The sequence below is a fragment of the Mucilaginibacter antarcticus genome, from assembly GCF_042686155.1.
Taxonomy (GTDB): Bacteria; Bacteroidota; Bacteroidia; order Sphingobacteriales; family Sphingobacteriaceae; genus Mucilaginibacter; species Mucilaginibacter antarcticus.
The window spans coordinates 57,672-115,342 of the sequence record NZ_JBHUON010000003.1; the positions used below are offsets into that span (position 1 = coordinate 57,672).

The window sequence follows — 57,671 nt, forward strand, 5'->3', positions numbered from 1 at the left end:
GTTGGCAATGTTGGTAGCGATTTACAAATTATGCAGTTGTTTTATAATCACGGTGTTAGCTATACATTTAAAACTACCAGCGCAAATAGTATTACTATTGTTATCTGGGCAAATGATTTTAAACAACAGTTGATTGACGATTTGCAAAAATCATTTGAAAAGATAACTTTTGAGCCGGTGGCAATGGTTTGCCTTTTAGGCAGCAATATGGATCAGCCCGGCCTTTTAGCTAAAGCTACTACTGCGTTGGCTAAAAGCGATATAAATATCATTAGCGCAGGTGTGGCCCGCCGTAAAACCAACATACAGTTTGTTATAGCGCGCGAGGAATTTAAGAATGCTATCGTCGCTTTAAACCAAGCGGTAGGATAACGACAGCAATAGCCTTATAATTAAGCCTACTTAAATTTTGTTTAAAATTTAAGTAGGCTTTTGTTTTTGAACCAAACTTCAGCCTTAAGATAAATTAAAAGTAAATTCGATGTTATAAAAACCGCTATCCTTGTTAAAAGCCACTTGAACGCAATCTTTTTTGCTGGTTTATTGTTGACATGACAAAGCAAAGAAAGTGGAAACCAACAATATTTTTATAGTGGTCAACTTGGCATCCGGAAAAGACGAGCCGGTGTTAGATATAATAAAGCGTGTATTTAACGGCAGCAAACAGACACCTACCATATATGTGACCAAAGAACACGACGACCTGGCACAAATTATACGGACCGCTCTACCAAACACCGATCTGATAGCCGTTTATGGGGGCGACGGTAGTGTTACACAGTCGGCAGCAGCGCTAATTGGCACAAATAAACCTTTGGCAATCATCCCTGGCGGCACTGCCAATATCTTATCCAAAGAGCTCAATATACCACAGGATATTGAAGAAGCGTTAATCCTTATTCGCGACGGTAAATTTGAATTAAAAACTATTGATACCGGTGTAGTGAATGAGCGTCCTTTTTTACTGCGGGTAAACCTGGGTATCATGGCGGATATGATCATTAAAACAGATCCTGAACTAAAGGATAACCTTGGTCAATTAGCATACGGTATAGCAACCCTAAAAAGCATTAGTGAAGCTCAACCAATTAATTACAAGATCGTTATAGATGGCGAACAATTTAACGAGACCGGTGTATCGCTGACTGTTACTAATTCAGGCAGCGTGGGTGTTGGCTCTTTGCAATTACATTCCGGAATAAGTGTCAGCGACGGATTACTGAATATAATTTTACTGAAGGACGCTGGCGTGCTGTCACTACTTAAGGCAGCAAGTAGCACATTATTCGGAAACGATGTGGATGAAGTAAGACATTGGACCTGTAAAGAAGTTGAGATTGCGTTACCTGAAGAGCAGGTTTACCTTTGCGATGATGCTGAAGCCAGGGCGAGTAAGTTAACAATCAAAGTTGTGCCATCGTCTTTAGTGGTAGCGGTACCTTTAAACAGTTAAGCATGATTATCAAAATAAAAAGCATTGCCACCCTACTCATCATCTTTTGGCAGAAGATCTGGGATAATATTTATCGTTTTTTTAAGGGCATACCCACATTAAAGCACAGCCAAATAACAGCTAACCTTTTTCTGGGAAGTCAATACAGCCTGATTGGTCTGCAAAAGTTGAAAGCACTGGGCGTTACCGCCATTGTTAATATGCGAGAACATTCTGACTTTGCCGAGTCGCAGTTTGAAGGCGTACGCTACCTGCATCTGCCCACGGTAGACAATACACCCCCAACTTTACAAATCTTAATAAAAGGTGCAGACTTTGTACACAAGGAGATCATAAACGGCGGTAAAGCGTACATTCACTGCCGCCAAGGCCTTGGCCGGGGGCCAACAATGACTATTGCTTACCTCATCAGCACCGGGCTTACCTTTGACGATGCCTTTGCGCTGGTAAAAAGTGTCCGTACGTTCATCAACCCGCGCTCAAGCCAAATTGAAAAACTTAAAGAGCTTGAAAAGTATTACCTGGAGCATCCACGGCCATTAACATTTGAACAGCGTTGATTTAAAAAATTGCTACTTCGGCGTTTCTAACCACCTGTTTAGCATATTATTCGGCGCCTCCAGTACAATCTTGTAGAATGATGATTGACTGTGTTTCACACCAATTAAAGCGTGACCATCTGCTAAAGGGACCTCGGCTACCAATTTATAATCATCCTTGCTACTTGCTTTAAAGTTATTTGTTGTGGTGAGCCAAACTTTTACGCTACCTGTATTTTCAAGCGCCGTCCAGCTAACGTCAATATTGCCTTGAATGTAATTAACATTGGCATTGGTAATAGATACTGCCCCTATCATAGGTATTCCGTCAATCTCCTGCGCTACTTTTAGCGGGAGGGTAATATTCATAAACCTGGCTATAGTAGGCATAATATCTACAATAGCCGGCTGATAATAGGTTGCGTATTTGTTGGCTAACTTTTGGTTACTCACCACCCAGGTTGTGCGCTGGCGGGTGCTTTGGCCCCCATGGCCTTTGCCTGTCTTTTCATCGCGGCCATGATCGGTGGTTATTATAAACAGCCAGTTTTCTTTGTGCTGCTTTTTACGCAGTTCAACAGCGGCATAAAGTTTACCTATTTGCTCGTCCAGCATCTTTACCGCGACTTCCATTTGTGGGCTGTCGCCATACATGTGGCCCATATCATCGGTGTACTCCAGGTAAACCCATGACAGGTCGGGCGCGTCGGTTTTTAAGGTTACTACCGCGTCGCTTATAACCTGCTCGTCTATCAGGTGCATATAATTTTTCACCCGGTCGTGCTTATACCTGGCAGTATCCAGTTCATAACCATCAAAGTACTTATTTACTTTAAAGTTACCTGTTGCCGGCAAATCATAGCCTAATAATTTTGTGCGATTGTCTGTCCAGCTAGAGAATATGGCGGTTTTCTTCTGCGGATATTGGTCTTTCAGCAGTTTAAAAATTGTCGGGTAGTTATAGTTAGGCTCCTTAATATCGTTGTCCGGCACGTTATGCTTATTTACCCAGGTACCGGTGAGTAAACTATTGTAGCCAACGGCAGATATAGTTGGTGTTTGGTTATAGGTGCCTTTATCGCCCCCTACGTGCATACGGCTGTAACTACCCTCTTTGGCAATGCGTTTTATATTGGGTAGATCAAGTCGCTCCAATACGTCGGCAGGTATGCCGTCGGCAATTACGTATAGCGTTTTGTTTCTAGTTTGAGCCTGTATATTTAATGACATCGCCACAACTAATACGGCGACTGAAAGCTTTTTGATCATATAGACAATGATGTGTTAAAGCGGGGTTTACCCACCCAACAAATCTAATTGAAAAACAATTCATCTACCCAAACATTCGCTGGTTTTTGCGGCGGAAACCACGACTGCGGCTTAACCGGTTTCACCCTAATTTCAAAATAGCTAAGCGGTCTATCTGTGTTTAACTCAGCTTCAAACACACTTCGCTTGTCCGGGTCCTCCTTTGAAGGTTTTGCCGGTTTGGTCTTGCCAATAAATGTCAGTTTACGTTTATCCGTACCACCCCGGATCTCAACCTCGCCCGGGAAAAGTATTTGCTGCGCATTAAGGCGCAGACACCCCAAGCCAATGGTTTTTAAACTTACCGGTTTGATGAAGGTTACATGGATTACCATCTCAAAAGGCACCCCTACCCATTTGCCATCATAGGGTCCAAAAGATCCCAGCTCTTTATCTATCAGCATTTTGCCACCGCCGTTGTTATCAATTACAGCAGTATCGGCAGTATAAGTCCCTTTATTGTAATTTACCATATTCACATCGCTGCCGTACCAGCCGGCTTTGTAAGCGCGTGCTTTTACAGTTACATCACTATTGATAATGATTCCGGGTTTATATATTGGAGATTTCACGCTATCAGGATCAGTACCATCCATTGTATACCTTATAATCGCACCATTAATAGGATGACTTATCAGCAATTCAAAAGGCTTGGTATACACATATTGCTTGCTTTTAATCTGGGGCATGTTTAGCCTGATGGGTTTACCATCATCCTGAAAGCCCTCTACAAAATTAATTTTGTTGTTTATTTTACGTAGTTGTTTAATATCGTCAGGTTTTAAACCAACATTCCAAACCACTACCTCGGTAAGGCTCTTTATGCCAGCTATTTGTTTGAGATATTCCGATTTTACCTTTGTACCTGCGAGCGATAGCACTTTAAGATACTTTAATTTGGTAAGTTCTTTTAAACCACTGCCGTCTATATTGGTAAAATTGAGGCTTAAGGTGCGTAGGTTTTCGAAGCTAGCAATGGTTTTCAATTCTGCATCTTTAACCGGCATCTTGTTGAGGTTTAAAGACACTACCTGCTCTTTGACAGCGCTTAGCTCATCTAAAACCTTGGGTGTAAAAACACTTTTATTGTAGATATTTACGGCCAAAGCGGGCGACTCTTTAGCGATAGTGCGAACGATACGGTAATTGTTATTCAATCCTGCAATAGTCTTTTCGTCAGCAGCCGAAAAATCGTAAGTTTCCGTCGTTGATGATGCCGGGCTCAACACCTTTGCCGCAAATATCCGCAAGGAATCAGTTGTAGGCAAATCGATAACCTTTTGCTTGAATTTGGGTTTGTTTTTTACCCAAAGATAAAGCAGTGTTAATTCATCATCTGTAAGCTGCGGCTTACCTGATGGTGGCATACGTTTATCGTCCTCTATTGGTAAGTGTATGCGCTTTAACAGCATGCTCATTTTAGCATCGCCAGGCACAAATAATTTGCCCGACTTACCCCCTTTTAAAACAGCTCCCGAGTCGGTCAACATCAGTCTACCCTTTACCTTGTCTTCGTTATGACAACTAATACATTTGGCGTTAAAAATAGGTTGTATAACATCCTGATAAACCAAGGCCTGATCAATAGGTACAGCCGCAGTGGCAGTTCTAATTGGGGCTAATATAAAATCTTCGCCATGGGTAAGGTCTGCGCCATAATGGCCTGCAAGTATTACACTAATTAAGGTGATCGATGACATTGCTTTAGCTAACGATGTATGGTACCACTGTTTGTCGCGAAACCAATATATAGCAGAACTTAGCCAAACCACAGAAGCACCGGTCCATTTATGCCATTGTAATATATTGCCGCTATAGCCAGGCTCTTTAGCTAAAAAGAAGCCCATTATGGCGGTGATAGCCGCTAATAAGCTACCACCTAATAAAAGTACAGTTGTGAAGTTTTGATAAAGCGCCTCCTCTTTAAAAGCCGGGCGAAAACGAAAATACTCAAACAAAAGAGCCATGGTCAATAGCACAATCGGGAAATGCAGCATTAAAGGATGCATGCGCCCAACCGGCTGCAGCCATTGTGGTATAACCACATAGCCACCAAATACCAATAAAAATATCAGGAAAACATTGAGTATAAACAGTAAAGTCTCTGCAAAACCCTGGTGACTTTGTTTGATCATCAGCCCGCTAAGAGATTAAACCCTGGTAAATTTATATGGATAAACATTGCCCGCTGCCCATTGCGCAACGTAGAGGTTATCGTCCTTATCAACGCAAACATCATGCGGATGCACAAAAAGCTTATCGGTTTGAGCCATGGGTTGTAACACACCGTCTTTATAAACGGGCTCGTTACCACCTATATTTGACACTACTTTATTGTTCTTGTCTAATATTGTCACAAAGCCCGAACCGGCATTGTTCATATCGCCTGATCTTAAAACGGCAGCATACAAATGATCGCCTTTTATTACCGGCCTGCAAACGCAAGCGCCCGGCAATGATATTACCTCTCGCAATTTACCGTCCAAACTAAATCGCTTAAAGCAATTGCGGGTACGGTCTGTAACCAGCAGTGTTGGCGTTTTTTGGCGACGGTCTATCACAATACCATGCGCGTTATCTAAATGCTCCGTTCCCTCCCCTTTGCCGCCAAAATACCCTAACAGCTTGCCATTTTTATCAAAGTGGGTAATGTATTGCGCGCCGTAACCATCAGCAATAAAAATATCGCCATTGGTATCTATAATAGTTTCGGTAGGTACAAACTCCTCAGCTTTTTTATAAACCCCGGTTTCAAGCGGCACGTCAATGGTCATTAATATTTTGCCGTCCATGGTGGTTTTATAAACCTGGTGTTTATTGGTATCGGTAATAAACAGGTAGTCAGTACCATTTTCCTTAGCAAGTGTTAAGCCGTGCCCGCCCGGAAAATCATGTCCCCAGAAATCAAGCAACTTTCCAGATCGGTCATAAATCAGGATATTATTCTTGGTCTCGTTAGTGAGCATAATAATGCGCCCCTTTGAGTCCTGCACCATTTCGTGGCAATCTTTTACCGGATGATCTTGCGGATTGGCTTTGCTCCAGCTTTTATCCATACGATATTTCATGCCGTTAAAACCATAAATAGGTCCGTCGTTTTTGGCTAACAGATTTTTAGCTATAAAAAAACTCGCCGTAAAAACGGTGCCCTGTTTAATAAATGATCTTCTCTCCATAATGTTGTTAGGTGTGTTAGGTTATAATATCGCGCACCACTTTACCGGCAACATCTGTTAAGCGGTAACGGCGGCCCTGACTTTTAAAGGTTAGTTTTTCATGATCGATACCCAATTGGTTAAGCACCGTGGCGTGGAAATCATTTACATGCACGCCGTTTTTAACAATGTTATAGCCAAACTCATCGGTTTCGCCATATACAACGCCCGGCTTAATACCCCCGCCGGCCATCCAGATACTAAAGCAACGCGGGTGATGATCGCGACCATAATTTTTAGGGTCCATTTTACCTTGGCTGTAATTGGTGCGGCCAAATTCGCCACCCCAGATAACCAATGTTTCGTCGAGCAAGCCCCGTTGTTTTAAATCAGTAACCAATGCTGCCGATGCCTGGTCTACATCTTTAGCCTGTCCGGCCATATCGTGCGGTAAGTTACCATGCTGATCCCAACCCTGGTGATATAACTGAACAAAGCGCACCCCGTTTTCTGACAGCTTGCGCGCCAGCAAACAGTTAGCTGCATAAGTGCCGGGGATCATACAATCCGGCCCGTACATTTTTATGGTTGAGTCCGACTCTTTCGAGAGGTCCATAATGTCCGGCACTTCTGTCTGCATGCGGTAAGCCATTTCGTATTGCTTCACTTTAGCGCTTATCTCTGGGTCGTTAAACTCTTTGTACGACATATCGTTAAGCTCGGCAAGTTTATCCAGCATCTTACGTCGCTCTTCGCGGCTTAAACCCTCAGGATCTTTCAAGTATAAAACAGGGTCTTCGCTACTGCTAAATTGGATGCCCTGGTGTATGGAATCTAAAAAGCCATTACTCCATAGTTTAGAGTAAACACCCTGTCCATCGCCTTTACCTTTTGAAAGCAAAACGGTAAAGGCAGGCAGGTTTTTATTCTCGCTGCCCAAACCATAGCTAACCCACGAGCCCATGCTGGGGCGATTGCCCTGCTGCGCGCCGGTCTGAAAAAAGGTCAATGCAGGATCATGATTAATAGCTTCGGTATGCATAGACCGTATAATACAAAGGTCGTCGGCTATCTTAGCTGTATAGGGGAACAGATCACTTATGTAAGCGCCGGCTTGACCATATTGCTTAAAATCATAATAAGAGCCAACCAAAGGAAATGAGGACTGGCCCGAGGTCATACCTGTTAGTATCTGATTACCGCGTACTGATGGTGGCAGTTCCTGCCCTAACATTTCACGCAGCTTTGGCTTATAATCAAACGACTCCAGTTGCGATGGTGCACCGTTTTGGAACAAGTAAATTACCCTTTTGGCTTTAGGTGCAAAATTGGGCATACCGGGTATAAACTCGTCGCTACTATTAGTCCCGCTAAACAAATCAGGTATTAATAACGAACCCAATGCCACGCTGCCTAAACCAAGGCTAAGCTTTGATAAAAACTTACGGCGGTTTAAATTAAGGTGATGCTCTAAAATATTCTGTTCCATGTCCCTTAAGTTTTTACAATGGTTTCTTCTAAATTATAAAGGGCGGCTACCACTTTCATCATTGCAGCCAGTTTAATCTTGTCCAGGTTGTCCGGCATCGGAAACTCACCAACACTCAATAGCTTATCGGCCGTTTTGCTATTGGTTGACTTAAGTTCGTCCTGATAATAACTTGTCAACACACTCAATTCTTTTTCATTTGGTTTACGGCAAACTACCATCCTGAAAGCTTTTGTTATTTTGCTGTTCAATGGCGTTTTATCTGCCATAAGGTTAGCAGCAAGTACTCTTGATGCCTCCAGCACTGTCGGATCATTCATCATTACCAAAGCCTGCAATGGCGTGTTGGTACGCAGGCGACGCACTTCGCACTGGTCGCGGTTACTGGCGTCAAATATGCCCATTGATGCCGGCGGAACGGTACGCTTGATCAGCGTATACATACCCCGACGGTACAGCCCCGGCCCGTGAACTTGCTTATAAGTAGCTAGTTGCCCCCTGCCCGAACTGGCCATTTCCCAAAGGCCCGGCGGTTGGTATGGGTTGACACTCGGCCCGCCAATATTTTTATTTAATAAACCGCTGGTGGCTAGCACCATGTCCCGCACCAATTCGGCTGTTAAGCGTGCACGCGAACTGTAGGATAACAGCTCATTCTCCGGATCCATCTTTAATTTTTCGGGCGATATCACAGCCGATTGCCGATAAGTAGCCGACATCACCATTTGTTTTATCAAACGTTTTATGTCCCAGCCATGGTCGCGAAAGTCAACCGACAGCCAATCTAACAAAGCTGCGTTTTTAGGTAAATCGCCCTGCATACCAAAGTCGCCTGCTGTTTTTACTATGCCACGGCCGAATAACTCCTGCCATTGCTGATTTACAAATACACGGGCGGTTAAGGGGTTTTGTTTATCTAACAGCCATTTCGCCAAACCTAACCTGTTTTTAGGATAACTGGCCGGGTAAGGCAGTATTGCTTTGGGCGTACCAGCTTCAACTTCATCGCCATGAGCGTCATAAACCCCTCGTTTTAGCAAAAAGGTTTTTCTTGAGGTATCGCCCATAATGGATACGATGAGTTTATTTGAATCTTGCTTATTAACAAAATTCAGTATGCCTTTAATGTCGGCATTGGTAACCTCCATCATAGGCTTTTTAGCATAAGTTTCGGGGCCGCCCACTACAGATACTATACCTTTTTCGTTTACCTGGTTAAAAAAGGCAAACATCTGGTAGTACTCCTTTTGCGAAAGGGGATCGTATTTATGGTCATGGCAGGTTGCGCACTCCAATGTCATGCCTATAAGCCCCTTGCCGAAAGTATTTGTACGGTCGGCTACGTAGCTAATGCGATATTCTTCATCTATTACACCACCTTCTTCCGTCATTTTATGGTTACGGTTAAAGCCGGTGGCAAGCAATTGTTCTTTATTATAATTGGGCATTAAATCGCCCGCCAATTGCCAGGTAATAAATTTATCGTAGGTATAATTATTATTAAATGCGTGGATAACCCAGTCTCGCCATGGCCATGCGCTGCGGTAGTTATCATCCTGGTATCCGTGCGAATCTGCATACCGGGCGACATCCAGCCAATGCAAAGCCATCTTTTCACCATACGCAGGTTGCTTCATCAGCTGATCAACCACTTTTTCGTAGGCATTAGGGCTGTTATCAGCCAAAAACTTATCCATTAACGCAAGAGTTGGCGGCAAACCCGTTAAATCAAGTGAAACGCGTTTTAGTAAACGCTCCTTATCAGCTTCTTCGTTGGGTGCAATGCCTTTTTTCTCCAGGTTACCCAATACAAAATAGTCTATCTCATTTTTTGGCCAGGCGGTTTCTTTTACCTTAGGTAAAGGCGCTTTTTTAGGCGCAATAAAGGCCCAGTGCTTTTCGTATTTAGCGCCTTGCTTTATCCATTTTTTAATTAAATCAGTTTCAAAACCAGTCAGCCTTTTCAGGTTCGATGATGGCGGGGGCATCATCATGGTCGAATCGTCGGAAGTTACGCGTAAATAAACCTCAGATAATGATGGGTTGCCGGCTATCAAGGCGTGCGATTTTGGATTGTCGCGCAAAGCTTTAAAAGCTTCTTCGGGCAAATCAAGACGCAAGCCCGCCTCGCGTTTGTTAGCATCAGGGCCGTGACATTTAAAGCATTTATCAGAAAATATGGGCCTGATGTTAAAGTTGTAACTCACCGTATCAGGCATCACCTCGTCGGCTTGCTGAGTACCCGGAGTTTGCTTACAGGCAGTCATTCCGCTTAAAAAAAAGCCGACACAAAAAATGAATAAAAGATTTGGCCCTTTCTTCATGGTTAATTAGCTGCAGGAATAAAATTATTCGGTTTATTTGGGGTGGTCTAATATAAGCGCAATTATTAACAATCAAATATTTTTCAGTGATCAAAAATTATATCTCGTCAACCAGTTAACCGCACCTGTATAGACATCTTTAAGTTTAACTTTTAATTAAACGATAGTAAATTTACAAATATTGTACATATGTTCCTACAAATAATATTATTTGTAGGTCGACAAGCATTTTAAACAATTAGACGTCTCGTCCTGTTACTTCCCAACATGGCTAAACCACAATCTACCGACTGGCCTTTTCGCCTGCATGAGATCATTTACGAATCGAACACCCGGGCTGGCAAAGCATTTGATGTGGGTTTACTAATCGCCATTTTTACGAGCATTATTGTGGTGATGCTGGATAGCGTGCAAAGCCTTAATAGCAAGTATGGGGTTTGGTTTACCAGGTTAGAATGGTTTTACACTGCACTGTTTACTATTGAATATATTTTAAGGCTGATTAGCATCCGCAAACCCTGGCGCTATGTAGTCAGCCTGTTAGGCCTTATTGATTTAATAGCACTTATACCTACCTATCTCGAATTTTTCGTCGCCGGTGCAGGATCGCTTTTAGTTTTCCGCGCGCTGCGGCTACTAAGGGTGTTCAGAATTTTTAAGTTAGGCGAATTTTTGACCGAGATAGATTATCTGACCACAGCTCTTAAAAACAGCTTACATAAGATTAGCATTTTTATGTCAACGGTATTAATGCTGGTGGTCATACTTGGTTCGATCATGTACCTGGTAGAGCAACGCGAAAATGGGTTCTCTAACATCCCCTAAAGTGTTTATTGGGCGATTGTGACCATTACTACGGTAGGTTATGGTGATATATCGCCGGTAACGCCAATGGGTAAATTTGTAGCATCGGTAGTAATGTTGATTGGTTATTCGATTATTGCCGTACCGACGGGTATTATAACCCATGATATTGCCCTTGCAGCGCGACTGAAAAAAGAACTGCCGGAATCATGTCCAAGTTGCGGAAAAGAAGGCCACGAAAGCGACGCGCTGTTTTGCAAACATTGTGGCTCATCACTTTTTGCAAGCCGTTGATGTAGTATTTTGCGTACAATTTTGAACATTAAAAAATATCTTTTAAAGCTACGAATCCAATGGCATGATATTAGAAACTGCATAAAAAATCCTGAAACACTTGGCCACTAAACGTAATATCGTACCAAAATTAACGCTGATCTTTGGCTTGAGCTTTTTGTTGTTGGCCGAAGCTTTCTTTGGTTATCGGCTACAACAACTTTCTGAAAGGCAGGAAATTATCAAAGCCGATCACTCTGAAGTAAACAACATCTATTATGGATTACTATCTGTAGAACAATGGCGGGATGAAGTTGCAGGCATCGTGAACCACCAGGTTAAGCACATGAAGCTTACCCCTAAACAAAAGCAAGAACTGCAGATTGAGGTAGAACAGGTTTTGTATGCGCTGGTTAATAAGGCAGAAGCTTTGGTTGACAAAAAACCGACAAGTTTGATCGGCAAAATCCGTAAGCTGGCAGTAAAAACTTTTGTTAAAACAGACAAGGTTAAAGCACAGGTACCCAAGTTTGCACGCTCCATCATAGCTAAAATTGACAATCCGGACCAAAAGGAAAAGTTGAGCGACCTGGCGATGGACAAGTTTGAAGACCTGCAAAACAGCAAAAGCATAGATAGTACACTCAAATTAAACCGCGCGATTTTCAACAAAATGTACCACAAGTACCAGGTAGGATCAACAAGTGCGCTCAATATAAAATTGGACACATTACTACAGGACATCCGCGCCGATATGTATAATTATTGCTTCGGTATGTTGGCCTGCATATTGGTTGTGCTATCGCTCTGGTGGTTATTACGTACCCGAACAGAGTTAAGAGCTACGCTGTTCATCATGTCACTCCTATTTGCCTTCATTTTGTTAGCTGTTGGATTGAGTGCGTCAATGATTGAAGTTGATTGCCGCATTAAAACATTAGATTTTGTGCTGCTGGGCGAGCACGTTATATTTAAAGACCAGGTATTGTTTTATGAGAGTAAGAGCATTTTAGGCGTTGTAAAAGTGTTGATAGAGCAACCTGCTGCAGATTCAATCGCCGTTGGTATATTAATCTTATGTTTTAGTATCCTATTCCCCGTGGCTAAGCTAAGTTCAACAGGGATTCATTTGTTGGCTAATCGCGCGCTGGCCGAGAACCGGATCATCAAATACTTCGCCTTTCAATCAGGCAAATGGAGTATGGCCGACGTGATCGTGATAGCCATATTGATGACTTATATTGGCCTAAATGGTTTGCTTGACAAACAATTGGCCGCTTTAAGCATCCGCAGCGAAGAACTGACTATAATAGCAACCAATAATACCGCCTTACAACCGGGATATATCATTTTTATAAGCTTCGTATTATATGGTTTAATTCTTTCAACTATCCTAAAATACATTACCCCTCATGACGCGCATTAAATTCTCACACATTATACTGCTTACTGCGCTGAGCTTATTACTTATTGGCGCTGTGTATTGCAGTTATCGCTTACAATCATTGTCTGCAGAGCGCGTACAGGTTAAAGAGGATTACAGCCTTTCAAACAGTGTTACTTTTGGCCTCTTTTCGGTGGACCAATGGCGCGACCGTATAGCCGAGGTGCTTGATAAAAAAATAGAAGGTTACCACATTACCACACAGCAACGCAAAGACATGCAAAAGGCTATCGAAAAAGAGTTGCATTCGCTGGTGAACCAAACTGTTGCAGAGATTAATCAACCTCAAAAAAGTATCGGCGGCAAGCTAAAAAAACTGGCCTTTAACGCCATGGTTGATGCCGAAGAAATACACGCGCAGGTAAGGCCATTTGCTAAAACAATAGTTGCCAAAGTTAGCAGCCCCGCAAGCGAACGGCGTTTAAAGCGTATAGCCACCAGTAAGATAGACCAACTGGAAGCACAGATTTATGACAGTACCCGCGTGGCCAATTACGAGGTCACCAAATATGTATATAAAAAATACAGGGTGTCTGATCCTGAAACTTTTAATAAACGCATTACTGAACGTCTGGATACTATCAAAGCTGCGTTAATCCAATACACTTCAGCGCTATTAGCCTGCGTATTGGTTGCGCTTATTCTCTGGTGGCTTATGCGCAAACAGGTAAATTTACAAACGCCCTTATTTGTTTTCTCATTAGCATTTGCTTTGCTTTTACTGGTTACTGGCAGTTTGCTACCCGTAATTGAGGTTGATGCACGTATCAAATCGTTAGAGATTGTGGTGATGGGCAGTAAGGTTCAATTTTTAAACCAGGTACTATTTTATCAGAGCAAAAGCGTTTTGGGTATTGTTACTACGCTGATTGGCCAGCCAAAGCCTGATGCTGTGGTAGTTGGTGTCCTAATTATGTTGTTTGTACTAATTCTGCCCCTGCTGCGACTGATAGCTAAAGGAATTTACGTGTTAAGCACTAAAAAAATTGCCAGGCATCCCGTGGTGCGTTACCTAACTTTTGAACTTGAAAAATGGGACATGGCCGACGTTATGGTAGTTGGTATGGTGATGACCTTCATTGGCCTTAACGGAATCATAAAAAGCCAATTATCTATGCTTAATATTAATAGCGGCGGGCTTAAGCTAATTACAGCTAATGGCACTTCAATGCAACCAGGGTATTTCCTTTTTGTGGCTTATGTTGTATTTTCCATACTACTTTCTTACATACTCAAAAAAACATCGCCCAGTGATGATTTAAAGTAAGCTCAATCTTTAAATAACATAAAAGAAAATGAAAATTTCATGACGTGTACTTATCTGATTAACCGATATTTGTAACGTGATTAAGAAACTGCTTATTACTGTTTTAGCTGTGCTGCACCTAAGTATATCTTCGGGCGCTACATTGCATTTTCAGTATTGCATGGGCAAGTTGCTCAAAGTCTCTATTGGTCGCAATCACGCTGAAAAATGCCATAACTGCGGCATGGAGCTTAAAGCACAAACCACCAAAGATTGCTGTACCGATAAACACCAGGAACTAAAATCTGAAAAAAGTGGTCTAATTCCGCACTTTCATCTTGATCAACTTTCAGCATCAACTATTCCTGTTATTCGTCCAACATGGCTTTTATCTATCGATGACAAGCAGTTGCTTGCACCACTTTGGACTATTCAAAAACCACCGACAGATACAGGCGTACCGGTATTTCTGCGTAACTGCATTTTGTTAATCTGACCCTTCTTTTACTTAGTATTTCACTAGGCTAAGCCATCCTTTTTAATTAAACGTTTCCCATCATAGCGGAACAAATCATTTATATTATACTCAACAAAATGAAAAAGCTCGTTTTAATCCTGGCTTTATCCCTGTCATATTTTAATGTGGTTGCACAGCACCATAAAATGGCATCGGCTCCCATACCGAGAAGCAAACATCTGCCCCTGCTTACCAAGCATGGCAACCATACTATCTACCATATTTATCTTAATGATACAACGGTAAACTATACCGGCAAGCAACGCCCGGCAATGGCTATTAATGGTACAATCCCTGCGCCAACACTGGAATTCACCGAAGGCGACACTGCCGTGATATATGTACATAACGAAATGATGATGGAGGCATCTATCCATTGGCATGGGCTAATATTGCCCAATCGTTACGACGGTGTCTCATACTTGACCACTACACCCATCGAGGCCGGGCAGACACACCTGTTCAAGTTCGCACTGGTACAGCATGGTACGTATTGGTATCATTCGCACACCATGACACAGCAGCAAAGCGGTTTGTATGGGGCTTTTATCATCCATGAAAAAAAACCATCGCCAACAATTAAGGAGCACACCTTGCTGTTAAGCGACTGGACTGACGAAAACCCCGACCAGGTAGAACGCAGGTTGCATAATGCCACCGATTGGTATGCAATACGCAAGGGAAGCACTCAAAACTATCTGGAAGCGGCAAAAACCGGGCATCTAAAAACAAAGCTTGCCAACGAGTGGAAACGCATGACTGCCATGGATGTGAGCGATGTGTATTACGACCGCTTTTTCAGCAATGGTAAAGTGGAGGCCGAAGCCACAAATTTTAAGGCTGGCGACCAGGTGAGGCTGCGGGTAATCAATGGAAGTTCATCTACCTATTTCTGGCTAAAATGGGCCGGCGGAAAAATAAAGGTGATAGCCAACGATGGCGAAGATGTACAACCCGTAGAAGTTGACCGGATGATCGTTGGCGTAGCCGAGACCTATGATGTGCTGATCACCATCCCTAAGGACGGCAGCTATGAGTTTTTAGCCACGCCGGAGGACCGGACCAGGTACACCTCGCTTTGGCTGGGTAACGGCACCAAACGTCCTGCAAAGAAACTACCCCGGCTACAATATTTTAAGGGCATGAACATGATGAACGAAATGATGGACATGCAGGGCAATATGAAAGAAATGGACGGCATGATAATGACAAACCAGGTTATGGATATGAACACCGTAATGTACAGCGAGTTAATGGAAGAGCGCGGCATGGTTACGCTAAACTACAACATGCTGAAAGCTGTAAGGCCCACTACCCTGCCTGCCGGGCCTACTAAAATGCTTGACTTTGAGCTGACCGGTAACATGAACCGCTATGTGTGGACCATCAACAACAAAACTGTATCCGAAACGGATAAGATCCTGATCAAAAAGGGCGAGAACGTTCGTATCGTTTTATACAATAACACTATGATGCGCCACCCTATGCACCTGCACGGCCACTACTTTAGGGTTTTGAACGGACAAGGGGAATATTCGCCGCTAAAAAACACATTGGATATTATGCCGATGGAGCGCGACACCATTGAGTTTAGGGCGACGGAAAGCGGCGACTGGTTTTTTCACTGCCATATACTTTACCACATGATGAGTGGTATGGGCCGTATATTCAGCTACGAGAACTCGCCAGTAAATCCAGAGGTGCCCGATCCGGTAGCAGCCTTTAAAATGATTGCGGCTGACGATAGGCGCTTCTACTCGTCTGCCAAAGTTGGATTAGAGTCTAACGGCAGCGAAGGAAACATCGGTTTTGCAAATACGCGCTGGCGTTTTAACACCATGTGGCATTTAGGATTAAAAGACACCAAGGGGTTTGAGAGTGAAACGATGGTTGGCCGCTTTTTTGGGCGTATGCAGTGGCTGTATGGTTATGCCGGTTTTGACTATCATTACAAACGTACGGACGAGATAGAAACCAACATGTTTGGCCAAATAAGTAACAAGAACAACCGACATACCTTGGTTGCCGGTGTTGCCTATACCCTGCCCATGTTGTTTGTTGCCGATTTGCGGGTTGACGGTAATGGCAAATTCCGCTTCCAGTTGGGGCGCGAGGATATACCGCTCACCAGCCGGCTACGATTTAACCTGGTTGGCAATACAGATAAAGAGTACACCACCGGGTTTAGATATATTGTAAACAAGACATTTTCTTTATCTACCCATTATGATAGCGATATGGGTTTGGGTGGCGGATTAACATTGATTTATTAACTTATTAGAGAGCCTTTGCATTTTGTGCAAGGGCTTTTTGCTGGGCGATAACCACTAATTCAATTTTAACTATCACTTTAAATAAACATATTCAACATTTTGAATATAAATTACCTATGATCCATCAATGTCAGAAATTACGAAATTCATAATTATGCCGGGACCGATTTTACCTATACTTGCAGCGCATTTTGATGACATATTTTAAACACCTTGCCGAGTTGCTGGCCGCAGAACGCGCAGCCGACGAAGCAGCTTTTAACGGCCTTACCGCAGGCACCGGCGCAGCGCAGCGACGAGCTTTAGGACTTACCTGGTATCCTGTAGCAATACGCAATACAGAACCTGTACGCGGTGATTATATCAACGTAGAAGTGGAACGCACCACACATAAAGAGTTAAGCCATCAGATTAGGTTCGGCAGCTCGGTAGCACTTTTTTCTAATCACGATAATAATGATCGTATTAACGGTACGGTTACTTACTTGGGTGGCGACCGCATGAAGGTGACGCTGCTTACTGAAGAGTTACCAGACTGGGCAAGCGATGGCAAACTTGGTATAGACCTGCTGTTTGACGCTTATAGCTATGACGAGATGCGCAATGCCTTAAAAGCGGCAGAGAAGGTTGACAATCACCTGGTACAGGTGCTTACCGGAAGCAGCGCTCCAAGATTTACCACGGCTACTTATAGCAATTCCGATTTGAATCTATCGCAGCAAAATGCTGTTAAAAATATATTAGCCGCGCAGGATCTGGCTATAGTGCATGGCCCGCCGGGGACCGGCAAAACCACTACCCTGATAGCTGCTATCCGTGCGCTGACAGACCAAGGCGAACCGCAGATATTGGTTGTAGCACCTAGTAACACCGCTGTAGACCTGCTGAGCGAAAAGATATCAGAACTAGGAATTAATGTATTACGGATAGGAAATCCTGTGCGTGTTACCGAACGCCTGCAAAAGCTAACGCTTGATGCACGTATGGCAGGACACGAACAATTAAAGGAAGCTAAAAAACTTAAGAAACTGGCGGCCGAGTTTAAAAACATGGCGCACAAGTACAAACGCAGTTTTGGAAAAGCCGAACGTGAGCAACGCAAGGCCCTGTTTGATGAAGCACACCGCATTATGCGCGACGTGGCCAAAATAGAAGAGTTTGTTAGCGACGATGTGATTAGCAAGGCGCAGGTTATTACCGCTACACTTGTTGGCGCCGATCATTATACTATCAAAAAACTAAAGTTTAACACAGTTATTATTGACGAGGCCGGCCAAGGGCTCGAACCTGCCACATGGATTCCGATTTTAAAGGCGCAACGCGTTGTTCTAGCCGGGGACCACCTTCAGCTCCCTCCTACTATTAAATCTCACCAGAGCGCTTTAACGACCACTTTACTGGAAAAAGCTGTTGCGTTACACCCCCAGTCAGTGACCTTGCTAGAAGAGCAGTACCGTATGAATACCGCTATCATGGGCTTTTCATCGTTAAAGTTTTACAATAACAGGCTCATCGCACACGCCTTGGTGGCCAACCGTTTATGGAAACCAGAGGATAAACCTTTTACCTTTATTGATACCGCAGGTGCAGGTTACGAAGAACAAGCTGAAGGCACCAGTACGGTGAATGCCGAAGAAGCGGCCTTTATTGTTAAACATATTGGGGCTATGGATTACGTTGGAGTAAGCGTGGCCGTTATAGCACCCTATAAAAAACAGGTCGACCTAATAAAGGAACTATTAGCCGAAACGCCGATTGAGGTGAACACGGTAGATGGCTTTCAGGGCCAGGAGCGCGATGTGATCTATATATCGCTAACCCGTAGTAATAGCGATGGTGTTATAGGCTTTTTATCAGATTATCGCCGGATGAATGTGGCTATGACCCGTGCAAAGCTAAAGCTGGTAATTGTAGGCGATAGCGCCACCTTGGCAAAAACCCCATTTTACAGTGAGCTTATTGCCTATGTGGAAAACTTAGGTGGCTATGAAAGTGTTTGGGAATACTAACGTTTTTAGTTTAATGATTACTTTTACCGCCAATGGAAACGACTAACCCGGTAATGGAATTGGCAAGTGACTACCTGGCTACCACCAATACCGTTGTTTTTTTGACAGGTAAAGCAGGCACAGGTAAAACCACCTTTTTACAAAACCTCCGGCAAACATCAAAAAAGAAGCTAGCTGTAGTAGCCCCTACCGGTGTAGCAGCTATCAATGCCGGCGGTATGACCATTCACTCGTTGTTTCAGCTGCCTTTCGGCCCGCTTATCCCCAACAATAATGACAAGCCAGAAGCAAGTTATAGTGACGAAAAGAAAGCTTTGTTAGGTAGTTTAGAGTTGTTAATCATTGACGAGATCAGTATGGTAAGGCCTGATGTGCTTGACCAGATAGATCTTATCCTTCGCAATATAAAAGACAACGCGCATCCATTTGGTGGGGTGCAATTACTTTTGATAGGCGATTTGTCGCAATTAAGCCCTATCATCCGCGATGAAGAGTGGACGATGCTTCGGTCTTACTACGCTACACCGTATTTTTTCAGCAGCGTTGTGCTGCAAAAAGCTGCTTTTGTGCGCATTGAACTTGATAAAGTGTTTCGCCAAAAAGAGCAGGCTTTTGTAGATATTTTAAACGAAGTGCGTAACCAAACCATCAGCGAGTATAGTTTGGCTTTATTAAATGAACGTTATGTGCCCGGTTTTAAACCAACAGCAGACGATCCGTACATTACCCTCACAACGCACAATGCCATCACCCAAAAAATAAATAAAGAGTTTATTGAGGCTTTAGATGGAGAAAGTATTGAATTTAAAGCGACCATTAAAGGCGAGTTCCCTAAAGACGCCTACCCTACCGACACTGAGTTAATACTTAAAGTCGGGGCGCAGGTAATGTTTGTAAAAAATGACAGCTCCGCCGAAAAGCGGTACTACAACGGCAAAATAGGTACCGTAACCAAACTCAGCCCCGATACGGTTACTGTACAAAGCGGCAGTTTAGAAATCGATGTACAAGCCTTAGAGTGGAGCAATGTAAAATATCAGCTGACCGGCGAGGATATCAACGAAACTAACGCCGGCAGCTTTGCGCAAATACCCTTAAAATTGGCTTGGTCTATAACCATACATAAAAGTCAGGGCTTAACTTTTGATAAAGCAATAATTGATGTTAGCGAAGCTTTTGCGCATGGGCAGGCATATGTGGCGTTAAGCCGTTGTAGAAGCCTTACGGGAATGATATTGCGCAACCCTATTAAGGCAAGTAATATCATCGGCGACCCGGCGGTAACGCGTTTTAATGCGCAGGCTAAACTCTTACAACCAGATAGTGATCAGCTTTTGCAAGACCGGGAACGCTATAGGCTGTTTTTATTGACAGAACTTTTCAACTTTAACGGCTTAGAAAAACGAACCAAAGGATTTGCTTATTTACTACCAGACTTGCAAGCAACTGTTATAGACATTGCAGAACGCTCAGCCAGGCAAATAGTAAACTATGATTCTGACAGGATAAAAAAGGCGGCTCTTTACTTTCATGGCAAACTTACGGCTATGATTGGGCACCTGCATTTGCAATTACCATCGCACATTGGCAACTCAAAAGATACCGCCGCCAAGGCCGATGAACTGATAAATTGGTTGCTGGGCCGACTGCAGTTACTGAAGCATTTTACGCAAGGGAAATTTTCTACAGCGGATTACGAAAGATTACAAAGCCAGAAAAGCAATAGCAGTGGCTTTTTAAAAGAGTTGAACGCCCTACCTAACGAAGCGTTGTATGAACAGATTTTAAAATGGCGGGATATACGCGCCGGTGAGGATAGGATAATGCCTAATATGGTTTTATCTGAAAAAACAGCTGCCGCCATTGCCGAAAAGCTCCCCGCAACGCTTAAGGCATTAGGTATAATTAAAGGTGTAGGCCCACAAAAGGCAGCTCAATACGGGGTCGATATTATTGAATTGATCAGAGCCTACCAGCAAGACGCCAACGGGGCAGATCAGGTTAGTATGTTTTAAATATGGTTTAAGCTTTGACGATAGTAATTGATTTAAATCAACCATTTACTAATTCAATCATGCTTTTTGCATTGGGTATAGCCGCCACGGCCACATCATTATTAAAGTAAAACCATGCCTCATCAACCGTTTTATCAGCCTTTAATGTTTGTACGATGGCGGCCAGTTGTTCATTACTATATGCTGAACTGTATAATTGAGGGACACCGTGAAAACGATAATATAATACCTTGTTATTTATTATTAAATCGTTAGGTAATTCAGGGTGACTCATGCCACAAAAGGTGATGCGATGTTGGGCCAACCGCTGATAAACATCGGCTCGCCACCAACTATCATGTCTAAACTCCAATACATTTTCAAATGCCGGGTCCAGTTGATCAATTATCCGCTGCAATCTTTCTTCGGCATAACGAAATCGCGGTGAAAACTGAAAAAGAACCGGCCCAAGTTTATCTCCTAAACCTTCCCTTATCATTTCATAAAAACTAGTGATCATATCCACCGTATTATGAAATTGTTTAAAGTGCGTTATGGCTTTGGGCGCCTTAACTGAGAACCTAAAATCAGCAGGCGAATCGGCATACCATTTTTTCAAAAACGCAACTTGGGGGAACCGGTAAAAGGTAACGTTAAGCTCTAAGGTTGAAAAGTTCTGGGCATAAAACTCAAACCACTTTCTCTGCGGTATATCGGCCGGATAAAACGGCCCCTTCCAATGTTTATAATGGAAACCTGAACAACCAACATGCCACTTCATATATACCTCCTTATTCAACCTAACAGCTTATCTTATTAAGGAGTTTCTAAAAATTCATTTTCTTAAAATCGAAGGTTACACGTTTAGTTAACGTACTTTTTCGATAACAACCGATTTATACGCCCTAGATGTGAAAAATACCTAATTTAAATAAACCTAAAACCGTTTGTGCAATGACCATTGTATACTACGTACAAATTGGCACCAATGGATCAAAACAATAAAACGGAGTGTTGATTTTGCTATTAGCAGGGCTTACTTTAATAGCACTTATAGGAGCCCGCTGCTGGTATTTTAGTAAACATTAAACCTTAACTAGATAACTATATATAATGAACAACGGAATATCACTTTGGGCGACAGCCGCCATTCAGCATCTATCAAATTCTCAAGACGACCCTTTATTTAAAAGAAGCGCTGCCGGCTTTGATTTCGAAATTAAGCTACTGGGCGATTCGTTATGGGTGATGACGTCCTTTGGCAAAAATAATCAGATGGCTTTCAGGGCGGGATACTCCCCGGATGGCTTTACTGATTTTAAAGTTACCAGCGACAGCGACCAGGCTTTTACTATCGAACTTAAATCTGCAATAGGGTCACATCATGTCGACGTTAATTGGACAGAGCAGGAGCAGCCCATATTGCACTACACTACCTCACTAAAACCCTCGAGAAACCTGTCGGTACCCTATTGGCCGAGGGATACCATCGCCTACGGGAAAAAAGAAACAGCCGGCGAAATACATATCTCGCAAACCGGTACCCGATCGGGCCTATTATACGGATCGTTTGAAAAATACGGCGAGGGCTCTTTTTTGTATTTTCAAAACTTATCAGCACTAAGCGATTATAATACCGATACAGAAACATCGGCAGCCGATGTAGTCGGTGGCACATGGCCTGAAATGGGTCTTAGCCTGCCTCCTACTTCTGACAAACCCATAAAACAGGGCAAAACTTATGTGGTGTCTGACACCTTTGTTGCGTTTAGCAATAAAACGCCGGCCGACCAGTTTGAAATTGCAAAAGGGTTTTTAGAAGCGCTCGGCAACATCTATTTACTATTGCCCCGCTCCGAATCGCCCTACCAAAACTATTTAGAAGTACTACCTAAAGCCCTGCATGATCTGCAAACTAACAAAGGCTGTTGGTCACATCGCAGCGGTCATCCATATTTAAATGCTTATTTATGTGATTACGAGACACCGCCAGAGGTTATGGTGCAGCTTGCGGTTTTATTGCCTCTTGAAGATTATATGCGGTGGAGCGGCGAGACTTGCACAATAGCTCAAGAGATAAAAGATGGTTTAGAAGCGTTTTACGATGAGAAATTGGGTACAATAATGCGCTGGCTCCCGTCTGAGGAGGATCGCTTAGATGAATCTGAAGAACAAAAAGTGCCACTGGTAATGGACTCCTGGTACCTGCACCACCCATTACTTAACCTTGCCCGCCTGGCATCATTTGGCGACAAACTGGCTAAGAAATTATTACTCAATTCTGTAGACTATGCCATTAAGGTGGCACATCACTTTAACTATGTGTGGCCCGTATTTTATAAAATGGACACGCTTGAGGTAGTTAAAGCTGAGACCCAACCAGGCAAGGGTGGGGAAAAGGACGTAGCCGGTTTTTATGCACATGTAATGCTCCAGGTATGGGAGCTGACCAAGGAGAAGAAATATTTTAACGAGGCGGAAAAAGCCGCGCAATCTATGGTACAGCATGGCTTTAGTGTATTGTACCAGGCTAACAACACCATGTTTGCGGCAAAGGCAATAATTTTGCTGTATACCGAGACAAAAAAGGAGCTTTACCGTGATCTGGGTTATTTGTTTATGGCGAATATATTTACCAATGTTGCACTATTTGAATGCGATTATGGCTACGGCAAGTACTTCCCGTCATTCTTTGAACTTTTCCCATTAAGCGATGCGCCCTACACCGCCGTGTATGAAGAGCAAGAAGCCTATGCCGGTGTTCATGAGTTTTTAACTTATGCCGAAGGCGTGGAGCTTTTACCATCAGTAAGGCTGCTACTGGCCGAATTTGTGCGTTATGCGGTACAACGCATGATTTACTATTATCCACCAATGTTACCGCGCGAAATGATGGTTGACAAGGTTAAAACCGGAGAATTAGACCCCAATATTTGGGTCGCGCTGGAAGATATACACGATGGGTGGGAACAGTCTGGCAGCGTAGGTCAGGAGGTTTATGGCGCTGGATTAGCCTTTGGTATCGTGCCTAGACAATATATTAAAATTCCGAATCAGGAATTTATGGTGTTTGTTGATTATCCGATTTTAAATCAAAAAATCAAAGGTAAGACATTAAATTTCAACATATCCGGCGACAGCAGGCTTACCTGCAAGCTGCGCATACTCAAGCAAAGCAGTAAACGCCTGCCTAAGATAAAGGTTAAAGTAAATAAAGCCGATGATCAGGAATTGATAAATACGGCCAAGCAGGATAAAGAAGGTTTTGAATATGTCCTGCATGGAGACCAGCAAGTATCTATAACCTGGAGTTAACCGAAAGATATTAATTAGCTGATTTGCTCATGATAAAGCGGCTGTCTCTTGCATTAACAATTCGGCAGCCGCTTTTATTGTTAACTTGATAACTTGCTCGCACGGGCCTTCAAAATTGAAACGCCTGCTCACAAGCCGCCCTTTAATAACCGCCGACACAAACATCGTACCGACCGGCTTCTCAGCGGTTTCGCTACCGCCGGGCGTGGTTAATCCGGTTACAGCCACATAAATGTCGGCCGCAATAAGGCGGCCAAGCCGCTGTGCAAGTTCGTCTGTAACTTCCTGCGATTCGGGTGTAAACCGCTCTATCACATCATGGGGTACACCCAGCAAACTTTCTTTCAACGCTGCATCATAACAAACAATACCACCCTTTAAAATTTTACCAGATTGCTCTGTCAAAGCAAACTCTGAGCAAAGCCAGCCTGCTGTAGCACTTTCAACAAAAGCTACAGATAATTGATGTTTAGCCAGCATTTTGGCGCAGTCAGCTATTTTCGTTTCCATTTATATAAAATTAAAAAACAGGTAGAATTGTTTAAAATAGCAAACATCTCAAACGGAGTTTCTTACAAACATGTCAAATCCCGTATTAATTTACAATAGGAACCGTATTTACCGAAAGACAATCCATTTTACCACTCACTATACGTATTAATACTAAATGTTATTCATTATTTAACATCTGCCCAATTTAGTTGTTATCAAGAGACATATATAATATTAACTTATGTCGAAATACAGCTTTAGTTATCGTAACGGTTTAACATTATTCTTCCTCGCCCTTTTTGTAGTAACGTTGGTGGCGCAGGTTATATTCGGTTGGAAAGACAATAACAATGAAATTATAAACCGTGGGGGGAGCCCAATTTTATTAAGTGCCTATCTGCACTCCGGCCATTTCATCTCGGCAACATTTGAAAACTTTCAAAGCGAATTTTTACAAATGGGTATGTACGTATTACTCACCGTTGGTTTACGCCAAATCGGTTCGGCAGAATCAAAAAGTCTAGACGAAGCCGAAGATGTCGACAAAGAGCCTAAGCCATCAAAAAACGCCCCGTGGGCAGTTAACAAGGGTGGATTATGGGTTAAGATTTATAGTAATTCACTATCTATAGCATTTTTAATTTTGTTCCTGATAAGCTGGGCGTTGCATCTGTATGGGAGCTGGATTGAGCATAACGACGAACAAACACTTTTGCATCAACCGGCAGATTCACTGGCCACCTATTTAACCGACCCATCGTTTTGGTTTCAAACTTTTCAAAACTGGCAAAGCGAGTTCCTTTCTATAGTGGCTATCGTTTTTCTGAGTATTTACCTACGGCAAAAAGGTTCACCAGAATCAAAACCTATCGACGCGCCACATATGAAAACCGGGAAATAGCCAGCGTAATTTATTATTATTATGGACTTACAAAGATTTAAGCAAGCGCAACAACATGATTATGAAACTGCTTTAACCGAAATAAAAAGCGGCCGTAAACGCAGTCATTGGATGTGGTATATATTCCCACAGATTGATGGGCTTGGAATGTCGGATACTGCACGTTTGTATTCGATAAAAGGTCTACAGGAAGCAGGCGATTATTTAACGGATAAAACATTAGGGATACGGCTCATCAGTATATGCGAAGCGCTCTTAAATTTACCCAATAATAATGCACACGAGATTTTTGGCAGCCCGGATGATTTAAAACTTAAGTCATCAATGACACTGTTCGATGCCGTACCGGCAACCTTTCCGATATTTGCCCGGGTGTTAGATAAATTTTTTGGCGGCGAGAGGGATTTACGGACACTTGAGTTGCTAAAAGCCAAACGTTGATCAACAAAAAAGAATAATCTGTCGCTCGATAAAGTTACCGTTGGTGGTTTAGAGATTAGATCAGCAAAACGAGGGCCAACCTTATAGTATATATACTTACCATTTTAAATCTGATTTTAGTTTTAAACTGCTAAACTAAATTTAAAAAAAATTGTTAGGGATACAGACAAAGTCTGTTATACATGAGTAAGATATTTACAATAACCGAAGGGCTGGAGAACATGGGCGCTTTACGTACGGGTGGTCAGGGCTCGGTTTATAAAGGCCGTCGCATTGGGCCTATAATTACCGCGGTTAAGTTGCTGCCTACGCCTATACAATCAGAAAACGAGAAAGATAAAAATTACCGAAACTTTCTGAATGAGGTAAATAAGCTAAAAAAGGTTAATGAAGAACCCAATCCAAACGTAGTAAAAATACTAAACTCGGGTATTACAGACAGTGGCTCCTTCCCATTTATTGAAATGGAATTTATTGAAGGCCCCGACCTCTGTGAGCTTATCTCGACCCCCAACGACAAAATTTTTACGCTTAAACAAATCGTTAAACTGGCAGACCAATTGGCTTGCGCGTTGGCTCATTGCCATAAGTTTGGTGTTAACCATGGTGATGTGAAAAGCAATAACGTAAAATTCAATGTACACACGGGCAACTATGTGCTGCTTGATTTTGGTTTGTCTATCATGTCTGATGAACAACGTCGTACCAGTATTAGGCATGCCGGCGCTATTGAGTTTATGGCACCCGAACAAAATGAAGGCAAAATGCTGCCACAAACTGATATTTACAGCTATGGCGTCATTTTATTCGAATTATTGACAGGTAGCGTTCCTTTTCCTTTACAGGACAGTGGCGAAACGTCGCGTAACACCGTAATGGTGGCGCATATGGAGTCGCCCGTGCCCGACATTTTAGAACTTCGAAAAAATAATATCCCTGCTAGCTGGTCAGCTAGCCAAAAAGCTCAGGAAGTGGGTGTTCCGCAGTGGTTAATTGACATAACCTATAAGTGCCTGGAAAAATTACCAGAAAACCGATTTGCAGACGGCACTCAATTACATGATGCTATCCTACAATCAAGCCTGGGTAACATGCACGAAAATGAAGCGGTATCTACTGAGACTAGCGCAGAGCCAGCATACGCAATTACGGTACAACCAGGCGAAAATGAAAATCAGCCTGATCAAAGTAATATGATAAGCATGTCTAAACCCGTGTTTGCTTTGCTTATGTTGTTGCTTGTAGGTTGTATGAGCTACAGTGTATACGCTTTATTTAACAAACCTGTTATGAAAAGTGAGACAACTGTAGTACCAATAATAGATACAGCGGTAAAAGTCGAGAATGAAAACTCAGTTAACACGGCCAATGACTTTTATGATAAGAAAAAAAGGATGACCGACTCTATTATAAAATCAACAATTAAGAAAGATCTCGAAAAAGCGAAAGAGCAAAATCCATATGAGCCCGACACAACTTTGGTTGACACGACAGAAGACGAGCCCGAAAGTTGATGCTTTATAAAACAACTTAAAACATCAACTAGCTAAATGTGTTATTGATTTTATTTACCTGACTTTACCCCTATCCAATGGACTCAAACCCATCATTCTGGCAACGTATCGGTCTGCAAGACTGGTTACTAACCAGTGAAAATGCCGGCAAAAAAAACAAACAACACGCGCTAACCCCCGATGATGTTTATAATTATGTAATAGAAAAATTCAATGATTCTATCCGTCAGCTTTCATTTGCAGGCCGCATTGTATTTTATCATGAGTATATCATCAGCTTTAATGTCGACGACTATCGTGAATTTATGAACGATAAGCAGGGCCTGTTTGGCTTAATTGTAAATGAAACGGTAAAAAAGTTTTATGAGCAATTAAAACAGTATCGTGCTGCCGGAAAAACCGTAGTGCCTTCAAGTTCAAAATGGGTTTTTAGGCTGGTGTCACATCCGGATTATGCCCGTGGAGATATTGGTTTTATGGGTAAATTATTACCTGGTACAACAAAGAAAGAAGAAAACCTAAGGGTGACCTTTATACCACGTCAAACGGGTATAGCACAAACATTTGACATTAGCCAGGATGTATTGCAAGGTTTTAATTACTATAGCGATGGATACTTTGAGTTGCCATATATTGAAGACCTTGAACCGGATGAAAATGCGCCGGTTGATGACCGAAAAAAAATATTTGCCCGGTTTGAGACCATCTTACCTGAAAAGCAATTTGCAGGAAAAAAGGTAGAATTTATTATGAAAGATGATGAGATCATAGTATCCGGAGACGAAGAAACCCGCGAAGAATCAAACATATTCAAAATTCCAACCGAATGGGTAAGCACGCCACATTTGCATATAAAATACAATAAATCTGATGGTAAATTTTACCTGGCATCTTTTGGTGAACGCACAATTTTAAATGAGAATGAAGTTGAGCAGAGCGATATCAATTCCCCATTATGGGTTGAACTAGCGGTTAATTCGCGGATACTGCTTAACGGAATAGTCGGCGTTAATATATTTAAATCATAGAGCTATGATATCACAAATACTATCTGCAGCTTTATTAGTTATTGTAGTGATGTTGTTGATCACGCATTTCTCGGATGTCAAAAACTCAAAAAACAATGGCTGATCAGTTTTACGGACTAACAGATACGGGGAAGCAACGAACCAACAATGAAGACACTTTTATTGTTCAGCTTACCGCCGATAGTAAATTTATCATCGCCTGCGTTATTGATGGCGTTGGCGGCTATTCGGGCGGTGAAGTTGCAGCGGCTTTGGCCCGCAAAGCCATATTACAGCGACTAAGTAAGACTACGGGCGAAATTATCCCAATTTTGATAGATTGCTTTAGCCTGGCCAATAAAACTATCCTGGACGAAAAGCAAACGAATAAAGACCACGACAGCATGGCGTGTGTGGCCACGCTTGCACTCATCGACCTGGAAAAGAACCAGTTTTATTACGCGCATGTTGGCGATACTCGTTTATACCTGCAGCGCGACGGATCGCTTATCAAGATATCACGCGACCAATCTTTTGTGGGCTATCTCGAGGACTCGCACCGCATTAGCGAAGAAGAAGCGATGGCACATCCAAAAAGGAACGAAATTAATAAAGCGTTGGGGTTTGAAGTAAATTTCGCGAAGGATGATGGATACATCGAGACCGGGCAATCGCCTTTTTTACCAGGCGATATGTTATTGCTTTGCAGCGATGGGCTTACCGATATGGTTGGGGCGACGGAGATTAACGCCATTATTACCGATGCGTCAACCCTGAAAAATAAATGCCAACAACTAATTGATGCAGCAAATGCCAAAGGCGGCGCGGATAATATTACCGTTGTTTTGGCAGCTAACAATAAGCAACCCCTAAAATTTGAAGCTACCATGCCCATGGCCAGTCAAAAAAAAAGTGAACCGACGGCCGCCGCTAACACCGTTACACCGTCTTCGCTAAAAGAAGAAAGCCGGGATGTCCCACCATTAAAGCCGCAAACTAACAATACCTGGTTGGTAATGACATTAGGGTTACTAACGCTGGCTTTTTTGGCAGGTAATGTTTGGCAGTATATTCAAAACAGTAAAACTAGCACTGTAGTTGCACAGGCCGTTTATAAAACCGATACTTTATCGGTAGGACCACTTCAAATTAAACTTGAAAAGGCCATAGCCAATTTACAGGGCAACTTATTACTACTAACTGATACTGATTATGCATCTCCGATAAAAATAAGCCGCACCATTAACGTTATGCGGGATACTCTTTTTATAAAGACAAAGGGGAAAATAGAGTTGGTAGCTGATAGTGCTTTCAGTGGTGCGGGGTTAACTTTATCCCAACAGTGCAGAATGGTAATGCTGGATAGTTTAACCATGAAAAACTTTAAAACGGGCATTATAGCGCACAATAATGTATTGCTGCTAAAAAATTTAAGATTTGATAATTGTGCTGTTGCCGTACAAAATCTATTAATGCCACCGGCTAATAAATTTATAAGTGGCACTATGCAGGTTTTAAAAGCCGACTCAATCCCTGTAAACAGCAAATAATGGATCAGATAAATTTAGCGCCCCCTGGCCGTAAAAAAGAACGCTTGTTTCTGATATTAATAGCGGTTGTACTCTCAGTACTTTTTGGCAGTTTATATTTTAAAGAGCAGAGTAATTTTACAGACGTTGCCAAACGCTTGCAGGACGGCACCATGGTTAACCTCAATGCAAAAAACGCGGCAACTAACATTGGAACGTTACTTCGCCGGGGATATTATTTTGAGGATAAGCGCGATATAGACCTAATTGTAGACATTATTAGCGAAAGACTAAAAGCCGGTAGTAGGTTTGAAAATATTGGTGAGCTTAACAAACGGCGATATGATGTTAATGCCGATACAGCAATGCGTTTTGGCGGCAAATCTTTCCAACAAAGAGTGGTGGTATCGCGTTCTTTATTAGGATATACCGGTGCAGATTCGTTGCGTTTTATTGAAGAAAGAACAAAGCCACCGGTTTTACAAACTGTTGCTGATGCAGGTATGACAGGCAACTCGATATCAGGTCTGGTACTTGAAAAAAAAGCGCCTGTTGCAGGGGTTTTGGTACGTCTGCAGTTAATATTACCTCAAGATAGTACTTTTAGCGACGAGGAAACCGCACTAACTAATTTCAAAACACAGCAATCAGGCGGCGTAAAAAAAACGTTTGTTGTTGATGATCAAAAGCTATTGCACTTACAGTCGCTCGTAGTTTTTGCCCGTACCGACGAACAAGGCCGTTACACATTTAAAAACTTACCAGCCGATAAGGCGTTCGAGATATTACCATTACAACCTGGATATCAATTCGGCTTTTCGGCAGGTACAGATAAGTTGGACGAGGATAAAACTTTTAACTTTAATCGTACGACGCATACCATTAAGCTTTTGTCGACACGGGACTTTAATATCCTGAAAAAAGAAAGATCGTTAATCATTCGTACACCAGACGAATTTAATTCATCATTTCTGATTATAGTTTGTTGCTTTTTTGGATGCTTCGCTGTCGCACATCTACTGCTTAGTTGGAAATTTGCTACTGCCGATCAGTTAATATTACCGTTTATTATGATATTAACGGGCCTGTCTTTTCTGACCCTGTTAAGTTTACAGGACCCATTACGCGACAGGTTTTTGGCCAAAGATACTTTGATGTACCTGGCAATTGGGTTCGCGGCTATGATAGGCATGATGTTAGTCAATTTGCGCCGTTTTACGCCAGATTCGAATTTTTACCGACTTTTGATATTTAAAAACAACCGCAAAGCTGCAAACGGTTGGCCGTGGATAGTTATTGCAATAACCCTACTGGCTTTAACTATACGTTTTGGCAGTGGGCCCGAGGGCAGCGGTGTAAAGGTCAACTTGTTTGGCTTTCAGCCCAGCGAAATTGTAAAGTACATGGTCATTATCTTTCTGGCCGGTTTTTTTGCTGCTAATGAGCGCTTTATAAGCGAGTATGCTAGTTTTAAAAAACGATTTTCCTTTTTTGCATTTGCGGTAATCGCTATTGCGATCGCTTTATTCCTTTTCTTAATGTTAGGCGATTTAGGTCCTGCAATGGTTATTTGCTTTACTTTCATTGTACTCTTCTCATTTTCTCGGGGCGACTTTTGGTTTATGGCAGGCGCGGTGATATTTTATGTGCTTATAAGCTGGATATTTAGTAATGTATGGATATCTGCATTAGCCACTGTGGTGATGTTGGTAGCAGTATCGGCGCTAAACAAAAAACAGGTTAGCGAGTCGGCTATCATGGCGCTTGTAATCATTGCGGGCTTTTTAACTATTGACCAGATACCGCACCTGGATAAATTAATCCCTGGCCCGGTACAGCGTTTGGTTGACCGTAAGGCAATATGGCAAAATCCATGGGACAATGAAGTTTATGGTGGCGACCAGGTGGCTAATGGACTATGGGCCATGGCCAGCGGCGGCGTAACGGGCCAGGGCGTAGGCGAAGGTTTTGCTAAAACTATCCCCGAGGCGCATACCGATATGATATTACCATCGCTTGGCGAAGAGTTTGGCTGGACAGGTATAGTATGCATCTTTTTAATTTTTCTAATGTATCTCCACCGGTCAATCAATATCGGCCGGCAAACCGGTACGCCGTTTTTGTTCTATTTATGCGCTGGTATTGGTATAGGTACGTTTGTACAATTTTTGCTCATTGCAGGGGGATCCACAGGTGCATTGCCATTGTCAGGAGTATCGCTTCCGTTTGAAAGTTATGGTGGTTCCTCATTAGTAGCCAATTTTATCGCTGCCGGATTTTTACTCTCCACCTCCCGAATTAAGGGCAGCCCGGTCCAAATGAGTTTTATCACCAAACAGCAAGACCGCAATTTGGTGCCTGCTTTGGCAATGGCCTGTGCAGGTATCCTTTTACTTACTGTAAGTGTCTCGCGCTATTTGTTTAATAATACCAACTGGATAGTAAAACCAGCGTTGGTCGCCGACAGAAGTGGTGCGCGTATGTTTAGTTATAATCCGCGCATATCTGTGCTGATGAACAAGCTTGAGGCTGGCACGCTTTATGACCGCGCCGGGCGAATCCTTGCAACCAGCGACCCACTGCTTATTAAAAAACAGAGCAGGTTGCTAGATTCATCGGGCATTCAGAATTACAACCTTGACTCTGCCATGCATCAGCGATTAAAACGTTTTTATCCATTCGAAGAGCAAATGTTTTTTTGGGTGGGCGATAATAACACCGGCGTATTTAACGGCAGCACCAACGGTTACTTTGCGGAATATGAGCACGCCGCCGAGCTGCGTGGCTTTAACATGCCTGTGGCTAGTTATAATACACATGCTCATAGATTTAAGGAGGACCGATTTTTACCGCGCGGCGTAAAAGAGATGTCTGTAAGCAAAAAAGATTACAGCGCCCTTGCACCTTTACTTAAAGCAGGCATTAATAGTAATGACGTAGCTCAATTTAAACACCGCAACCGCGATGTTAGGTTAACAGTAGATGCCGATCTGCAAACTAAAATACAAAAATCAATAACCACGGATACATCATTGTATGATAACCGCGTGTCTGTAGTGGTGATGCTCCCTTCAACGGGGGATGTTTTAGCGTCTGCAGTTTATCCGCTCCCTCCTATCCATAACTGGGACCAGCTAACTATGCCTGTAAAAGAGCAAAACAAATTAGCGCAATGGATTACTACAAGCGATCTGGGTTTCACACATGCAACTCAACCCGGCTCTACTGCCAAAATATTAACAACCATGGCCTCTTTTAACAAGCTTGGGTTAGATGCCGCTAATAAGACGTTTCCTGTAGCTAGCTGGGAACGTATTCGCACCAAGGGTTTGGAGCCGGATGAGACGGGTGTAATTACATTAGAAAGAGCCGTGGCTAAATCAAATAATGTGTACTTTATTAAGTTGGCTAATCAGGAACATCTGGAAGAAGATATGGGCACATTATACTTAAAAACCGGCATGTTTTTGCATGGTGTAGGCGGATACTATTACGGCAGGCCTGCTCCAAATGCCCAAGAGGAAGAAAAGTGGCGTGACCTGTGGCGAAAAACCGAATTTAATACCAAACCCCGGTACAATCCTACCAACATCAGGCGTACTCGTGCCAAAGGTATTTCGGGCATGGCTTGGGGTCAGGGCGAACTAATAGCCACCCCGGCAGCAATTGCCCGGTTAATCTCGGGAGTTGCAAATGAGGGCAATTTGGTAGCAAACCGCTTTGTATTAAAGGTGAGCGACGCGGTACAACCAGTTAAACCCAGTATCAAGCTGGCTAATGACCCTAAATATGCCGCTTTAATAACACAATATATGATTACTCAGAGTGCCCCGAAAGTACCAATACTAGGTTTAAGCGTTGCAGGTAAAACGGGTACGCCTGAGCGTATTTGGAAAGCAGAGGGTATCAATGATGGGTGGTATGTATTTTTTGCGCCCGTAGCTAAAGGCACAGGCAACATTGTTGTTTGTGTGCGGATAGAATCTACTAAGGGCTCGTCTGATGCAGTGCACCTGGCAGCCAAGCACGTTATTCCGCTTTTGCTTAAAAAAGGCTACATTAAAGATATTGTCCCCACAACAGCAAAAACTGAGGATGCCAAAATCAAAAGCACTGTTCAAACTGTTGCTAAAACTGATACATCATCAAATTAAAATAAGCATGTTCAAACTATTTAGCCGCGATAATGATGGCCCAACCGATGTTAAAGAAATACGTGATACACTGTTGCGTGGTATTAAAGACAACCTTCAAAAATCAGAAGGAGGCGAGGGTAATAACATTAAGGGTATAAATCTTTTTATTGCGGCTGACGGTAATGACAAGCATACCTATCAATCTGCGGTATATCAAGACGAACCGGAACGTTTTAAAGATGAAGTTCAAAGAATTGCTGATGATTATGATATAGGGCTACCTAGTGATTGGAAATTGGAAGTATGCTTTGATGAGCAATTTCCGGCAGACTCAATAAAACTAGAGGGCGTTCAGGCCGCGCTATTTATCCGCACCAAAGATCACATACTTAGAAAATCAGGCTCGGCTTACATCAGGATACTAAACGGCGAAGCTGAGAAGCCCGTTTATTCAATCAAATCGGAAGACGGCCGAATAAACATTGGCCGGGAGAAAAAGGCGCAGGTAACCGGGGGCTTTTTCAGGACTAATCAAATAGCATTTCCGGGTGACATTGGTAATGAGCCTAACAAATATATAAGCAGACAGCACGCTCATGTAGCATGGAACAATGATAAAGGCTGTTTTATGATTTTTGCTGATGAGGGCGGTATTCCACCAGGAAACAAAGTGAAAATACGACCTCTAAATGCCGACACCCTGATCAAACTGCATTCGAGTGAGATCGGACATGAATTGTCAGAAGGTGATCAAATTATTTTAGGCGAGACCGCTGTGATAGAATTTAGCTATAAAAAAGGTAAATAAACAATGAGCAAACTATTTACTATTGCAGAGGGACTTGAGAACATGGGCGCCATCCGTACTGGCGGCCAGGGTTCAGTTTATAAGGCCAGACGCATCGGGCCTATTTTAAGCGCTGTAAAGTTGTTACCTACCCCTATCGCTGAAGAGTCTACAGAAGATAAAAACTACAGGCAATTTGTAAGTGAGGTTGAAAAACTAAAAAAGGTAAATGAGCTTGCTAATCCTAACGTGGTTAAAATATTAAGCTCAGGGATTACCGAAAGCGGCTCGTTGCCTTTTATTGAGATGGAATATATTGAGGGGCCGGATGTTTGCGAATTGATTTCTGAACAGCATGATAAAATATTTGCATTAAAGGACGTCATCAAGCTGGCAGATCAACTGGCAAGCGCCTTGGCGCACTGCCATCGGGTAGGCGTTAAGCATGGCGATATAAAAAGTAATAACGTTAAGTTTAACGTGCATACCGGCAATTATGTGTTACTTGACTTCGGTTTGTCGGTAATGTCAGACGAGGCACGCCGTAGTAGTATGCGTCACGCCGGGGCTATAGAATTTATGGCTCCCGAGCAGAATGAGGGTCAAATGCTATTCCAAACGGATGTTTATAGCTATGGCGTGGTACTTTATGAGATAATTGGCGGACAGGTTCCGTTTCCACTTCGGGACAATGGCGAAACGTCACGCAACACCGTCATGATAGCACACCTTGAGTCACCCGTTATGGACGTTCTTACTTTGCGGAGGCAAAACTTACCGCAAGCTTGGCCCGACGCTAAAAAAGAGCACGAAATGCAAGTGCCTGCCTGGTTAATCAACGTAGTTAATAAGTGTCTGGAAAAGGCCCCTGAAAATCGCTTTGGCAACGGCATGGACTTGCAAGAAGCCATTTTCAAAAATAGCTTATCACATGAAGATACCAACAATACTAGCTTAGTATTACAAGCCGAAAAAGAACAACTGAAAGCAGCATTAGACCAACTTGAGCAAAAACTATCAGCACAAAAAGTCAATAACGTTTATATTTCAAAATCAGTACTTAAAGGTGCACTTATAGCAGTTTTATTTTTATTATTTTTCAGTGTGTATGGTATGTTTCATAAAACTGTAGTTTATCAAGCTGTGCCAGCGGATACGACTAAATATATCCCCTTCCCTATGCGTTTTCAGCCGCCGCCAGTTATTAAGCCAGCGGTGACTAATACTGTCCGCAAAAAGAAACCTGTTGTGCGAAAAAAGAAGAGTCGTAAAAAATTCCTGGGTATATTTTAACGGTGAGGCATAAAAGTAATTCCTCATTAAATTGATAAAACGAAAATATCGATACTAACTTTGCGGGTTATTTTTGAATTTTAGACATTCAGCTATAGCAAGCAATGTAAATAATAACAACGTACGTTTGCGCACTAACAGCATTAATAATCTTTAATATCCCCATTATTTGTCATCAGTTTGATACATCGAACAAGTAAAATGTATAGCCTATTGTATTGTTATAATGATAAGCAATTAAGCCCGGCGCTATTTGATAAGTACTTATCAAATATACCTCATGAGATGATGTGTGAAATCATGAAATTTAGAAACTGGCAGGATGCGCAAGCTTCTCTTTTTGGAAAGCTACTGTTAAGCCATTTTTTTATAAATGACGCATCTAATCATACCCTTAATGATGTCCGATATTCAAATAATGGTAAACCTTATATCAATGGTTCTACATACTTTAACATTTCTCATTCTGGCAGTTTAGTAGTTTGTGCTTTTTCAAAAAGCTGCGAAATTGGTGTCGATGTCGAATTGATTAAGAACATTGATATTGAAAGCTTTGAATACCTTTTTGCAGCTGATGAGTTGAGACAAATAAAATCATCAGATGATGAGCTTAATTTATTTTATACATTTTGGACTATTAAAGAGGCTGCTTCTAAGGCCGAAGGGCAAGGATTATCTATGCAATTAAAAAATGTTGTTGTAATTGATGATCATGTCTTAATTGAAAATAAAAAATGGAGCTATAAAAACATAGATATTGATCTCAGGTACAAAATACATATCGTTGCAAAAGAGCCATTGGATTCTGTCTCATTACAATGTGTAGTTTTTACGGATACATTGTTGTCCAAATTTGACAACTTATAATTAAAATATTAAAATACTTTAAAATAAATATTTCCCTGATAATTTATTTTTTCATAGGCTTTTCCATCTACAGAATTAAACGCTTTATTTATGATTTGTATTTTCTAAAATCAAATAAAGCATTACCAACTCACCACCGGTCATCTAGTTGTATTAAGATGACTAGTCATGTTGTCCCTTTTCACAAATATTTTCGGTGCTTTTTTTCTATTACTCACGAATGATATATCCCGCCGAATAGAAAATATACAGCGTTTATATAATATCCTTACATAAATTAGAGGGGATGTAGTGTAATTCGGACACGAGTATTAAATCTTGTCTGAATTATAAAACAACCGGCAAAATACAAAGCCATTTTATTAAGTGTTTGATAAACACTAAGTCCTTTCTACTACTATAATTACGATATCAACAAATATTCAGAGAATCTCATCGGTGGCACAAAGTTTGCCATTATGGTAACAATAATAAATAAATAGAATATTTTTAATATCAAAGCAATGCAAACACGATACTTATACCTGCTCCGTTTTGTTTTAGCCATTAGCGACTTGTTTTTAATAAACGTTTGCTTATATGCTGCCTATCATTTAGGCAATAAATACTCCATTCCTTTAGACTTTTCAACGTATCGGCATTATGCTATTATATCCACTATAATTTGGTTGCTAAGTACGGGTGTGTTTAGACTATATGGAGATGATGTAGTTTTTAAACTCGAAAGAATATATAGAGCTACTTATAAGAGCGTCATATTGCATTCATTCGTGTTTTTATTATACATTATTTTCACCAATCAGTCAGATTTTCACAGATCTTTCCTTGTTGCATTTTACTTTCTTGTAACAGTGAGCTTTTTATTAAGCCGGTTTATGGGTACTGCATTGCAAATTGTATTAGTAAAAAATTTTAAAATAGGGAAAACTGTTGCCGTGTTAGGTAAAAGCGAGGGTGCCCTTAAATTAGCCAGTTATCTGGAAAAACAACCAAGTTTTGATTTTACAGGCTTTTTAGGCGACGAAAGTTTATATGTTGACGACAGTGGACAGTTAATTCCTGCAGCATCAGTCCAACTTCAAAAGGCTTCTACATTAGGAATTAGCGAAGTTTATGTTTCGGTAACTCCAGATCGGATGAGGGATGTACAGTATTTGGTAGATGAGGCTGATAAGTACTGTGTCAGATTAAAATTTGTACCTGATTTAACTTATCAGTTTGCTCCATTTAATATTGAGCATATGGACGAATTCTCTGTTATAACGATGCGTAAAGAGCCGTTAAAAGACATTGACAATCGATTCAAAAAAAGAGCGTTTGACGTATTGTTCAGCTCATTTGTAATTGTTTTTGTTTTAAGTTGGTTATATCCCATTTTAGCGGCAATAATTAAAATCCAATCTCCGGGGCCTGTATTATTTAAGCAGCTTAGGAGCGGTAGAGATAACGTACCTTTTTGGTGCTATAAATTTAGAAGTATGAAATGCAATACTGCAAGCGATAAGCAACAAGCTTCGCGGGACGACGATAGAGTTACCAAAATCGGTAAATTTATGCGACGCACAAGTTTAGATGAACTGCCCCAATTTTTCAATGTATTGCTTGGTAACATGAGTGTTATGGGGCCAAGGCCACACATGTTGAACCATACAGAACAATATCGTGCTATAATTGACAAATATATGGTTCGCCAGTTTTTAAAACCAGGTATTTCTGGCTGGGCGCAAGTAAATGGTTTCAGAGGCGAAACGAAGGAACCCCATTTGATGGAAAAACGTGTGCAACATGATATTTGGTATATGGAACACTGGTCATCAATGCTTGATATAAAAATTCTTTTTATGACGGTAATAAACATGTTAAAAGGCGAAGAAAACGCCTTTTAACATGTCTTGAAATTACAAACTTAAATTACCTGATAACAATACGTAACCTAGTTGTTCGTAATATTCTGAAACTACACCGTTAAGTAAATTGGTAGCGGTATTAGATTGAATGGTAGGCGGTACAGTCCCTTCAAGTTTACTTTGGATCGCAATCGCATAGTTGATGCCGCGGCTGGTTCCGACATTGGTATCACTTACTTTATTATTTGATACTACCAGGCCAGAACATTTACCGTTTATTACTATACCTGAAACTTTATATGAAGGTGATCCGATATTTTGGATTATGTTAGCGTTAAAAACACCTGATGAATTGTATATGTTTATACCATCGCGTTTTGTTGCGTTTATTGTATTTGAGCTAGCTGTAACCCCGGTGTAGTTATTAAACAATATACCATTGCCATCCATAGCCGAAGTTATTTTATTACCCGTAACTATAACGTTTGACAAGCCTGCTGTTGAACCAGGATCAGAGATGTTGATAGCAGGTGCAGTTACCCAACGAACTCCCTCAATATTTTCGTAGGTATTAGTGATGGTGTTATTGGTAATACTAACATTTGTATGTCCCCAGCAATCTATCTGACCTTGATATATGGTATTACCGTAAACCTTATGCCCAGCAGCACGCCCGTCAACTGTATTATTAGTATAACCCGTGTAGAAAAATCCTATAGTTACGGCTCTACGGTATTTCACAACCGGGCCCCCTCTTTCAGGTGATCCAAACCCATCTCTAAAATCAAAAGTGTTACTGTAAACTGATACATTTAATACAGTTTCATTTACAGTATGTCTTTCAATATCAACCCCACCTACAAAAAAGCCATCACCATGTAGATAGTTACTGTAAAACGATCCTCCGTTCACAGCGCAAAACATTGCTCCTTCGCGGTAGATCTTATAAAATTCATTATCATGAACACTTACGTTTGATGTCATACGTAAATTAGGTGAAGATAAAAATGTATCTCCAAAAAGGACTCCATCACCACGAAACGATTGGAATTTGCAGTTTTTAACTTCTATATTTTGTCCGTTGTTAATGCTCAAGGCGTGGCAAAACTCGTAAGCGGCGTCAAATGTTTGATTCGCCATATTGCCATCAAAGTCAAGGCCCTGAATAATCACATTACTTACTACCGGCTCATCCCACCATGCCTGGTAAAAAATGGAATTCGGATTAAATCTACCTCCAGATAGTTTTATATGGCTTTTAGTAGCTCCTTCTCCCATTAAACCTACACCATTTAATAACGGAATGACGCCCGTACCAATTCCTTTACCTTGGATAGCGTACGTTCCGGCGGGGAAGTAAACCGTATTTAAACCCTTTGCCTTAGCATAAATCATTGCGTTTATAATAGCCTGCGTATCATCTTTAACCCCGTCGCCAATAGCACCGTAGTTTTTAACACTTACGGCATTTGCAGGCACGATGATTTTACTAGCCAAAATGTGAGATAAGAGCGTGTCTTGCGGGGTAAGGGTGGTTGAAGCTGTAGAAAACGCATCAATTTGGGATGTGGGAGAAAGGCCATCTTTTTTGCATCCAAAATTTAACGAACAAGCGAAAACAGTTGCGGCAAGTAACATTTTTTTCATTATCAATAGTTTTAAGATTAACATTAATAGGGTTATGTTAACTTTTACGACTGCAATTGAAAATATGTTTCCCGTCAATTATAAATTGTTTTAAATATTTTAAATTTTAGTAAAAATAGATAAAAATTGAATATTTATTAAAAAATCCTTAATTATTCCGTCTTATATGGTTATATAATTTAATTATAATAATAATTAAATTATTAAAATCTAAAATCCTTATAAAGTGTTAATGATAGGCAGTCTAAATATTTCTGCACTTAATTTTTCGATTATTAGCATGGCTCAAAAGGCATTAATTTTTGCAGTACTCATATTTATATATTTTGCCTGGTCTTTATTTGAAAGCAAAAACCCACGCTACTTAATATTGAGTTTTGTGATTACCTGCATCCCATTTCAAATGTCGATACCGGTATTTACTCCTCTTTATACTAGCTACGATGGTACCGGTACTTTTACCTCAAAGATATTCATCACTATCCCGTTAATGGCTTCAGTAGCCTTGTTGTTTATACAAAAACATAAAAGTATTATAACTTACTATAAAAACGAACGATGGATATATGCAATTTTAGCATTGGTAGTAATCTCAATCTGTAACCCTTACAATTTTGCTAAATTAGCATCGATAGCTTTCGCGATTACAATGCTTTCCTACGTGTGCTTTTTCAAGCTCGTAAGTAATTATATTACTCCGGCCGAAGTGGTAAAAGCGGTTTTCGCCAGCTTTATGTTTTTGTGTGTATTGCAATTTATACTCGCATTGCTTTATCCATTAATGGGCGTGTCTTTTGTTACAACGCTTTTTCAGGCCGGTGGTGAAGAATGGTCAACAAGGGAGGGTACCAGAGCTGGCGCCATTGGTGTTTTTGTAACTCCCGCAAACCTGGGCTTGTATACTACTATAGCTTCTACCTTCTTTTTCGCTACCTATTTAAGTAATTACCGAAAAACCCTAAGTTTAATCTTACTTTTCGCAAGTGCAGCAACGATTATATTAACATTCTCACGCACGTCATATATTACATTGGTGTTTGTGCTGTTCATCGTGTTCTTTATCTACAGAAACTCTGATAAGGCACTTTTTTCAATCAAAACCGTCTTCCTGGGGATATTGCCGGCACTACTGGTAGTTTACTGGCTAATATTTTACTCACCGTTAAGTGACGTGTTCTTGAAAACAGACGCTGACGACATGTATCAGGCACGATTAGATCACTGGCTTATTGGTTTAGAAATATTTAAAAGGTCGCCAATTATCGGAGTAGGAGTAAATACCCACGTTGAATACATTAATCATTCAATAAGCTTTGTAAAAGAAATTCACAATAAATTCTTGTCATCTAACCCAATACATAATACGCACATTATTATTATGGCAGAAACGGGTATTATTGGCTTTATAGCTTGGATTTACTTTATATTTTCCTCAATAATTAAGGCTAAAAAGAACTTGGCTATCAACAACAATGTTATTTTCTCTTTAACCCAAATAGGGTTGATAATAACATTTGTTATATATGGATTTACCGATTGGGCCCCGCTTTCAAACTCTACGTTCCCAATATTTTTACTTTTTAATTATTTTAACAATAAATACAGTGTTGGATTATAACGTTGATTATAAATGCAGATAAAATCATATTCAAAATTCACCAAACAATTACAGATAATTTCGGTTTAATCCCCGAATTTAAGTTCAAAAAATATAACGCATGAGAAACGTGATCTTTTTAACCGGCGAAGACATGCTGGATGTAGATATGCCTATTGTAAAGGAAATGAATGCTTCAAACTCTAATCAATTTAATATTACCTGGATGGTGGTCCTTAGAGGCTACGGCTGGTTTAAAGAGGACGAAATAAATACGTTTTGCAAGCAAAATAATGTAAACTTGATACTACTTGAGCAATTAGGGAAGTTGAAGAACCCGCTAAGTATATTTTTCCACATCAAGGTACTAAAAATCTTAAAAAAATTAAATCCTGATGTTATTTATGACAGTTTTGCCGGCACGCCTTTTTTACACTTTTTAAGACCTTTGTTTTTGAGTAAAGAAAAGTTTGTGATAGCTATACATGATGTGGTGCAGCACTACAAAATGAAGAATTATATGGCACGCACTTTTTACAATAATTTTTTGATGAAAACGTATGATAACTTTCATATTTTTTCTGAAAATCAACTTAAAATTTTCAACGAGAAATTTAAAAACAAAAAAACGTTTTGCACTCCTTTGTACTTAAAAGACTTTGGGGAATTAAAAGAAAACAATCGTATAACAGATAAGAAGATAACCTACTTTCTATTTTTTGGCATTATCCGGCCCAATAAAGGTTTAGATTTCTTAATTGAGGCAGCAAATACATTGGGAAAACGTTATGATAACTTCCATGTAGTTGTAGCTGGTAAATGTGACGAATGGGAGGTGTACGACAAGCAAATAGAGCGTCCAGAACAATTTACGTTAAAAATAGGTAACGTAGAAACAGACGAAGTACCAGACTTGTTGTCTGGTACGCATTTCCTAGTCCTACCCTATAGGGACGTTACCCAAAGCGGTGTGTTGTTAACATCATACAATTATAACATACCGATAATTGCTTCGGAATTGGAATGGTTTACCGAATATATTGAGGATGGCTCAACCGGTTATTTATTTGAAAGTGAGAATGCAGCCGAGTTGGCCAAAAAAATGGAGATCTGCATAAATCTAGACGAAGTAGGGTACGATTCGTTAGTCGATAATTTAAAGACATTCATAGCAAAGGCTATAAACATAAAAGACATAACGCAGGAGTACGCTAAATTTTTTGAAACTGTAAATATCGACAGTAAATAGCCGTTAAAGCGCCACGTGTTAACTTAACGAGTGCGTTGATCGAAACTAAGCTAATGGTATCAATACACTATAGGTTTATAAGCGAATTATAATGCAGTAAAATCTGACGACAGAAAGTTACCCAATTAAATTGTTAGAATGTAATTGTCGGTACAAGAATTAGTAACATTAAAATACATGGAACCAGAAATATTATCGCTCACAACAGACATGGATCATTTTGGCGGTGCGCAAAAAGTATTGATGGATGTACATAATGGCATCAAGGGTAAATACAATGCCAAAGTACTTGGCTTAGTAAACTTTGACAAGGTACACCCTAAATACAAAATTGATAAAAGAGAGTATGTAAAATTTGCCAATCCGTTCTTTTTAAATAATAAAATACTCATCGTTCATGCCAGGAATATAATGGCAGTTATAATGGTAATTAAACGGGTTTTCTTTTTAAACACAAAAATCCTTTACGTACATCATAACGTTTATGATTCTTTGAAATCAGTATCGTTTTTTCCGAATAATATCATTTCTATCTCAGGGAAAGTCACGGAAAACCTAGTGAACTATTTCAGTTTAAAAGGGCGTAATATACAGTTGATATATAACGGCATTAAAGATGAATGCCCCGCCCCTATAGCTCATTACTATGCGCCTAAAGAAAAAATAAAAATTCTTTACTCGGCCAGGGTAAATAATGTAAAACGTCAACTTGAAATTGTTGAACGCTTAAAAGCAAAGATATCACCTCTTATTGAAATTCACTTTGCGGGCACTGGGCCTGACTACGATAAGCTATTAGAGCAATGCTCCGGTTCTATCAACTTTAAAGCTTTGGGTTTTGTAGAAAATCCCTTATCAATTATAAGTGGCTATGATTATTTAATGCTTTATTCAATACAAGAAGGATTGCCTATTGCATTGATTGAGGGTACCATGTTTGGAAAGCCGCTTTTAGTAAACAACGTGGGGGGTAATCTTGAAATTGGAGTACCCGGGCAAAATGGTATTTTATTGAAAGACGATTGGGACGATTTGCCCGGAACAATAAATGATTTAGTAAAAATTAGCAATGATGATTATCAAATCATGAGTAAACAGAGTAGAGAGAGATATGATGCTATGTTCACATACGACAAAATGGTGGCCCAGTATATCGAGAAAATCAAACAAATAGCTTCCAATTAATCTAATATTACATACAGACAATGCAACCCATTTCTTTAAACACAATATTGCCACTTAAAATCATTACAAACGTCAAATGAAGATCATTGATAGAAGTAAGAAATATGTTAGCGGCGTATTTAATAGTAATTTAGTAAAAAACAGCAGTTGGGGCATCCTATCTCAACTATCGCAAACTGTATTTCTCAGTTTATTTTTTGTGATTTTAGCTAGAAAGTACCCTACTCCAATCTTTGCGAAATATATTGTTGCTAATGCCATTTATCAATTAGTAACTGCATTCTCTACCATGGGGCTCGGCCAGTGGTTTATTAGAGAATTTATTAGCGCCGAAAACAAGCCTGAGTTGACCAGTAAGTTTTTAAAAATGCAAACTTACTTCGGCGTATCATTTTTCGCGCTTAATATTGGGTTGGCCTATTTACTGTATGATGATCAATACACGCGGATTCTGATTATACTACTAGGATCGAACGTGATATTTGACAATATAATTAATGCTATAAAAAGCTTGAATGTCGCTATGTTCGAGCAGAAAAAGACCTTTATAATATTAACTATTGAAACTTTTATAAAGTTTCTTGCTGGGTGCGTTTTATACATCTATCCTTTTGACATTATCACGCTTTCAATAATATTAATAGCGTTAAGATTTATTACGCTTAATTTATTTTTGACAGTTGGCTCTTCTAATGTTGTCAATATTAAGATGCTTCTAAAATATAAGATCTTATATGCTGATGTGAAAAAGCTGATAGTTTCAAACTGGGCTTTTATCATTATTGGTGGGGTATCCATCATCAATTGGCGCCTTGCCAATATTGTTATTTCCAAAATGCTGACCCCATTTGACGTTGCTAACTATGAAATATCATTCAAGATATTCAACATCGCTCAAATATTGCCTGTGGTAGTATCTACATCAGTTTTCCCGATGTTGGTTAAACTTTACAATGACAACGATCCCGAAAAGTTTAAAATGTTCTATAAAAAGATGCATTTATACTATATGCTGTTCGGTTTATTTTCATACACCTTTATATACTCGTTTTCAGGCTTGCTAGTCCCTTTGGTATTTGGCAATAGCTACTTAAGTAATGCCCACTATACGCAGCAAATGTTCTTAACCATTCTGGTTTTTCCAACGGTACTGTTACAAGCTAATATGCTTATTACGATCAATTTAGAAAAATTGGATATGTTATTTAACATTTTCGCATTGATCATAAATTTCACTATCTGTATTGTGGGGTTGACTTATGTGAAATCACTTTCAATGGTTAACTACTCTATCTTCGCATCATTTCTAATTTTTCATATCTCGCAAGATGTAATTATGATAAAAAACAAGCTGACATCTGTAATGTCGGCAGTAAGCTTTTATATAATAACTGCCGGGTTCGTTTATTTTTATTCTATTGCAAGTACAGCAACAAACCCGTATTTGCTGTTTATCCTAGCATGGTTAGCAGTTGGGTTATTCTTATTAGCTAAGAATAATACTTACAGATTTAGGTTACTCACAAAACAAAATTTATAACTACAGGATACGATTGCTATGATTTCCAATATTTTATGAATTTAAAATTTATAAAACAAAACGCCGAATTATGAATTTATAATGAGTCAGACTGTTAATCGAGTGTATTTTGTACACAACAAAACATCTACTTACATTTAAGTTATTTAAAATCATTCACTACAAAACTATAAGAGTCAATTTTTATGATAAAACGCAGCGCACTTCAATTTACTTTATTATTAGTATTAATTTTTTCATCGTGCCAACCATATAAGCATATACCTTATTTTCAGGATTTAAACGGAAATTCGAATGAAAAAGTAAACAATGCTTCATCATTAACGGTTCAGCCGGCAGATGTCTTAGGCATAACTGTTACCAGTAGAAACCCCGAATCATCTGCAATTTTCAATTCTGACAAAGGCAACGCAGCATCTGAAAATTCAGTTTCCGGCTATCTCGTCGACGAAAAAGGCTTAATTCATTTGCCTTTACTAGGAGATTTTCAAGCTGCAGGCTTAACTACGTCCCAAATAAGAGAACAACTTAATACAAAGCTACTGACGCTATATAAAGATCCGGTTGTGAATATCAGGATACTTAACTTTAAAGTGGCGGTTTATGGTGATGTTGCTCGTCCAAATGTTTACACATTGCAAAATGAGAAAACAACCGTTACAGAAGCCCTTACACTTGCAGGCGACCTAAATATCACCGCTATGCGTAAAAACGTGCTCTTGATAAGAGTGGAAGACGGAGAAAGAAAATACATTCACTTTGATTTGACCTCAAAGAATGTAATGGAATCTCCTTATTTCTATTTAAAAAACAACGACCAAATTTATGTACAACCAGGCAAATCTAAATTTGCATCTGTTAACGATACTGGTTTCAGATATGCAACCATAGTGCTTTCAGCCCTGTCTATAATTGCAATTTTAGTTTCACGAAGTTATTAATTCTCATTTCAAACCCATGAATAACAACACACAGCTATCAACCTTTGCAATTGAAAAAGAAAAGAAACAGCCAGTAAATTTCAAAAACATTATTAATAACTATAAACATCATTGGTATATCTTTCTCGGCTCGGTATTAATATGTCTGGTAATAGCCTTCGTTTATCTTCAATATGTCGCCCCGGTATATACAATCAAGGCAACGTTATTAATCAATGAAAATAAGGAGAACAACACCCAAGAGGACAAATCGGTATTAAATAAAATTGATTTACCTAACTCGTCTGAGATAACGGAGAATGAGATAGCAAAATTAAAATCGACTAATTTAATAGGCCAAGTTGTTTCGGACTTGCAGTTAGCCACATCTTATAAAATCAAAGATGGCTGGAAATACAATGATCTGTACGAAACACTGCCATTCAAATTCGTAATGTTGGCACCTCATAAAGGGATTGACGGCAAACATACCTTAACAATAAGAATTAAAGACCAGAAATCCTTTGCTATTGACGTTGACGGAAAATCAGAAGAACATAAGTTTAATACATCAATTTCATCAGATTTAGGTACCTGGACTTTAAAGCCAACATCAGAGATAGTAAATTTCAAAAATGCGGAGATCAAGTTAACAATGCTTGATCCGGATAAAATCACAACAGATTATCAAAAAGCGATAGATGCAAGCTTAAAAGACAAACTTTCCTCGGCGGTTGACCTCACGATAACAGATCATATAAAACAAAGAGGAAAGGATATCTTAAATCATTTGATTTACGTGTATAATAACTCAGAGGTTCAGGCTAAAAACAAGGAAACTCAAAGCACAATAGCTTTTATAGACCAACGACTATCTTCTCTTACCGGCGAATTAAGTAGTTCTGAAAGGAATATCCAAGACTTTAAAAGCAGCAACCAAATAACGGATATCGATGCTACCTCGAAATATAACCTGGATAATTTACAAGTGAATGACGCCCGTTTAAATGAAATAAATGTTCAATTAAGTGTAATTAAAGGAATAGAAAAATACATCGAATCGCCTCAAAACAGAAATAATGTGCCCGCTGTTATCGGCATTTCCGATCCTACCTTAGTAAGTTCGGTCGAAAAACTTTCGCAACTTGAACTTGAAAGACAAAAATTACTGGCAACAACACCAGAAACTAACCCGGATTTTGAACAATTAAACAGGCAAATACAAACAACGAGGGCATCTATAAAAGAAAACGTTCAAAACATTAAGTCCTCGCTCAACAATGCTCTTGAGAAAATACAATCGGTTAACACCAATGTCGAATCAAAGATATCAAGTATACCTATTCAAGAACGGGAATTACTGGGTAAAAAAAGACAACAATCTATCAAAGAAAACCTGTATCTGTATCTTTTGCAAAAGCGAGAAGAAGTGTCATTAAATTATGCCACAACACTAAAAAACTATCGTGTTATTGATAATGCATTTAGCGGCCCGGTTAAATGGCCAATTAAGAGCATTGTATACTTTGTGGCATTGATGCTTGGACTACTTTTACCAATAATATTCATCTTTGTTAAAGATATGTTGAATGGGGTAATAGTGGACCCAGAAACTTTAGAAAACGAAACCGGACTTGCAATATTAACCGACATAAACGTCCACAAATCCGAAAATCCATTTGTCTTAACAGATAAAAATAATAACCTAATCAGTGAGCAGTTTAGGGCGCTTCGGTCAGAGTTATTTTATCTGAATAAGGACAAAGAATTGTCAAACGTTATTTTAATTACATCCAGCGTGGCAGCAGAAGGTAAAAGTTTTATTAGCAGTAATCTTTCCATTGCCTTAGCTTCTACTGGTAAAAAGGTTGTGCTTATAGATCTTGACTTAAGAAGGCCTAAATTGAAAACCCTTTTTAAACAATTAACCAATCAGCCGGGAATTACAGACTATATTATAAAAAACGTCTCTCTGGACAAAATAATTTCAAAGTCCGGGATATCACCCACATTAGATATAATAACCGGTGGAGGAACGGTAAATAACCCTTCTGAACTATTGGAAAGTGAGCGCTTGGGTGAGTTAATTGAGCAATTGAAAACCCAGTATGATAGTATCATAGTTGATAGCCCGCCGTTGCATTTAGTTACAGACACCTTAATATTAGCTCGGTATGCGCAGACCACCTTATATGTTGTGAGACAAGGTTTCACAAAAAAGGCCGAATTAAAATTTATAAAGCATTTAAACCAAGAAAATAAACTTCCTCAAATGCAAATTTTATTTAATGGAGTTAACAATAAACGGTACGGTTACGGTTACGAATATGACAACGTTTACTATGGCAATACAGCTATAGAATAACAGATCCAAACCGTTTAGAAAAGCACTAATTCTTTTGAAGAATTGGTGCTTTTTTAATTTAACCAGATATGTAAGCGAAATTTATTTGTTATAAAACCCGTATTATTTTTTTATAAATATTATTTTAGTATTTTTAACCTACTAAATATACTCATTACCAAACACTTAGTAGGTGGGAATTAACTTTAACTATATTAATAGATAGTATTTCAATTAAAATATCATCTATTAGTCTAAAAAATTCACTTTAACAAAAAATAATGCAACCTTTTAAGTTCCGCTTCCGTTCAAAGGGTATGAACAACGTGAAACATCTTTCAATCTCAGAAGAGGTCTCTTCTGGCCGCGTGCTGCCAAGAGGAACGGTATCTGCTAAAGCAATGTTAGTAGGTTTGATACTGGGTAATTTAATTATTGGAGGTCTTATTTATTTGCTTTGTCTGGCTTTTTGATTTGGCAGGTACCCGCAAACCACTAATATTTTGTACTAAAAATACTACTGACTACTTTGTTCGTAGTGTATAAAATACACTGTTTAAAACGAACTCTTGAACGCTGCCTGCTAGGATAGCTTTGAGGTTGTTTTTTTGTCATTTAACAGCTATTTAGCTAAAATATTTTTTGTAAATACAAGGTTGACTGATGTTGGCATTATCCTTGTTAACGTTTACGAAATTATATTTTATGCAAACACGTCAACTCACCTTCCTTAGATCTATGCTAGCCCTTACAGATTTTGTTCTGTTAAATGTTTGTCTATTTGCTGGATTTCACTTTGCCACTAAGTTTGGTATTTTTTTTACTAACCCAGACATGTATACAGGCGTAGCCTTTATGTGGATATCTTGGGTTATCAGTACTGGTATGTTCAGGCTTTATAGTGAGTATACCATCTATAAATTGAGTGATATATATAAAGCGACCTGGCGAAGTGTTACCTTTCATGTTGTATTATTTTCAGCATATATCTTAAGCGTACATGTTGTTATCCACTTTGCTTTTATTTACTCATTAATAGTTATCTCCGGTTTCGCGTTTAGTCGTATAGTATGTTACGTTTTGATGCCACTTATTAAATTAGATTTTGAAAATAGAAATGCTAACATATTAGCGATAGCATCTGTCGGCGGGCATTGGATAGAGCTTTTAAGGATTATGCCTCTGTTTAAAGAAAAGAGCGTTACGTTCATTTCGAATAAAAAGACCCTTAAAGATACAGTAGAAGGTCATGCTTTTTACACCGTGCCAGATGCCAATAAAGACAGTAAAATAGATTTAATTAGGTGTGTAGTTAAAGTATGCGGTTACATTTTGTTTTTAAGACCTCATGTTATCATTACTACTGGCGCAGCCCCAGGATTACTTGGAATATTAGTAGGGAAAATATTGGGTATTAAAACAATATGGATAGACAGTATTGCTAATGCAGAGAAACTATCTCTTAGTGGCTCAATAGCCATGTGGCTGGCCGACAGGGTTTATACACAATGGGAGCATTTGGCAACTGAGCCAAAACTAGTTTATAGCGGGAACTTATTGTAATTCAAAGTAATTTAATATGATTTTTGTTACAGCCGGCACTCAATTGCCATTTGATAGGCTAATTAAAACTATTGATAATATTGCTGCAGAACTGCCGGGCGTACGGTTTGTTGCGCAAGCAGTAAATTCTGCCTACCAAGCCAAAAACATTGAAGTGTTGGGCTTTATATCACCTGCAGAATTTAATGGCTATGTTGATAATTCTAAACTAATTATTAGCCATGCCGGCATGGGTACTATCATATCCGCTTTAGTTAAACATAAGCCAATTATTGTTATACCGCGGTTAGTCAAATATAACGAACATAGAAACGAGCATCAATTAGCCACCAGCAGGCAAATGGATCGTCTTAACTACGTTAACGTCGCTTATGACGAGGACGAATTGGTCACCATGTTCAAACAAATGTGGCCAGATAACCTAAAGCCTCGCAACAGTATAAGTGATGTTGCCTCAAATGAAATAATTAGCTCAATAAATAATTTTATTAAATACTGATAAACACACTTTACATAAATACTTCGGTCAGCGCAAATTATTATTTCTATTTAAAACATTAAATTAAGCTATTTGTAATATTATAAACTGACTATTAATAATTAAACTACCACCATGAAAAATTTTTTAACCCCCACTTTGCTTTTCTTAGCACTTTCTGTTTTTAGTTGCAAAAAGGCCGAACCCGTAACGCCCGTAAATACCGGCCAGTCAACAAGCGACTATGATATCAATAATAAAATCTTCCGAGTGAAGGTCTCTTCATCCGGCGTGGCATACACGGTAACTATAAAAAGAACTAATCCAGCTAGTCCAGGGGTTGAAGATATCCAGCAAGGGAATCAAAGTACAGGAAATTCTTTTGAGTATCCATTTACACCAAATCTAGGTGACAAAATTGAAATTACCGCACAAAGCGCTAAGGGATCTGTATATGTTTATCCTCTTTATAAAGGTTCAGTAATAGGCCCTGTAAATAGCCAAACTACTTCCAGCGGCGGATCCCTTGTAACGTTTACTTATACTGTTACAAATTAGCAGAAAATGAACTATGGTGCGTGGATAATATAAGCAACAACAAAGTTTAACAGTAATAGACGCCTCTATGGGAGTCTGTTAAGGATTATTCTCGCACCATATACTATAAAGCTCAGTTAGTAGTTAGCTTTAACTACCTTTTATGTCTATTAGAATGCAGACTTATTGCAGCTCCATAGACTACCTATCCAAAACCTCTCCGTTAATTTTTCAGTTATACTGCTTCCGCCACGTTCAGTATGATAAACGCCCAATACCACCGCACCTCCCTATTAATAGTATGAGAATCGCTATTTTAATATAGTTCAGTGCCGGATTTGTTTAAATAACCTTGTAAGGTCGTCGTAAATTCCTCAACATGCGGGGGCAGCAAGATTGAAAAGTGATCTCCGGTAACTTTATACAGATCCACTCCTTTTTTAGCATATTGCTCCCAGCCTAACACATTTCCCTGGTCTATATAGTGCACACTTATTGTTGCCTTGAGCAAAGTAACTTTATCATTAAATGGTTCTATGATGTAATTTCGAAATGCACGCTCACGTTTACTTTTTATTTCCCGGAGCTGCTCTACAGAAAAACCGCTGTCGATACTTTCTTTAGAATGGCTAAAAGACTTAAAAAAAATGTTATTTTTTACTAGTAAAGAGGGCTGCGTTAAAGACGATTTTAAAAAATTTAAGATTTTGGGATAATGCCTTTTTATTTTTTTTGGAATCAGTTTATACCTCAACTTATATTCTGTCATCCCGGCATCAGCATCAATAATTATCAACGGCTGCACATCCCTCCCCATTTCAATCATTTGTTTGCGAATCTCTACTGCGACATAAGCTCCTGACGAATATCCGGCAACCAAATATGGGCCGTCTGGATTGTGTTGAATGATCTCTGTGATGTAGTGGGCTGCAATGTCCTTTAAATCTTCGAAAGGGGCGTGGATACCATCCAAACCTATTGCTTTAAGGCCATATACTGGCTGGTCTCTATCTATATATCTAATTATATTACTAAAATTAAGAATATTACCACTATCGCCTTGTACAATGTAGAGCGGTGTTTTACTGCCTTTTCCTTTAATAGGAACTAAGAACTTATAATTAAAAGAATTTTGAGAAGTATCAATAAATTTTGCCAATGATATTATATCAGGATATTGATACAATACAGCCAACTGGAATGTTATGTTAGTCGCCTTTTTAAAATGAGCTAACATTTGTACAGCCATTAGCGAGTGCCCGCCCAGTTCAAAAAAGTTATCATTGATTCCGGATACTTTTAATCCTAAGGCGTCTTTCCATATATCAAATAACGTTTGTTCTGTAGGTGTACCCGGACACTCTAACACTTTTTCTTTTAATAAAATCGAGACATCCAACTCCATTAAACTTTTTCGGTCTATCTTACCATTGGATGTCAGGGGTAATTTTTCGAGTTCTATCCAAATGCCGGGAATCATATATCCAGGCAACTTGTTTTTTAGAAAAATATTTATTCGCTCTTGCTCAAAACGGCCATCCTTCCAAACTATATAACAAATCAAAACTTTATTGTTGCTGGTATCGTTCTTGGCTAACACAACGGCGTTAGCTACTAATTCGCTACTTTTTAAAACATTTTCAATTTCTCCCAGCTCTATTCTGAAACCATTAATTTTTACCTGGTTATCTTTTCTGCCAATAAACTTCATATTTAAGTCGGGCATCATTTTACCAAGGTCACCGGTTTTGTACATCATGCCGCCTGCCTGTTTGTTAAAGGGGTCCGGAATAAATGCAGCATTCGTTTTTTCAGGGTCATTGGCATAACCCCGAGCAACACCTACCCCTCCTATGTATAGATCACCCACCACATTAATTGGCACCGGTTGCAAATGCTCATTTAGTATGTAAAAAAAGTTGTTGTCAATTGGTTTACCATAGGGGATACTATCCCAGTCCTTTCCCACAACATCAATTGGGTAATAGTTAGACCATACTGTGCCTTCAGTAGCTCCGCCGAGGCTAATAACACGCGCCTTAGGAAAATACTTCTTTATACCATCCGGCAAGTCCACGGGAATCCAGTCACCGCTCATAAAAACTGTCTTTAAGCCGGGATAGCTATAGGCGGGGCGTTCTCTCTCCAGATTTTTAATCAGGTAATCTATGGTAGTTGGAACGGAATCCCAAAATGTAATGTTATTACTAACAAGCATATCTTGTAGTGTAGTAACGTCCTGAATTTCTTTTTTCTCGGCAATAACCAGTGTACCGCCGGCAGCAAGCATCCCAAATATGTCATAAACCGAAAGATCGAAACACATAGAGGTGATAAACAGCAGTTTATCGGTTTGATCAACATCGTAAGTTTCATTTACCCAAGATACCAGGTTGACGGCCGAATGATGTTCTATCATTACGCCTTTGGGCTGCCCGGTTGAGCCTGATGTGTAAATAGTATACGCGAGTTGTGTACTGCTTATCGTAATTTCGGGGTTTGATTCATCTCCACTTATAGCTTCTTGACGATCAACCAGCGTGTATTTCTCCTCACCCACTATATCTTTAATAGGATAAGTGTCATCAGCGACAATAATTTTTGACTTTGAATGATTGAAAATATAATGCTGCCGTTCAACCGGATAATCATGATCTATTGGAACGTATGCCCCACCTGCTTTTAAAATCCCCAGCATCCCAATGATCATTTCAAAATCTCGCGTAACAATTAGCCCAACATTATCTGCCGGTTTTAATCCTTTATCAATCAGTTTACGCGATAGGTTGTTAGCCAGTCTATTAAGTTCCTTATAAGTGAGAGCGTTGGCACCTTTGGATAATGCGACGCCATCCGGTGTTTTTAAAACCTGTTCTTCAAATAATGCGTGAAGCGTATAATTTTTTTTATAAGGGACTATTGTATTATTAAATTCGACTACAATGGAATTGTATTCGGCAGCGGAGAGAATATTATAGGCGCCGATTTCTTTACCGGGATCACTAATCACAGCCGATAACAAATTGATAAAATGGTTCTTGAATTGCTCAACGAAATTTATGTCAACCGAGTTTTGATTATGAAAAAAAGAAATATCAAAAAAGGAATCATTCTGTTTTAAAAGCAATCCGATGTGAAACAAATCAAATTGACTTAAAACCTTGGTAACTACGTTGTCTACCTCAACGTTACTGGCAAACGCGGGCGAAGCGGCTTTTTGAACAACAAAAAGGGCTTTAAAAATGTTATTTTGCACGCCTTCAGAAACCGTTATGGTTTCATTATTTAAATTCTTGGCGCTGATAAAGCTTGTAGCTTGTAGCAGACTTTGCTCCTGTAGTTTTACAAAATCATAAAAAAGTGCTTTACTTGTAATAGTGGTTTTGAAGTTGGTTACCTCGAGGGTGTTATCAATATTATGTTGCTCTTGTTGAATCAATAACGATTGATCGAAGCTAATTTCTTCCTGGCCCGAATAGCGTTGTGATAAAATATTAAATACCGATATAAACAGGGTACTTAAGTCTAAATTTATCTCGTGGGTTAATAATTTGATAGACTTTTTTAATTCGTCTTCAATGTAGATATCAATCATGCTGTTTTAGTCGGTGTTCTTGTTGCGAATATCTGAATTTGTTACTCCAATGAATCAATCCAAATGTCAAAAAATCAATTATACGTTAACCGCAGATCAATCAGGGGGGGATCTGCATTTATTTTTAAATAACAGACTTTATAGCGGTTTGTTTATTAGAAAATATAAATATTCCAACTTTTTTTTAGAAATCCTGCAAAAACTACAGTCTTCGAAATACTGTTTTTTTTACCATACAATTAATTATAAATATATTGTGGAAAAAATGTTGCCAAAAATTAAAATTCGGCTTCTTTTTTTGAAAAAAAGTCAATATGTTTGAAACATCAAGAAATAATTTTTCGTTAAAATATAAAAGAAACATCGGGGTTAAAGAAATAACCTTTAAAAGTTGACGTTATATAGAAAAATAATCGATTGGTTAACAGTAGTTTGATTAAGCCAATTAATTAAAAAGAAGAGTAGCTGATAATTTTTATCAACGAGTAACATTATAGTTACAATTACGTTAGATGTTTAAGAAAATTCGAAAACCCCTATATACGAACTAATAAGATATGAAAAGACTCCTAACTGCAGCAGTTGTTTTATTAGCATTTTCATGCAAAAAAGAAAACACGCTACAACCTCAAAACACTCCTACTATTCAAATTTCAAATTCAACAGCTAGTTTTAATACTACAATTACCACGCCAATAGTTAACGTACAATCATGTGGTGCCAAAGGCGATGGAATTACCGACGACACCCAGGCAATAGTTAAAGCTATTACCCAAGCAAAAGCAAATAAGGTGCCAACTGTTTATTTCCCGGACGGAACTTATTTAATAAAAACTGCCGGTAATAACAGCGGTGTCATAGCTTTGGCAAACGGCGTGGGTCTGCAAGGTAACAGCCCTGCAACCTGCCATATTAAACTATCAACCGGCAGACACAATCCAACTTCGCTATTTTACCAGGCCTGGTGGGATGAGCCTACAGTAAGCGATATTGTAATACAAGGTATCGATTTTGATGGTGCTAGCTTTGGACAAACTTATGACGCAAGCTACGAATATGGCCACGCTTTAAGTATTAATAATGGCCAAAACATTGAGGTAAGAGATTGCAAATTTCAAAATCTGCGCGGAGATGGCCTTTTATTTGGCGATACTTTTTTAAGTTCGATCAATCAGCGTATAACTTATAATGTTAATGTGCACGACAGTGAATTTTATAATATCTACCGTGAGGGTGTTATGTTCTGCTGTACAAACGGCGGTTCTTTTTACAACAATAATGTGCATGGTAACGGCTATTTTGTAGCTGGGGTGGATATAGAAAGACATAGCTTGAATGAAACTGTTCAAAATATTTCTGTATACAACAATATTTTCAACTTCACAGATGGTTATGGCCCAATCGAGCGAGGTGGCCCTGCTGTAAGGTACAGAAGAGCTGTTGCAATGGGATTCTTCTATGCAGGCTATACTGCCGGTGTTGATGTGCGTAGCGGATCGCACAAAATTTATGGCAACAAAATTTATCAAGGTCAAATTGACTGTTTTGGCCATATAAATGTAAATATCAGTGACAATACCTTTACTAATACTTACGAGAACATAACAGGTGTTTCCATGATCACTGCGCCAGCAATTAACGTAGCCGACCCGGATGGTAATACTAGTGGACTACTGAATGTCGATGTTGTTTCTAACGTAATTAACTCTTCTATGCCTGGTAATGGCATAGCCTTTAACCATTATAAAAACGTTACTGCTAAGGCGAATACCATTACGGGTACACAAGCAGATGGTATTTCTATTTTAAATACTACGGGAATGGTTGTTTCAAATACAATTACAAACGTTGGTACTACTACTAAAAAAGCTTCAGGAATTGTAATAAACGGCACTACTCCTGGGTTATATGTAGGTTTCAACAAAGTTGCTGACACTAAAACCGGTACAAACCGTACAGTAAATTACGCAGTGCAAATACAAAGTGAAAATGGTGGCGATTCAAAACCGCACATAGAAAACAACAAAGGTGTAAACTTGCTAATGGGTATCGTGTCTGA

General features: G+C 39.9%; 39 protein-coding genes and 1 pseudogene (2 of these 40 cut by a window edge). 31 read left to right on the forward strand and 9 right to left on the reverse strand.

Annotated features, from left to right (window positions below; genetic code table 11):
- From ACFSYC_RS03890 to ACFSYC_RS03900, 3 genes are all read left to right on the forward strand, one after another.
- On the forward strand, positions 1-372 hold the 3' portion of the coding sequence (locus tag ACFSYC_RS03890; RefSeq protein WP_377123731.1) for an aspartate kinase. The gene continues 1,002 nt to the left of window position 1, outside the view; 372 of the gene's 1,374 nt are visible here — the last part of the coding sequence; the start codon falls outside the window, past its left edge; the stop codon is at positions 370-372.
- A gap of 196 nt (positions 373-568) precedes the next feature.
- Complete coding sequence (locus ACFSYC_RS03895; protein WP_377123733.1) at positions 569-1,453, forward strand: diacylglycerol/lipid kinase family protein; 885 nt, start codon at positions 569-571, stop codon at positions 1,451-1,453.
- 2 nt (positions 1,454-1,455) lie between these two features.
- Complete coding sequence (locus tag ACFSYC_RS03900; protein WP_377123735.1) at positions 1,456-2,013, forward strand: protein-tyrosine phosphatase family protein; 558 nt, start codon at positions 1,456-1,458, stop codon at positions 2,011-2,013.
- Positions 2,014-2,025: 12 nt separating this feature from the next.
- Here the strand turns inward: ACFSYC_RS03900 and ACFSYC_RS03905 are convergent, their stop codons facing one another.
- The 5 genes from ACFSYC_RS03905 to ACFSYC_RS03925 are packed head-to-tail and all read right to left on the reverse strand — an operon-like array spanning position 2,026 to position 10,268.
- Positions 2,026-3,261, reverse strand: coding sequence for an alkaline phosphatase family protein (locus ACFSYC_RS03905; protein ID WP_377123737.1), 1,236 nt, complete (start codon positions 3,259-3,261; stop codon positions 2,026-2,028).
- Positions 3,262-3,305: 44 nt separating this feature from the next.
- Positions 3,306-5,435 (reverse strand): c-type cytochrome domain-containing protein, encoded by a 2,130-nt coding sequence (locus ACFSYC_RS03910; protein WP_377123739.1) that lies wholly within the window; start codon positions 5,433-5,435, stop codon positions 3,306-3,308.
- A 15-nt stretch (positions 5,436-5,450) separates the two neighbouring features.
- Positions 5,451-6,476, reverse strand: a complete 1,026-nt coding sequence (locus ACFSYC_RS03915) for a 6-bladed beta-propeller (RefSeq protein WP_377123741.1) — start codon at positions 6,474-6,476, stop codon at positions 5,451-5,453.
- A 16-nt stretch (positions 6,477-6,492) separates the two neighbouring features.
- Entirely contained in the window at positions 6,493-7,944 is a 1,452-nt protein-coding gene (locus tag ACFSYC_RS03920; RefSeq protein ID WP_377123743.1) for a DUF1501 domain-containing protein, read from the reverse strand.
- 5 nt (positions 7,945-7,949) lie between these two features.
- Complete coding sequence (locus ACFSYC_RS03925) at positions 7,950-10,268, reverse strand: PSD1 and planctomycete cytochrome C domain-containing protein (protein ID WP_377123745.1); 2,319 nt, start codon at positions 10,266-10,268, stop codon at positions 7,950-7,952.
- A 267-nt stretch (positions 10,269-10,535) separates the two neighbouring features.
- On the opposite strand from ACFSYC_RS03925, the pseudogene ampE reads away from it, so the two are divergent.
- The 7 genes and pseudogenes from ampE to ACFSYC_RS03960 all read left to right on the forward strand — a co-directional run bounded on the left by ampE (position 10,536) and on the right by ACFSYC_RS03960 (position 20,849).
- Positions 10,536-11,366, forward strand: a pseudogene (gene ampE, locus ACFSYC_RS03930) (regulatory signaling modulator protein AmpE).
- A 100-nt stretch (positions 11,367-11,466) separates the two neighbouring features.
- Positions 11,467-12,771 carry a paraquat-inducible protein A gene (locus tag ACFSYC_RS03935; RefSeq protein WP_377123747.1) on the forward strand — a complete coding sequence of 435 codons (1,305 nt, stop codon included), beginning with the start codon at positions 11,467-11,469 and terminating at the stop codon, positions 12,769-12,771.
- The gene (locus ACFSYC_RS03940) at positions 12,758-14,056 is read left to right on the forward strand and encodes a paraquat-inducible protein A (protein ID WP_377123749.1); all 1,299 of its coding nucleotides are present in this window, start codon (positions 12,758-12,760) and stop codon (positions 14,054-14,056) included. The genes ACFSYC_RS03935 and ACFSYC_RS03940 overlap by 14 nt, the downstream gene beginning before the upstream one ends.
- A gap of 76 nt (positions 14,057-14,132) precedes the next feature.
- A complete protein-coding gene (locus ACFSYC_RS03945; protein WP_377123751.1) occupies positions 14,133-14,531 on the forward strand; it encodes an HYC_CC_PP family protein in 399 nt (132 codons plus the stop codon).
- A 98-nt stretch (positions 14,532-14,629) separates the two neighbouring features.
- Positions 14,630-16,825 carry a multicopper oxidase domain-containing protein gene (locus tag ACFSYC_RS03950; RefSeq protein ID WP_377123753.1) on the forward strand — a complete coding sequence of 732 codons (2,196 nt, stop codon included), beginning with the start codon at positions 14,630-14,632 and terminating at the stop codon, positions 16,823-16,825.
- Positions 16,826-17,019: 194 nt separating this feature from the next.
- A complete protein-coding gene (locus ACFSYC_RS03955) occupies positions 17,020-18,834 on the forward strand; it encodes an AAA domain-containing protein (protein WP_377123755.1) in 1,815 nt (604 codons plus the stop codon).
- 32 nt (positions 18,835-18,866) lie between these two features.
- Positions 18,867-20,849, forward strand: a complete 1,983-nt coding sequence (locus tag ACFSYC_RS03960) for an HRDC domain-containing protein (protein WP_377123757.1) — start codon at positions 18,867-18,869, stop codon at positions 20,847-20,849.
- Positions 20,850-20,886: 37 nt separating this feature from the next.
- Here the strand turns inward: ACFSYC_RS03960 and ACFSYC_RS03965 are convergent, their stop codons facing one another.
- Entirely contained in the window at positions 20,887-21,609 is a 723-nt protein-coding gene (locus ACFSYC_RS03965; RefSeq protein ID WP_377123759.1) for a DUF72 domain-containing protein, read from the reverse strand.
- Between the two features lie 332 nt (positions 21,610-21,941).
- Here ACFSYC_RS03965 and ACFSYC_RS03970 point away from each other — a divergent pair, with 332 nt between their 5' ends.
- A complete protein-coding gene (locus tag ACFSYC_RS03970; protein ID WP_377123761.1) occupies positions 21,942-24,143 on the forward strand; it encodes a hypothetical protein in 2,202 nt (733 codons plus the stop codon).
- A gap of 27 nt (positions 24,144-24,170) precedes the next feature.
- On the opposite strand, the gene ACFSYC_RS03975 is transcribed toward ACFSYC_RS03970, so the two are convergent.
- On the reverse strand, positions 24,171-24,653 hold the full coding sequence (locus ACFSYC_RS03975) for a CinA family protein (protein WP_377123763.1): 483 nt from the start codon (positions 24,651-24,653) through the stop codon (positions 24,171-24,173).
- 223 nt (positions 24,654-24,876) lie between these two features.
- Between ACFSYC_RS03975 and ACFSYC_RS03980 the strand changes: the two genes are divergently transcribed.
- The 10 genes from ACFSYC_RS03980 to ACFSYC_RS04025 all read left to right on the forward strand — a co-directional run bounded on the left by ACFSYC_RS03980 (position 24,877) and on the right by ACFSYC_RS04025 (position 38,996).
- Positions 24,877-25,536 carry a DUF6766 family protein gene (locus tag ACFSYC_RS03980; RefSeq protein ID WP_377123765.1) on the forward strand — a complete coding sequence of 220 codons (660 nt, stop codon included), beginning with the start codon at positions 24,877-24,879 and terminating at the stop codon, positions 25,534-25,536.
- 21 nt (positions 25,537-25,557) lie between these two features.
- A complete protein-coding gene (locus ACFSYC_RS03985; RefSeq protein WP_377123767.1) occupies positions 25,558-25,977 on the forward strand; it encodes a DUF1810 domain-containing protein in 420 nt (139 codons plus the stop codon).
- 182 nt (positions 25,978-26,159) lie between these two features.
- Positions 26,160-27,491, forward strand: a complete 1,332-nt coding sequence (locus ACFSYC_RS03990; protein ID WP_377123769.1) for a serine/threonine-protein kinase — start codon at positions 26,160-26,162, stop codon at positions 27,489-27,491.
- Positions 27,492-27,568: 77 nt separating this feature from the next.
- Positions 27,569-28,519 (forward strand): hypothetical protein, encoded by a 951-nt coding sequence (locus tag ACFSYC_RS03995; RefSeq protein WP_377123771.1) that lies wholly within the window; start codon positions 27,569-27,571, stop codon positions 28,517-28,519.
- 95 nt (positions 28,520-28,614) lie between these two features.
- Positions 28,615-30,048, forward strand: a complete 1,434-nt coding sequence (locus ACFSYC_RS04000) for a PP2C family protein-serine/threonine phosphatase (protein WP_377123774.1) — start codon at positions 28,615-28,617, stop codon at positions 30,046-30,048.
- On the forward strand, positions 30,048-34,181 hold the full coding sequence (locus tag ACFSYC_RS04005) for an FtsW/RodA/SpoVE family cell cycle protein (RefSeq protein WP_377123776.1): 4,134 nt from the start codon (positions 30,048-30,050) through the stop codon (positions 34,179-34,181). The genes ACFSYC_RS04000 and ACFSYC_RS04005 overlap by 1 nt, the downstream gene beginning before the upstream one ends.
- Before the next feature lie 7 nt (positions 34,182-34,188).
- Positions 34,189-34,971, forward strand: a complete 783-nt coding sequence (locus ACFSYC_RS04010) for an FHA domain-containing protein (protein ID WP_377123778.1) — start codon at positions 34,189-34,191, stop codon at positions 34,969-34,971.
- Between the two features lie 3 nt (positions 34,972-34,974).
- Complete coding sequence (locus ACFSYC_RS04015; protein WP_377123780.1) at positions 34,975-36,243, forward strand: serine/threonine protein kinase; 1,269 nt, start codon at positions 34,975-34,977, stop codon at positions 36,241-36,243.
- A 201-nt stretch (positions 36,244-36,444) separates the two neighbouring features.
- Entirely contained in the window at positions 36,445-37,110 is a 666-nt protein-coding gene (locus ACFSYC_RS04020) for a 4'-phosphopantetheinyl transferase family protein (RefSeq protein WP_377123782.1), read from the forward strand.
- Between the two features lie 503 nt (positions 37,111-37,613).
- A complete protein-coding gene (locus ACFSYC_RS04025; RefSeq protein ID WP_377123784.1) occupies positions 37,614-38,996 on the forward strand; it encodes an undecaprenyl-phosphate glucose phosphotransferase in 1,383 nt (460 codons plus the stop codon).
- Between the two features lie 12 nt (positions 38,997-39,008).
- Here ACFSYC_RS04025 and ACFSYC_RS04030 read toward each other — a convergent pair whose 3' ends face one another.
- A complete protein-coding gene (locus ACFSYC_RS04030; RefSeq protein ID WP_377123786.1) occupies positions 39,009-40,604 on the reverse strand; it encodes a right-handed parallel beta-helix repeat-containing protein in 1,596 nt (531 codons plus the stop codon).
- 403 nt (positions 40,605-41,007) lie between these two features.
- On the opposite strand from ACFSYC_RS04030, the gene ACFSYC_RS04035 reads away from it, so the two are divergent.
- The 9 genes from ACFSYC_RS04035 (at position 41,008) to ACFSYC_RS04075 (ending at position 52,038) form a co-directional block, all read left to right on the forward strand.
- Positions 41,008-42,222, forward strand: a complete 1,215-nt coding sequence (locus ACFSYC_RS04035; RefSeq protein WP_377123788.1) for an O-antigen ligase family protein — start codon at positions 41,008-41,010, stop codon at positions 42,220-42,222.
- A 100-nt stretch (positions 42,223-42,322) separates the two neighbouring features.
- Positions 42,323-43,450, forward strand: a complete 1,128-nt coding sequence (locus ACFSYC_RS04040) for a glycosyltransferase family 4 protein (RefSeq protein ID WP_377123790.1) — start codon at positions 42,323-42,325, stop codon at positions 43,448-43,450.
- 177 nt (positions 43,451-43,627) lie between these two features.
- On the forward strand, positions 43,628-44,635 hold the full coding sequence (locus tag ACFSYC_RS04045; RefSeq protein ID WP_377123792.1) for a glycosyltransferase family 4 protein: 1,008 nt from the start codon (positions 43,628-43,630) through the stop codon (positions 44,633-44,635).
- Positions 44,636-44,711: 76 nt separating this feature from the next.
- Positions 44,712-46,175, forward strand: coding sequence for an oligosaccharide flippase family protein (locus ACFSYC_RS04050; RefSeq protein WP_377123794.1), 1,464 nt, complete (start codon positions 44,712-44,714; stop codon positions 46,173-46,175).
- A 185-nt stretch (positions 46,176-46,360) separates the two neighbouring features.
- Complete coding sequence (locus tag ACFSYC_RS04055) at positions 46,361-47,116, forward strand: polysaccharide biosynthesis/export family protein (RefSeq protein ID WP_377123796.1); 756 nt, start codon at positions 46,361-46,363, stop codon at positions 47,114-47,116.
- Between the two features lie 16 nt (positions 47,117-47,132).
- On the forward strand, positions 47,133-49,460 hold the full coding sequence (locus ACFSYC_RS04060) for a GumC family protein (protein WP_377123798.1): 2,328 nt from the start codon (positions 47,133-47,135) through the stop codon (positions 49,458-49,460).
- A gap of 684 nt (positions 49,461-50,144) precedes the next feature.
- Positions 50,145-51,002: a hypothetical protein gene (locus ACFSYC_RS04065; RefSeq protein WP_377123800.1), complete on the forward strand. Its 858-nt coding sequence runs from the start codon at positions 50,145-50,147 to the stop codon at positions 51,000-51,002.
- Between the two features lie 16 nt (positions 51,003-51,018).
- Positions 51,019-51,501 carry a glycosyltransferase gene (locus tag ACFSYC_RS04070; protein WP_377123802.1) on the forward strand — a complete coding sequence of 161 codons (483 nt, stop codon included), beginning with the start codon at positions 51,019-51,021 and terminating at the stop codon, positions 51,499-51,501.
- A gap of 114 nt (positions 51,502-51,615) precedes the next feature.
- Entirely contained in the window at positions 51,616-52,038 is a 423-nt protein-coding gene (locus ACFSYC_RS04075) for a hypothetical protein (RefSeq protein WP_377123804.1), read from the forward strand.
- A 295-nt stretch (positions 52,039-52,333) separates the two neighbouring features.
- Here the strand turns inward: ACFSYC_RS04075 and ACFSYC_RS04080 are convergent, their stop codons facing one another.
- Entirely contained in the window at positions 52,334-55,612 is a 3,279-nt protein-coding gene (locus ACFSYC_RS04080) for a non-ribosomal peptide synthetase (protein ID WP_377123806.1), read from the reverse strand.
- Between the two features lie 557 nt (positions 55,613-56,169).
- Between ACFSYC_RS04080 and ACFSYC_RS04085 the strand changes: the two genes are divergently transcribed.
- A protein-coding gene (locus ACFSYC_RS04085) for a glycosyl hydrolase family 28-related protein (protein ID WP_377123808.1) crosses the window boundary here: on the forward strand, positions 56,170-57,671 show its 5' portion. It continues 52 nt past the right edge of the window; only the first 1,502 of its 1,554 coding nucleotides appear in the window; the start codon lies at positions 56,170-56,172; its stop codon lies off the right edge, out of view.

Coding starts and splice junctions, on each gene's coding strand:
- ACFSYC_RS03900 (WP_377123735.1), top strand. CDS start 1,456: ATGATTATCAAAATAAAAAGCATTGCCACCCTACTCATCATCTTTTGG.
- ACFSYC_RS03905 (WP_377123737.1), bottom strand. CDS start 3,261: ATGATCAAAAAGCTTTCAGTCGCCGTATTAGTTGTGGCGATGTCATTA.
- ACFSYC_RS03910 (WP_377123739.1), bottom strand. CDS start 5,435: ATGATCAAACAAAGTCACCAGGGTTTTGCAGAGACTTTACTGTTTATA.
- ACFSYC_RS03915 (WP_377123741.1), bottom strand. CDS start 6,476: ATGGAGAGAAGATCATTTATTAAACAGGGCACCGTTTTTACGGCGAGT.
- ACFSYC_RS03920 (WP_377123743.1), bottom strand. CDS start 7,944: ATGGAACAGAATATTTTAGAGCATCACCTTAATTTAAACCGCCGTAAG.
- ACFSYC_RS03925 (WP_377123745.1), bottom strand. CDS start 10,268: ATGAAGAAAGGGCCAAATCTTTTATTCATTTTTTGTGTCGGCTTTTTT.
- ACFSYC_RS03940 (WP_377123749.1), top strand. CDS start 12,758: ATGACGCGCATTAAATTCTCACACATTATACTGCTTACTGCGCTGAGC.
- ACFSYC_RS03950 (WP_377123753.1), top strand. CDS start 14,630: ATGAAAAAGCTCGTTTTAATCCTGGCTTTATCCCTGTCATATTTTAAT.
- ACFSYC_RS03955 (WP_377123755.1), top strand. CDS start 17,020: ATGACATATTTTAAACACCTTGCCGAGTTGCTGGCCGCAGAACGCGCA.
- ACFSYC_RS03960 (WP_377123757.1), top strand. CDS start 18,867: ATGGAAACGACTAACCCGGTAATGGAATTGGCAAGTGACTACCTGGCT.
- ACFSYC_RS03965 (WP_377123759.1), bottom strand. CDS start 21,609: ATGAAGTGGCATGTTGGTTGTTCAGGTTTCCATTATAAACATTGGAAG.
- ACFSYC_RS03970 (WP_377123761.1), top strand. CDS start 21,942: ATGAACAACGGAATATCACTTTGGGCGACAGCCGCCATTCAGCATCTA.
- ACFSYC_RS03975 (WP_377123763.1), bottom strand. CDS start 24,653: ATGGAAACGAAAATAGCTGACTGCGCCAAAATGCTGGCTAAACATCAA.
- ACFSYC_RS03980 (WP_377123765.1), top strand. CDS start 24,877: ATGTCGAAATACAGCTTTAGTTATCGTAACGGTTTAACATTATTCTTC.
- ACFSYC_RS03985 (WP_377123767.1), top strand. CDS start 25,558: ATGGACTTACAAAGATTTAAGCAAGCGCAACAACATGATTATGAAACT.
- ACFSYC_RS03990 (WP_377123769.1), top strand. CDS start 26,160: ATGAGTAAGATATTTACAATAACCGAAGGGCTGGAGAACATGGGCGCT.
- ACFSYC_RS03995 (WP_377123771.1), top strand. CDS start 27,569: ATGGACTCAAACCCATCATTCTGGCAACGTATCGGTCTGCAAGACTGG.
- ACFSYC_RS04000 (WP_377123774.1), top strand. CDS start 28,615: ATGGCTGATCAGTTTTACGGACTAACAGATACGGGGAAGCAACGAACC.
- ACFSYC_RS04005 (WP_377123776.1), top strand. CDS start 30,048: ATGGATCAGATAAATTTAGCGCCCCCTGGCCGTAAAAAAGAACGCTTG.
- ACFSYC_RS04010 (WP_377123778.1), top strand. CDS start 34,189: ATGTTCAAACTATTTAGCCGCGATAATGATGGCCCAACCGATGTTAAA.
- ACFSYC_RS04015 (WP_377123780.1), top strand. CDS start 34,975: ATGAGCAAACTATTTACTATTGCAGAGGGACTTGAGAACATGGGCGCC.
- ACFSYC_RS04020 (WP_377123782.1), top strand. CDS start 36,445: ATGTATAGCCTATTGTATTGTTATAATGATAAGCAATTAAGCCCGGCG.
- ACFSYC_RS04025 (WP_377123784.1), top strand. CDS start 37,614: ATGCAAACACGATACTTATACCTGCTCCGTTTTGTTTTAGCCATTAGC.
- ACFSYC_RS04030 (WP_377123786.1), bottom strand. CDS start 40,604: ATGAAAAAAATGTTACTTGCCGCAACTGTTTTCGCTTGTTCGTTAAAT.
- ACFSYC_RS04035 (WP_377123788.1), top strand. CDS start 41,008: ATGTCGATACCGGTATTTACTCCTCTTTATACTAGCTACGATGGTACC.
- ACFSYC_RS04040 (WP_377123790.1), top strand. CDS start 42,323: ATGAGAAACGTGATCTTTTTAACCGGCGAAGACATGCTGGATGTAGAT.
- ACFSYC_RS04045 (WP_377123792.1), top strand. CDS start 43,628: ATGGAACCAGAAATATTATCGCTCACAACAGACATGGATCATTTTGGC.
- ACFSYC_RS04050 (WP_377123794.1), top strand. CDS start 44,712: ATGAAGATCATTGATAGAAGTAAGAAATATGTTAGCGGCGTATTTAAT.
- ACFSYC_RS04055 (WP_377123796.1), top strand. CDS start 46,361: ATGATAAAACGCAGCGCACTTCAATTTACTTTATTATTAGTATTAATT.
- ACFSYC_RS04060 (WP_377123798.1), top strand. CDS start 47,133: ATGAATAACAACACACAGCTATCAACCTTTGCAATTGAAAAAGAAAAG.
- ACFSYC_RS04065 (WP_377123800.1), top strand. CDS start 50,145: ATGCAAACACGTCAACTCACCTTCCTTAGATCTATGCTAGCCCTTACA.
- ACFSYC_RS04070 (WP_377123802.1), top strand. CDS start 51,019: ATGATTTTTGTTACAGCCGGCACTCAATTGCCATTTGATAGGCTAATT.
- ACFSYC_RS04075 (WP_377123804.1), top strand. CDS start 51,616: ATGAAAAATTTTTTAACCCCCACTTTGCTTTTCTTAGCACTTTCTGTT.
- ACFSYC_RS04080 (WP_377123806.1), bottom strand. CDS start 55,612: ATGATTGATATCTACATTGAAGACGAATTAAAAAAGTCTATCAAATTA.